Below are 57,325 nucleotides of genomic sequence, written 5' to 3'. Positions count from 1 at the left end.
GATGGTCGGCCAGGGGATCTCCAGGACGCCCATGCCCTCGAGCGCGAGCAGCTTGTGGGCCGTGGCGCCCCAGCCCATGCCGAGCCCGAGGCCGAGCAGCGCGCCGAACAGGGCGATCACCACCGACTCCAGCCGGATCATCCGGCGCAGCTGCCGGCGCGACAGGCCGATCGCCCGCATCAGGCCGATCTCCCTGGTCCGCTCGACCACCGACAGGGCGAGGGTGTTCACCACACCCAGCACCGCGACGATGATGGCCAGCGCGAGCAGCCCGTACACGATGTTGAGGAGCTGGCCGACCTGGTCCTTCAGGTCCTTCTTGAAGTCGGTCTGGTCCCGCACCGTGTACTGCGGATACGCCGCCAGGGACTTCTTCAGGGCGGCGTAGGCCTCCTGGGCCTTGCCGTCCTCGGCCTTGGCGAACATGTTCGTGTTCTTGGGCATCTTCTCGGCCGGTACGTACTGCGCGACGGTGGTGACGGCGACGTACATCGCGCCCTTGTCGATGTTGGTGTCGTCCGAGGTGATCGCCGCGACCTTCAGCTTCGCGGTGCTGCCGCCCTTGAAGTCCACGCTCACCAGGTCGCCGACCTTGACTCCGTGCTCCTTGGCGTAGGTGTCGCCGACCGACATCGCGCCCTTGCCGTATGCCGCGGCCAGGTCGCCGGCGACGGTCTTGCGCCGTACGTCCTGCTGGTAGGTGGGGTCGGTGACGGCGATCCGGTCGTTGACCGACTTCCCGTCGGGGGTGGTCAGTCGCACGTCCAGCGACGTGTAGTTGGTGACGTGGGCGAGGCCCGGGGCCTTCCTCACGGCGTCGGCGGCCTGCGGCACGATGGGCTGCTGGGCGTTGGAGGAGACGATGAAGTCCGCGCCGACCGACCGGTCGAGCTCGTCGGTGGCGGAGGCGACCATCGAGGCGCCGACCACCGAGAGGCAGGCCACCAGGGCGAGCCCGATCATCAGGGCCGCACCCGTCGCCCCCGTACGCCGCGGGTTGCGCAGCGCGTTGCGCTCGGCCATCCGCCCGACGGGGCCGAACATCCGCAGCACCACCGCGCTGATCGCCCGCACCACGACCCCCGCGAGCAGCGGCCCGATGACGACGAAGCCGATCAGGGTGAGCACGACACCGAGACCCAGCAGGGCCGAACCGGCCGACGCCTGCGAGGAGTTGGCGGCGCCGAACAGGGCGGCGGTGCCCAGGGCGGTGAGGAGCAGGCCGATGGTGGCGCGGACCGCTCCGGCCCTGCCGTCGGCGGGGGTGCCGGCGTCGCGCAGCGCGGCCATCGGCGAGATCTTGCCCGCCCGGCGGGCCGGGACGTAGGCGGCGACGATGGTGACCACGACGCCGAGCGCGAGACCGACCACCGGGGTGGTCCACCGGACGGTGAGGTCGTCGGTGGACAGGTCCATGCCGATGGCGCCCATCAGCTTCATCAGGACGACCGCGATGCCGATGCCCGCGCCGACCCCGAGGACGGAACCGAACACGCCGAGCAGCAGCGCCTCCACCAGCACCGAGCGGTTGACCTGCTTGCGGCTGGAGCCGATGGCGCGCATCAGGCCGATCTCGCGGGTGCGCTGGGCGACCAGCATCGAGAACGTGTTGATGATGAGGAAGATGCCGACGAGGAAGGCGATCCCGGCGAAGCCGAGCATCGCGTACTTCATCACGTCGAGGAACGAGCCGACGCTGTCACGGCCCGCGTCCTTCGCCTCCTGCGCCGTCTGGAGCTTGTAGGGGCCCGAGCCGAGGGCCGCCGCCACGTCCTGCTTGAGCCGGGCGTCGCTGACGCCGTTCGCGGCGGTGACGTTGATCTGGGTGAACTGGCCGGTGGCGCCGAGGAGTTGCTTCTGGGCGGTCGCGGTGTCGAAGTAGACGACGGCCGCGCCGGGGTTGGTCACCTTGAACGTGGCGATGCCGGTGATCTTCGCGGTGAAGTCGCCGGTGACGGCGATGGTGCGCAGCTCGTCACCGATGGCGAGGTGGTGCTTGTCGGCGGTGTCGGCGTCGACCATCATCTCGGTCGGCCCGCGCGGGGCACGGCCCGAGGTGATCTCCATCGCCTTGAGGTCGTTGTCGGTCCAGTTGCCGGCGATGGTCGGGGCGCCGGTGGTGGAGCCCATGTTCTCGTTCTTGGCGTTGACCACGGTGACGCTGGTGCTGCCGACGGCGCCCTCGGCGCCGCGCACACCGGGCACCTTGGCGATCCGCTCGACGAGCGCGGCGGGCAGCGCCTCGGGCTTGCCGGTCGCCGAGGGGGCGCCGTCGTCGGTGGCCGACCGGGGGCTCACGGTGACATCGGACGCGGTCGCCGCGAAGAGCTTGTCGAAGGTGGTGTTCATGGTGTCGGTGAACACGAGCGTGCCGCACACGAACGCCACCGACAGCAGGACCGCGACGGCCGAGAGCGCCATCCGTCCCTTGTGCGCGAGGAAGTTGCGCATCGAGGTCTTGAGCACGCTCACGACGTTCGCCCCCGCGCGTCGAAGTCCTTCATGCGGTCGAGCACGGCGTCGGCGGTGGGGTGGAACATCTCGTCCACGATGCGGCCGTCGGCGAGGAAGACGACCCGGTCCGCGTAGGAGGCGGCCACCGGGTCGTGGGTGACCATCACGATGGTCTGGCCCAGCTCGTCGACGGAGCGGCGCAGGAAGCCCAGCACCTCGGCGCCGGCCCGCGAGTCCAGGTTCCCGGTCGGCTCGTCACCGAAGATGATCTCCGGCCGGGACGCCAACGCCCGCGCCACGGCGACGCGTTGCTGCTGGCCGCCGGAGAGCTGGGTGGGCCGGTGCTTCAGCCGCCCCGCCAGACCCACCGTCTCCACCACGCGCTCCAGCCACTTCTCGTCCGGCCGCCGGCCGGCGATGTCCATCGGCAGCGTGATGTTCTCCAGGGCGTTCAGCGTCGGCAGCAGGTTGAACGCCTGGAAGATGAAGCCGATCCGGTCCCGGCGCAGCTGCGTCAGCCGCTTGTCCTTGAGCCCGGTGATCTCGGTGTCGTCCAGGTGGATCTGACCACTGGTCACCGTGTCGAGCCCGGCCAGGCAGTGCATGAGCGTGGACTTGCCGGAACCCGAAGGCCCCATGATCGCGGTGAACTGCCCGCGCGCCATGTCGACGTCGACCCGGTCCAGGGCCACCACCCGGGTCTCGCCCGAGCCGTACGCCTTCACGACCTGACGGGCCCGCGCCGCGACCGCCGTACCCCCTCCAGTGCCCCCGTGTCGAGGAATGGTCACAGCCGTAGTCACGGTGATTCTCCTAAGTCTTCTCCCCGCCGGTCGCCGGCGAACGCCGACGCCCCCATCGGCGTCAATCCAAGGTAAGGAGCCGGCCCCCCGCGCCACCTCCTCCGCCGGGACGAACACCCCCTCCCCGAAGTAGGGCCCGTCCCCTAGGGGGTCTCCGCCCGAGGTACCAGTACGTGTCAGGGCCGCCTCCACCCCTGCCGCCGCTCCAGGCCCGGGTGAGAAGGTGAAACCCCCAGATACGTGCCCAGTGAAGGGAGTTCGGTGAGCGTCTTCGACGAAGCACCCGGCACCGATGCGGCGATACCCGGCGCGACCCCGGACGCCGTGCCCGCGCGCGGCCGCGGCCCGGTCGTCGCCGCCCTCATGATGGGCATGGCCCTGGTCGCGCTCGACGGCACCATCGTCTCCACGGCGGTCCCCCAGATCGTCGGCGACCTCGGCGGATTCGCCGTCTTCTCCTGGCTGTTCTCCGGCTATCTGCTCGCCGTGACCGTCACCCTGCCCGTCTACGGCAAGCTCTCCGACACCTTCGGCCGCAAACCCGTCCTCATCGCCGGTGTCATCCTCTTCCTCACCGGTTCCGTCCTGTGCGCGTTCGCCTGGAACATGGCCGCGCTCATCGCGTTCCGCATCGTCCAGGGCCTGGGCGGCGGCGCCCTCCAGGGCACCATCCAGACCATCGCCGCCGACCTGTACCCGCTCAAGGAACGCCCCAGGATCCAGGCCAGGCTCTCCACGGTGTGGGCGGTCTCAGCCGTCGCCGGACCCGCACTCGGCGGGCTCCTCGCCGGCTACGCCGACTGGCGCTGGATCTTCCTCATCAACGTGCCCGTCGGCATCATCACCCTGTACCTCGTCGCCCGGCACCTCACCGAACCCGCCCGCACCGCCCCCGCCGCCCGGCCCCGCGTCGACTGGGCCGGAGCGCTGTGCGTCTTCGCCACCGGCGCCCTGCTCCTGACCGCGCTGGTACAGGGCGGCGTCGCCTGGCCCTGGCTCTCACCGCCCTCGCTCGCCCTGTTCGCGGGCAGCGCCGGCTGCGCGGCCCTCACCGCGTACGTGGAGCGCCGGGCCGCCGAACCCGTCATCCCCGGCTGGGTGTGGCGCCGGCGCACCATCGCCGCCGTCAACCTGGCGTTCGGCGGGCTCGGTCTGCTCATGGTCGCCCCCACCGTGTTCCTGCCCACCTACGCGCAGTCGGTCCTCGGCCTCAACCCGACGGCCGCCGGATTCGTCCTGTCCGTGATGACCCTGAGCTGGCCGCTGTCGGCCGCGCTCTCCAGCCGCGTCTACACCCGCCTCGGCTTCCGCGACACCGCCGTCATCGGCATCACGCTCGCCCTGCTGATCCTGCTCGCCTTCCCCCTGCTGCCCTTCCCCGGCCGGGCCTGGCAGCCCGCCCTGCTCATGCTGCTGCTCGGCGGGGCGCTCGGCCTCTTCCAACTCCCGCTGATCGTCGGTGTCCAGTCGACGGTGGGGTGGGCCGAGCGCGGCACCACGACCGCGTCCGTCCTGTTCTGCCGTCAGATCGGCCAGTCGGTCGGTGCGGCCCTGTTCGGCGCCGTCGCCAACGCCACGCTCGCCTCACGCCTGGCCCACGCCCCCGCGCCCGGCCCCGCCGGCGACCTGGATTCCGTCGCCCGCGCCCTGCGGCATCCGGCGGACCTCAGCGCCGAGGCCGCCGATCTGCTGCGCCGGGCGGTGGCGAGTGCGGTCGGGCACGTCTACCTCGGCGCCGCGATCGCCGCCGCGCTGTCCCTCCTGGTCCTCCTACTCCTGGCCCCCCGCCACTTCCCCGTCCTCCCCCAGCCCACCCCGGGCGAGGACGTCTGAACTCCCCGCCCCGCCCCGGGGCTCCGCCCCAAACCCCGTTCGCGCCTGAACGCCGCTCGTCCTCAAACGCCGGACGGGGGGTATGCCCATGCGGGCCGGCACCAGCCCCCTAGGGGCGCGAGGAACTGCGCGACCAGCCACGCACGACCCGCAGCCGAAAGCGGAGTTTCCTGGGGCTCCGCCCCAGACCCCGTTCGCGCCTGAACGGCGCTCGTCCTCAAACGCCGGACGGGCTGGGTATGCCCATACCGACCCGCATCACCCGGGGAACGGCCGGCCGAGACACTCAACGCAGGCCAGCACCAACCCCCAGGGGCGCGGGGAACTGCGCGAGAAGCGACCACGGCCCGCAGCCGAACGGGGGTTGGGGGCGCGGGGAACTGCGCGACCAGCCACGCACGACCCGCAGCCGAAAGCGGGGTTTCCTGGGGCTCCGCCCCAGGAAACCGATCGCGCCTTGAGGGCGCTCGTCCTCAAACGCCGGACGGGCTGAAGATGCGCATGCGGGCCAGCACCAGTGCCGCAGGGGGACGCGGATACCCGAGGCACTCGACGCGGGCCGGCACCAACCCCGCCGGGAGGCGCGGACAGCCGAGCCCGGGGACGGTCAAGGTCAGCTCTCCTCCGGGGACCGGCCCGTCAGCGTCGCCAGACTGTTGCGTACATGCGCCATGTGCGCCTGCACCTCCTCCCGCACCCCCACATGCTCCCGCAGCACCCGCTCCGTCTCCGCCCCGATCCGGTCCTCCTGGGCCCGCGCCCCGGCCACCAGCTCCGCGGCCCGCGTCTGCGCGTCCTCCTGGATGCGGCGCGCCTCCTCCTCCGCCTCGGCGAACCCGCGCCGCGCCTGGTCGAGCGCCGACTGCGCGGCGGCGGTGAGTTCGGCGAGCCGGGCCTCCAACTCGGCCTCGCGAGCGGCCCGTTCACGCTCGTCCGCCGCGAACGCCTCCGCCCGTTCCTGCTCCTGCCCGGCCAGATACGTCTCGCAGCGCCGGCGCATCCCGTCCAACTCGCCGGCCGCCTCCTCGCGCCACTCCTTGGCCTCCGCGCGCGCCGCGTCCCGCAGCGCGTCCGCCTCGGTGCGGGCCGCGAGCAGCGTCCGCTGCACCCAGGCCTCGGTCGCCGCCAGCAGGGCCTCGCTGTGCGACCGCGCCGCGTCCCGCAGCGCCCGCCCGGCCTCCTCCCCGGCCCGTACCTGCCCGGCCGCGTCCTCCTCCGCGCCGGCCCGTACCGCGTCGGCCTCCTCGACCGTGAGCGCGAACATCGCCGCGGCCCGCTCGCCCAAAACGTCGTACGTCTGCGGAGCGAGACCGGCGACCTGCTCATTGAGAGCGGCGGCCTGCGCACTCATCTGCTTGGCGAGGACGGTGAGCCGCGCGGCCCGCTCCCACGCCGCGTCCCGCTCCCCCGAGATCCGGGCCAGCGTGCGGTCGACCTGGTCGGGACGGTAGCCACGGCCCCGGCCGAACCCGAACGGCTGCGCCGGCGGCGTCGATGCTGCGCTCATCCCTGAAGCCTCTCTCCCGCACCACTGGCGACCCGGTACGCGTCCCGTCCTGGCGGCCCGGCGCCCATCGGCCGCCCGGCGCTCATCCTGGCCGATCGAAGCGAAATGGTCATAACGCGACACTCCGCCCCCACGGCACGGTCAAGGATGCGCCCATCGCGTCCAGAACCAGGAATCACCCGGGCGCCACACGCCGAGGCGCCCACCGCGACCCGCACGGTGAGCGCCTCGACACGGCGAAGGACGACGGTCAGAGCAACCCGTCCCACATCTGCTCGAGCAGCACCGACCACCAGCTCTCCGGCGACGCCAGCGCCGCCGGGTCGAGCGCCGCGAGCTGCGCCTGGAAGTCGACCGTCCAGCGGCCCGCCTGCTCGGGGTTGAGCCCGAACCGCAGCCGCCACATCCGCCCCAACAGCGCCAGCGACCGTACGAACTCGGGCAGCCCCGAGTTCACGAACTGCGGCGGCACCGACTGCCCGCCGGGCCCCGCCTCCACCGGCACCGCCACGATGTTCGCGGTCCCGTACTGAACACAGATCGCCCGCCCGAAGTCCGAGCCCATCACCAGATACGACCCCGCGTCCGCGGCCGGCTGCACACCGCGCTGCTGCGCGAGCTCCGCCAGCGTCGGCACCGGCTGCCCGGGCACGGCCTGCGCCCAGAAGAACGGACCGAAGTCCACCGGAAGCCCCGCCCACACCAGGGTGACCGCCACGACCTCCGGCACACCCTGACGCGACACCGCCCGCTGATCGAAACGGAACGTGCCCTGAGGCCCGAACGCCCCCGCCAGCTCGTGCGCCACACCCTCCGGCGGCAACGGAGGCAGCGGCTGCACCGGCACCAGCGGCGCCCGCACCGGCTGCGGCCGGGCGGGACCGTCGGCGACCTGCGCCAACTCGCCCTGGTGGGTGAGCAGATGCTGCACCCCCTGCCGACGGGAGCCGTGATCCTTGCCGTACGGAGCCACATGCGTGATCCGCACCTGCGGCCACTGCTCACGGATCATCCGCGCACAGTAACCACCCGGCAGCTCGCACGACTCCAACTCCGTGTGCAGCTCCAGGACATGGTCCGCGGGCACGTTCATCGCCCGCAGCTCGTGGAAGATCTGCCACTCCGGGTGCGGAGTGCCGGGCGCCGAACGACGGATGAGCTGCTGCTCGGAACCGTCGGGCGCGCGGTAGCGCAACACCGCCTGGTACCCCGGCCCCACCGTCGGCAGACCCGTCGGAGGCTGCTGCGGATAGCCGTACGCGGACGGCGCCTGCGGGACGCCGGGCGGCGCCTGCGGGACGCCGGGCGGCGCCTGCGGTACGGGCGCGCCCTGCGGCACACCGGGAGGGCCAGGAGGACCGGGCGGCATCGGAGCACCCGGGCCGCCGGGACCGCCGGGGCCCATCTGCGCGGGCCCCGCCAGCATCGTCGCGGCCTGATGCACCCCGCCACCGGGAGCACCGGGAGCACCGGGAGCGCCGGGGGCGCCGGGCGGCTGCGGGCCACCGGGAGGACCCGGAGGGCCGGGGGGCATCGGGGCGCCGGGGCCACCGGGCGTACCCGGCACACCGGGAGGCCCCGGAGGCATCGGCGCGCCCGGGCCGCCGGGACCCATCTGCGCGGGCCCCGCCAACATCGTCGCGGCATGGTGCACCCCGCCCGGCGGCGTACCGGGAGCCCCCGGCGGACCGGGAGGCTGGGGCGCACCGGGAGCGCCGGGGGCGCCGGGCGGCATCGGCGCGTGGGGCGCGCCGGGAGGACCGGGCGGCATCGGCGCGCCCGGGCCGCTCTGCCCCGGGGCACCCAGCCGGCTGGGGTCCGCGAACATCGTGGCCGCCTGGTGCACCCCGCCCTGCGCGGGCGGCGGCGTCGGCGGCCCGGGCGGCTGCGGCCCCTGCGCGCCGAGCTGCGACACGAGCTGGGTCGGCAGATAGCCGCCCGCCGGAGCACCCGGCGGCGGCGTGGAACCCGGCGACGGAGCCGCCGCCGGCACACCCGGACGGGCACCCGGAGTACCCGGCGCACCCGGCGGCGGCGGAGTCGTGGCACCCCCGCCGCGCGAAGGCCGCGCCCCCGGCGGCGGACCGGCCGCCTTGCTCGTGGCCGCGTCCGCGATGTCGCCCGGGCCCGCGGGCTCGACCGGACCAGCCGACCGCGAAGCGGGAGCCGACGGGGCCCCCTGCGGAGACGCGGTCGCGGGGTGCGCACCCGGGGGCGGCCCGCCCTGCGGGTCGTACGCGGGCGTCGCCAGCGCGGTCGGCGGCAGCTGACTGCCGCCCGCCATCAACGCCGTCTTCGCCTCGGGCGTCACCCGGGGCGGCTCGTCGTCCTCGCCGTCCGAACCCGACAGCGCCGGCGCGAACACCGTCGCGGGGAGCGGCACCGAACCGTCGTCGGACCCGGCGTTGGTGTCCGTCCCCGCCCACGGCGTACCGCCGGCGGGAGTCCCCCCGCCGGAGACCGGACCAGGACCGGGCCCCGGAGCCGACGACGCGGCGGCGGGCGCGGGCCACGCGGGCGCGGCGGGTTCGCCGACGGACTCACCGGCACCGGAGCCGGAGCCGCCCGCACCCGCGCGGCCCGCGCCGGAAGCCCCCTGAGGCGCACCGGCACCCGTACCGACACCCGCACCCGCGGAACCAGCGCCACCAGCACCGGCAACAGCACCAGCGGCACCGGCCGCACGGCCGCCCTCATCCCGTCGGTCCGGGATGCCCAGCCTGTCCGCCGCCTCCTGAAGCCACTCCGGCGGACTCAACAGGAACGACGTCTGGTTCAAGTCGATCCGCGCCGGAGGCTCCGGCGCCACCGGCGCGTCCTCGGGCACCCCGTACTCCTCCTCGTACCGGCGGATCACCTCACCCACCGGCAGCCCCGGCCACAACGACGCCTCGCCGCTGTCCCGGGCGATCACCAGACGCTGCGCGCCGCCGCCGCCCGAAGGGCCGTTCTCGCGGTCCTCCGCCCACACCACGAAACCCAGCTCGAACTCCCGCACCCGCACCTCACGGTGCTGGTACGCGGGCACATCGCCGTTGATCCACTCTTCCGCGCGCTCCTGCGCCTGAGCGAAAGTCACCATCGGCCGGCTCACTCCCCTACCGAGGTCGTCTCGACGGCGCGCGCGAAGCCGCCGTCCACCATCAGATTCGCCACGGTCTCCAGCTCCGGCGGATTGCCCGCGAGCCGCGCGAGGAACGCGTCGAAATCGTCACCGCAGGGCAGCAGCAGCCGCTCCACCCGCTCGTGCACGCTCAGCCCGTCCTGGTCCCGCGCGTCGTCGTACGCGCAGAACCACACCGAACCGACCGCCGAACCCTTCACCTTCACCGCGAGGATCCCGCCCTGCACGAAGGCGACGCCCAGATAGTCCTTGGTGAGGTGATCGCGCAGACACTTGTTGATGTACACCAGGTCATTGACCGCGGCCTCGTCCCGCACCGTGAAGAACGGCTGGTCCACCAGCAGCCCCAGCTCCGCGTCGAGCGCCGCGCCCACCGGGGCGCAACCCCCCGCGGCCTTCAGGAACGACCGGTAGGCACCCGGCAGCCGGTACCCCAAGTCCTCCTCCACGCCCAGGAGTTGGGACTCCGTCACCGACACCGCACCCTTCGGAAGACCGAAGTGCGCGGGCCACGTCTCCTGCAACGGGCGGGTGCCGCGCTTGTCGTGCTCCACCGGCGCCGTCGCCAGACCGCCGTAGTGCCGCAGCAGCGCCTTCACCTCGACCGGCACCAGCTCCAGACGACGGCCGCCGGGCACGTGGTGCCACGTCCAGCCGTGCGGCGTCGCCACCGGAGCCACCGTGTCCCACAACGCGTGGCCCGCCGCGGACAGCGCCGCGTTCGCCGACACGTAGTCGGTCAACCGCAGCTCGTCCACGCCGAAACCCTCGGGCGGCTCCGCGATCTCCGCCGCCGCACGGGCGTACGCCGAGAAGTCCGGGAAGCCGTTCTCGTCCATCCGCACCCCGCGGGGGTGCCGGGCGGCCCGGACCGGATCCGGGAAATGCACGACCTGCCCGGCATAGGCCGCGTTCGGTGGCGCGGCCTGCTGCCCGAGCCGACCTGTCGTCATGGCGGTTGCCCCCTGCTGCGTGCTCTGCGTCCGGCTGATGAGGAACCAGACTATGCGGTGGTGCAATACCGAGGACCGGCCCCGCAATTCGGTCACCAACCGTCACGCACATATCACCCTGCGCCCGCGACGCGCGGCTTATCACGCCCCAGCTTCCGTACCAGCACCCGCATTTGGCAGGCTGTCCCCGCAACTCGGGGGCGCTGACACGTGCGGCTGAAGCCGCCGCCAGTGGGAGGAACACAGCACCATGCACACCGCACCAGGCGAAACATCGGCAGCATCAGCAACATCGGCACCACCCGCGATGCACGCGGCGAGCGTGACGAGCGCGGGGAACACGGTCGCCGCCATGACCGAGGCACCGGGCGACCCGCGCCTGCGATGGAGCGCCACCACGGCCGGCCCCGCGCCGTTACTGCGCCACCGTCGCGACGGCATCCTCCCCGCCATCGCCGCCGCCCTGTCCGTACGCGGCGAAACGCTCACCTGCACCGCGGGCAAGGGCGAACAGCCACCCGTCCTGCACACCCTCGTCCAGGACTATCTGGACACCCTCACCAGCGGCCAGCGCGAACGCTTCACCGGCCGCTGCCCCGAAGCGATCCTGCTCTCCCGACACCTGACCGCCGTCGAAGCGGGACGCTCCAAACGCGCCCAGCGCAAACCCCTCACCCACGGCGAGGCCCGCCGATCCCTCAAACACGCCAAACTCACCGCCCGCCGCATACGCGAGGACGGCGACCCCCTCCACGGCAGCTACGCCCCACCGTGCCGCTCCTGTACGGCCCTGCTGGACCACTTCGGCGTCCGAACGATCGAACTCTGACGCCTGTACGCCCCAGCAGTGCCCCGTGTTGCGATCCCGAGCCCGCCCGGAGGTCGCCCAGCCGTGTCGGGGCCCGAGCGCGCCCGGAGGCCGCGCCCCAGCCGTACCGCGCGCCGGACGCCGATTTCCGGTCCCACACCACTCCCCCCCTCAACCACTTCGGCGCCCTCACCTCAACCCCCGGCCGCCGAACCCCTCTCACCACCCCGCACGGAAAGGCCGCGGCCGATGCCGGACGTCTCCACCACCCGCTTCCCCGTCCCCGTCGACGCCGCCCTGCGCACCGCCGGCTGGCAGCCCGGACGCTGGGACATCCGCCAGGCCGAGGCCTGGGCCGACGTCCTGCGCGCCCACACCTCCCCCGCGGGACACCGCCACACCGTCTTCCCGGCCGCCGTCGAGGCCTGGGCGGAATTCGGCGGGCTGCACCTCACCTCCCCCGGCCCCGGACGCCGCAACGCGCCCGCCACCCTGCGCTTCGACCCGCTGGCCGGCCTCCACCTCGCCCGCACGCTGGCGGACCTCGGGCGGGCGCTCGACACGGACATCGCGCCGCTGGGCGAGGAGGGGGACCAGCAGGCGGTGCTGGCCATCGACACCGGGGGGCGGGTGTACTCCCTCGACCACACGGGGGACTGGTATCTCGGCCCGGACATCGACCACGCCCTGACCACGCTGATCACCGGCACCCAGCCAATCCGCCTGACCCCGGCCTAACGGGCCCACCGCGGAGCCGAGGTCACCCTCGCGCAGTTCCCCGCCCCCCAAAACCCCCGGTCATGTGCGGACCGTGCCCGCTTCTCGCGCAGTTCCCCGCGCCCCTGAAAACCCGTTTTCGGCTGCGGACCGTGCGTGGCTGGTCGCGCAGTTCCCCGCGCCCCTAAACCCTCTCGATCCTGCGGGTCGTGGTCGCTTCTCGCGCAGTTCCCCGCGCCCCTAACTACTCGGTGCGGGCCAGCATGGACATCTTCAGCCTGTCCGGCGATTGAGGACGAGCGCCCTTTAGGCGCGAACGGGGTCTGGGGCGGAGCCCCAGGGGGCCCGGGCGGAGCTACTCCGACGCATCCGGCAGCACCGCCGACACCCGAAACCCACCCTCCTCCGTCACCCCCGACACAAACACCCCACCCAGCGCCAACACCCGCTCCCGCATCCCCACCAGCCCATTCCCCCCACTGGGCAACCCCGCATCCGCCGTGACCCCATCCGCCGGACCGTTCTCCACCTGCATCGCCACCTCGGCCGCCCGATAGGCCAACCGCACCCTCACCTTCGCGCCCGCCGCATGCTTGTGCACATTGGTCAGCGCCTCCTGCACCACCCGGTACGCCGTCTGCTCCACCAGCGCGTCACACCCCCGCGCCTCCCCCTGCACCAGCAACTCCACCACCATCCCGGCCTCCCGGGACTGCCCCACCAACGCCTCGATGTCCGCCAGACAGGGCCCCTCCTCCACCGCCGCGGCCGCCGCGGCAGCCGCCGCCCCCACCGCCGCCAACGGCACCGGATCCAACCGCACCGCCACCGACTGCTGATCCGCCCGCAACACCCCGAGCATCTCCCGCAACTCCGTCAACGCCTGCCGCCCCATGTCACCGACGAGCGCCGCGTTCCGTACCGCCTTCTCCGGATCCTTGCGCGCCACCGCCTGCAACGCCGCCGCGTGCACCACCATCAGCGACACCCGGTGCGCCACCACGTCGTGCATCTCCCGCGCGATACGCGTCCGCTCCTCCGTACGCGCCCACTCCGCCCGCTCCTCCGCCCGGTCCGCGAGCAGCGACAACTCCCGCTCCAGCGAATCCGCGCGCTCGCGCAACGACTCCATCAACCGCCGCCGCGCCCCTATATACAGCCCGTACAACAGCGGCGGACCCGTGATCCCGAGCGACATCACCACCGACACCAGCGGCACGTACCAGAGCCCCGGGTCGTAATCACCCCGCGCCACGCTCTGATGCATCCGCACGAACGTCACGATGAACGTCCCCGCCACCGACATCCCCGCCAGCGCCGCCGTGATCCGGCGCGGCACGTCCGAGGCGGCCAGCGTGTACAGCCCCACCACGCTCAGCAGAAAACCCATGCTGGCCGGAGTCACCGCGATCGACACCAGCACCACGGCGATCGGCCACCGCCGCCGCAACACCAGCGACGCCCCCGCCACCAGCCCGAGCACCACCCCCGCCGGCACCGCGATCCCCGCGTCCCCGGCGAAATTCACCCCCTCCAGCGCACACTCCAGCGCGGAGAACACCCCGAGCGAGACATCCAGCACCGCGCTGCGCCTGCGCTCCCACCACCACCAGCCACGGGAGGTCAACCCCGTGGCTTCCTGGTCAGCCCCCGTTACGGTCATGGCTCCCAGCGTACGGGCGAGCGCGAACGATTTTCCTTGGGCTTTCGCCCTCCGCGCGCCGCACGAAAAGTCGTCGAACACGCCGTAATCCGGCATGGATCCCACGATCTGGTGAATCGCCCGCGAACTCGACCGGGTGTCCGCATTCCGGACGAGCGTGTCCGTATGACATCGACCACACCCGGCAAGTACGCCGACTTCGAGGGCCTGCGCCGCCAGGCGATCGCACTCCGCCGTGAGGGGCTCAGCCTGCGCCAGATCCGCGACCGCCTGCACGTGGACAACAACGACCTCCTCCACCGCTTGGTGAAGGGCGAGCCGGCGCCGGAGTGGACCAAGCGCCCCAACGCCAAGGACGACCTCCGCGACCGCGCCCGCGAGCTCCGCACGCAGGGCATGACGTACGACCAGATCCAGGTCGAGCTGGGCTGCTCGAAGAGCTCGATATCCCTCTGGGTACGCGACCTCCCCAAGCCTGAACCCCGCTATACCGACGAAGAACGGCGCGCCCGGATGAATGCGGGGCTGAGCCGTCTTCGCGCAGCTCAGGACGAGGAGCGTCAGGCAACCAAGAGAGCGGCGCGCGATGAAATCGGACGCCTCTCCGACCGAGAGGTCTTCATCGCCGGCGTGGCGCTCTACTGGGCCGAGGGGGCCAAAGACAAGACCTACCGCCGCAGCGAGCAGCTTCAATTCATCAACAGCGACCCCAACGTCATCAAGCTGTACCTGCGCTGGCTCGAACTGCTGGGCGTCTCGCGCGATCGCATGCACTTCCGCGTCAGCATTCACGAGTCCGGAGACGTGGCCGGGGCCGAGAAGTTCTGGGCCGAACTGGCAAGCGTCGATGTCTCCGTCTTTCAGCGGGCCACCCTGAAGAAGCACAACCCGCGGACCAAGCGAAAGAACACCACCGAGGCGTACCGGGGCTGCTTGGTGATCTACGTGACCAAGAGCGCAGATCTCTACCGTCGCATGGAAGGGGCTTGGTACGGCATAGTGTTGGGTGCCGATCCGGCGACCTGACCTAGTGTCCGGTTTAGTCGGGTTTCATCCCCCATGGTGTAATCAGGCAGCACTACGGTTTTTGGTACCGTCTGTTCAGGTTCAAATCCTGATGGGGGAGCCCAGACACGGGTCCTGACCGCAAGGGTCAGGACCCGCCGCTTTTTCCCCGGCCCCCACCCCGATTTCATCCACGAAACCCCCCGGTATCCTTCGGGTGTCCACCCCCCGAAGCCGAAGGGCACCTCCGTGAGCGCAACCCGCCCGGCCGCCGTCGTCGTCCTCGCCGCGGGTGAGGGCACCCGCATGAAGTCGGCCACTCCCAAGGTTCTGCACGAGATCTGCGGGCGCTCGCTCGTCGGCCATGTCGTGGCGGCCGCCCGCGAGCTGGACCCCGAGCACCTCGTCGTGGTCGTGGGCCACGCCCGCGAGCAGGTCTCCGCCCACCTGGGTGCGATCGACGCCGAGGTGCGCACCGCGGTGCAGTACGAGCAGAACGGCACCGGGCACGCGGTGCGGATGGCGCTGGAGGAGCTGGGCCAGTCCATCGAGGGCACGGTCGTGGTGGTCTGTGGTGACACCCCGCTGCTGACCGGCGCCACGCTGGCGGAGCTGACCCGTACGCACGAGTCGGACCGCAACGCGGTCACCGTGCTGACCGCCGAGATCGCCGACTCCACCGGGTACGGCCGCATCGTGCGCGACGACGTCTCCGGCGCGGTCACCGCGATCGTCGAGCACAAGGACGCCACCGACGCGCAGCGCGCGATCCGTGAGATCAACTCGGGTGTGTTCGCGTTCGACGGGGCGCTTTTGGCGGATGCGTTGGGCAAGGTGCGTACCGACAACAGTCAGGGCGAGGAGTACCTGACGGATGTGTTGGGGATTCTGCGTGAGGCGGGGCATCGGGTCGGTGCGTCGTTGGCGGGGGACTTCCGGGAGATCCTGGGGATCAACAACCGGGTGCAGTTGGCCGAGGCGCGGCGGTTGTTGAACGACCGTCTGCTGGAGCGGGCGATGTTGGCGGGTGTGACGGTGGTGGATCCGGCCACGACGTTCGTCGATGTGCAGGTGACGTTCGAGCAGGACGCGGTGGTGCTTCCGGGTACGCAGTTGCTGGGTGCGACGCATGTGGCTTCGGGTGCGGAGGTGGGTCCCAACGCGCGGCTGACGAACACGGTGGTGGGTCGGGGCGCTCGGGTCGACAACACGGTGTCGTACGACTCGCAGGTGGGTGAGGGTGCGACGGTCGGTCCGTACGCCTATCTGCGGCCGGGTACGCGTCTTGGTGTGAAGGCCAAGGTCGGCACGTATGTGGAGACGAAGAACGCGACGATCGGTGATGGGTCGAAGGTTCCGCATCTGTCGTATGTGGGGGACGCGACGATCGGGGAGTTCTCGAACATCGGCGCGGCCAGTGTGTTCGTGAACTACGACGGTGAGGCCAAGCACCACACGACGATCGGCTCACATTGCAGGACGGGTTCGGACAACATGTTTGTTGCTCCCGTCACAGTGGGGGACGGTGCGTACACCGCCGCGGGTTCGGTGATCACGAAGGATGTGCCGCCCGGTTCGTTGGCCGTGGCCCGTGGCCAGCAGCGGAATATCGAGGGTTGGGTGGAGCGCAAGCGTCCGGGTAGTGCTGCCGCGCAGGCCGCTCAGGCTGCGGCCGAGCGTCCGGCTGGGGAGAACTGACCGGATTCCGGTGCGTCTTTCACGGCGTACCGTGATAGGTGCACACATTCGGCTGGCTCGCTGCGAGAGGGACCGCGCGGGTGCAGCGGCATCGAACACGTCTGAGGAGACTGTGCTGTGACCGGGATCAAGACGACCGGCGAGAAGAAGCTGATGCTCTTCTCCGGCCGCGCCCACCCCGAGCTGGCCGAGGAGGTTGCGCACCAGTTGGGTGTGGGCCTCGTGCCGACGAAGGCCTTCGACTTCGCGAACGGTGAGATCTACGTTCGTTTCCAGGAGTCGGCGCGAGGTGCGGACTGCTTCCTGATCCAGAGCCACACGGCTCCGATCAACAAGTGGATCATGGAGCAGTTGATCATGATCGACGCCCTGAAGCGGGCGTCGGCGCGATCCATCACCGTGATCATTCCGTCCTACGGCTATGCCCGTCAGGACAAGAAGCACAAGGGCCGCGAGCCGATCTCGGCCCGCCTGGTGGCCGACCTCCTGAAGACGGCGGGCGCGGACCGCATCCTCACGGTGGACCTGCACACCGACCAGATCCAGGGCTTCTTCGACGGCCCGGTGGACCATCTGACGGCGCTGCCGGTCCTCGCGGACTACGTGGGCGCGAAGGTCGACCGCTCGAAGCTGACGATCGTCTCCCCCGACGCGGGCCGGGTGCGGGTCGCCGACCGCTGGTGCGACCGTCTGGACGCGCCGCTGGCGATCGTGCACAAGCGCCGTGACAAGGACGTCGCCAACACGGTGACGGTGCACGAGGTCGTCGGTGACGTGAAGGGCCGCGTCTGCGTCCTGGTGGACGACATGATCGACACGGGTGGCACGATCTGCGCCGCCGCGGACGCGCTGTTCGCGCACGGTGCGGAGGACGTCATCGTGACGGCCACGCACGGCATCCTGTCGGGTCCGGCCGCGGACCGTCTGAAGAACTCCAAGGTGAGCGAGTTCGTGTTCACGAACACGCTGCCGGACCCGTCCGACCTGGAGCTCGACAAGATCACGGTGCTCTCGATCGCCCCGTCGATCGCGCGCGCGGTGCGCGAGGTGTTCGAGGACGGTTCGGTAACGAGCCTCTTCGAGGAGAACTAGCCAAGGGTCGTTACGAGTTGGGGCCGCGTCCAGAGTGGACGCGGCCCTTCTCGCTACCTACGCCCTCCCGAGGGCTCCAGCGACGCGAGGAACGGCGCGACCAGCCACGCACGGCCCGCGGACAGAACGGGTTTTCAGGGGCGCGGGGAACTGCGCGACCAGCCACGCACAGCCCGCAGACGAAAACGGGTTTTCAGGGGCGCGAGGAACTGCGCGAGAAGCGACCACGGCCCGCACGTGACCGGGGGTTTTGGGGGCGCGGGGAACTGCGCGACCAGCCACCCACGGCCCGGGGTCGACAGCGGCCCCAGGGGCGCGAGGAACGGCGCAAAGCGTGCTCGCGCCGGGCAGAGGGCGGCTGGGTCAGGGCCCGCCGCGCCGGGCCCTGAGCGCATCGACGGCAATGCGGGCCGCACGGCCAATGGCGGCGTCCGCCGCAGGCAACGTAACGGCCGTGGAGGCGGCGCGGGTGAAGACGGCGACGGCGTACCGCCCGCCATCGGGGTATTCGACGACACCCGCCTCGTGGCGCTGAGTGGGCAGGGTGCCGGTCTTCCCGCTGACGCGTACGTCGTCGAAGGGAAAGCCGGAGGCCAGCCGGTGACTCCAGGCCTGAACGCCGAGGACCGCGCGCAACTCCTCGGCCCAGGGCGGCGGGCAGAGGTCGTCGCGCCAGATCGCGGTGAGCAGCGCGGTGATCTCGCGCGGGGTGGACCGGTTGGTGCGGTGGGGGTCCAGGACGGTGAGGCGGGCGACGGCGGCGGGGTCGACGAGGGCGGCGGGCCCGCCGGAGCCGGTGTCGTCGACCATCGTGGCGTAGAGGCCGGCCTGGTTGTGGACGGCGATGGTACGGGGCAGCCCGAGGGCGGCCATGGTGGCGTTGACGGTGTCGAGGCCGAGGTGGTCCCAGAGGATGTCGGCGGCGGCGTTGTCGCTGACGGCGATGGCGAGGGAGGCGAGGTCGCGCAGGGACAGTCGGGCCGCGTCGCGCATGACGGCGAGTCCGGTGGGGCCGGGGGCGCGGGCGGCGGCGGGGATGTCGACGGGGGTGGTGGGGTCGAGGCGGCCGGCGGCGGCTTCGCGGTAGAGGGTGGCGACGAGGCACAGCTTGTGGACGCTGGCAGTCGATACGGGGGTGTCGGCGGCCAGGGTGACGGTGGTGCCGTGGTCGATGTCGGTGGCGCAGAGGGCTCCGCTGAGGCCGGCGTCGGTGAAGGCGGCGGTGATGCGGCTGCGTACGGGGCTGTTCACAGCGGGAACTCCGATGCGGGGCGGGGGAACAGGCGCCGCGGGGTGGCGGTGGGGAGGAGCCCGGCGTGTTCGCGCAGGACGTCGTGGGCGGCTTCGGTGAAGAGGCGGACGGCGGGGCCGTCGCGTCCGGCGGGCCAGGCGGTGGAGGTGCGCCAGGTGAGGGGGTTGCCGCGCAGGAGCCGCCAGGTGGTGCCGGGTTCGGGGGTGGGCCGGGGCAGGAGGGCGACCACGTCGGTGCCGGACAGCAGGAGTGCGCGGGTGAATTCGAGCCCGGCGACTTCGCGTACGGCGCTGGGGGTGCAGCCGTGGCGGGCGCAGGCGGTGAGGGTTTCGTCGTGCAGGGCGGGGGCGGTGGGGCGCGGGAACAGCACGAGTTCGCGGCCGTCGAGGTCGGGGACGTCGACTTCGGTGTGCTGGGCGAGCGGGTCGTGGTCGGCGAGGAGGGCGCCGAGGGGCTGGTGGAGCTGGGGGCCGAAGCCGAGGCCGGTGGCGGGGCAGGGGTGGCGGACGATCCCGGCGTCGAGGGTGCCCGCGGCGAGTTCGGCGGTGAGGTCGGCGGTGGTCAGTTCGCGCAGGTCGAGGTGGCCGCCGGGGCTGCGTTCGCGGTAGGCGGTGAGGAGGGCGGCGATGGTGGCGCCGCCGAGTTGGGGCGGTACGGCGGCGCGTAGGGTGCCGGCGGCGCCGCCCTGGACGCGTGTGACGAGGGTGCGGAGCCGGTCGGCGGCGTCGAGGAGGGCGTCGGTCTCGGCGAGGACGAGGCGGCCGGCGGGGGTGAGGGTGGCGCCGGCCCGGCCACGGTCCAGGAGGCGGACGCCGAGTTCGCGTTCGAGGCGCTGGATGCGCTGGGAGAGGGAGGGCTGGGCGACACGCAGGCGCTCGGCGGCGCGGCCGAAGTGCTGTTCCTCGGCGACGGCGCGGAAGTACCTGAGGTGCAGCAGCAGGTCCATGAGCGGCAAGGATAGGCGAACGGCTATGGCGCGTTCCGATAACCGGCGGCGCCCAGGGACCGTGACTGGCGGCGCCCACGGACCGTGGCGTGGGCACCCGCAGACCACGACCGTCGACGTCCACCGGCCGCGACCGGCGGCACCCACGGGCCGTGACGTGGGCACCCGCCGAACCGCGACCGGCGACGTCCACAGCCCGTGACCGGGGCCACCCACGGACCGCGACGTGGGCACCCGCCGACCGCGACCGTCGACGTCCACCAACCGCGACCAACCGCGACCGCGGGCACCCTCATTGATCCAATTGGGCGGTCGGGGAGCGGGCGGGTAGTCTGGTGCAGTTGCTCGGCGAGGGAGGCCGTACCTGAGGTACGGCGGTCCGTTATCGACGCGCTCTTCGTAGCAGGCCAGTCGTGGCCGGGTGACCACCGTTTCTGGATCACTTTTACGAGGAGTGCACATGTCCGAGGTCAAGCTCGCCGCTGAGGTCCGTACCAGCTTCGGCAAGGGCGCCGCCCGCAGCATCCGCCGTGAGAACAAGGTTCCCGGCGTCATCTACGGTCACGGCACCGAGCCGGTCCACGTCACCCTTCCGGGCCACGACCTGCTGCTCGCGCTGCGTACCGCGAACGTGCTGCTGTCCCTGGACATCGACGGCAAGACCGAGCTCGCGATCCCGAAGGCCGTCCAGCGTGACGCCATCAAGGGCTACCTGGTCCACGTCGACCTGCTGCTCGTCAAGAAGGGCGAGAAGGTCACGGTCGAGGTCGCGGTCGAGACCGAGGGCGACCTGGCCCCGGGCAGCTTCCTCGTCGAGAACGTGCTGAACACGCTCTCCGTCGAGACCGAGGCCACCCACATCCCGACCTCCGTCACCGTGTCCATCGAGGGCCTGGAGGCCGGCGCGGCGATCCACGCCAAGGACATCGAGCTGCCGGCCGGCACCACCCTGGCCACCGACCCCGAGGCCGTCGTCATCCAGATCCTCTCGGCGCAGGCCGAGGAGCCGGCCGCCGACGCCGAGGCCGGCGAGGGCGCCGAGGCCTGAGCCGTGCGCTCTGCCTGAGATCCGTGCCGGGCACGGACTTCGACGGGGCGGCGGGCCACACTTGGCCCGCCGCCCCGTTTTCCTGTGTACGCGAGTTTTCCGTGTACGTAAGTTTTCCTGTGGACGTGAGCGAGGAGACGCAGCCCCCATGACGACCGACGCCAACGCACCCTGGCTGATCGTGGGCCTGGGCAATCCGGGCCCGGAATACACCGCGAACCGGCACAACGTCGGGTTCATGGTCGCCGACCTGCTGGCCGAGCGGATCGGCGGCCGGTTCAAGGCGCACAAGGCGCGGGCGCAGGTCGTGGAGGGCCGGATCGGCCCGCCGGGCCCGCTGAACCGCCGGGTGGTGCTCGCCAAGCCGATGTCGTACATGAACCTGTCGGGCGGTCCGGTGACGGCGCTGCGGGACTTCTACAAGGTGCCCCTCGCCAACATCGTTGCGATTCATGACGAGTTGGACATCGATTACGGGGTGCTGCGGCTGAAGCTGGGCGGTGGGGACAACGGGCACAACGGTCTGAAGTCCATCACCAAGTCGCTGGGCGCGGACTACCACCGGGTGCGGTTCGGGATCGGCCGGCCGCCGGGCCGGATGCAGGTGGCGGACTTCGTCCTGAAGGACTTCTCCTCGACGGAGCGCAAGGAGCTGGGTTACTTCGTGGACCGGGCGGCGGATGCGGTCGAGGCGCTGGTGATCGAGGGGTTGGAGCGGGCGCAGTCCACGTACAACTCGTGAGGGGGGGCGGGCGGGTGGGGTGCGTGGGGGTGTCTCGGGGGACATCGCGGCGTGGGTGGATTGCGGCGCGGGTTTGACCGTTCGCGGTCATTGCCGTCAGGATCGCGCCCCATGACGAAGCGGAGCCGTACCTTCCTGCTGTTCGGGCTGCGGGCCGCGTCGGCGCTGGTCGCCGCGCTGCTCGTGGTCGCCGGGTTCTGGTCGTCGTGGGGCACGGCCCAGCACGTGGTGCTGGCGAAGGGCCGGGACCACGGGACGCTGACGGTGACGGGCTGCGCGGACGACGTGTGTACGGGTGGCTATGTGCCGCGGCCGGGTTCGGCGCCGCATGCCCACGTGACGATCGCGGAGTCGGTGGCGGCCCGCCGGGGTGACCACCTGCCGGTGGTCCTCAAGCCCGGCACGGACGAGGCGGTACGGAGCGGGGTGGCGGGGTTCCTGTACGCCTGGCTTCCGCTGGCCGGGGCGCTGCTTCTGGCGTCGTTGGTGGTCGCGGGGGGTTTGCGGATGCCGCGTACGGCTTGGGTGGCGGGGGTGCTGGGGGCGACGGCGATGGCCTCGGCGTTCATCGCCCTGTAGCCCCGCGAACCCCGTCGAAGTTCCCTCGTCCGCAGACCGTGCGGGGCTGGTCGCGCAGTTCCCCGCGCCCCTAAAAGCCCTTGGATCTGCGGACCGTGCCCCCTTCTCGCGCAGTTCCCCGCGCCCCCTAACCACTCGGCGCTGGCCCGCACCCCAGCCCGTCCGGCGATTGAGGACGAGCGCCCTTGAGGCGCGAACGGGGTCTGGGGCGGAGCCCCAGGGAACCCCGCTTTCGGCTGCGGACCGTGCCCGCGTCTCGCGCAGTTCCCCGCGCCCCTAACTACGCGGCGCTGGCCCGCACCCCAGCCCGTCCGGCGATTGAGGACGAGCGCCCTCAAGGCGCGATAAGGGGTCTGGGGCGGAGCCCCGGAGGGCCCCGCCCTGGGGGTCAGCCCGTGTTGCGTAGGCCCGCCGCCACCCCGTTGACCGTAAGCAGCAGCGCCCGCGACAACAGCGGATCCGGCGCCTCGCCCCGGTCCGCCGCCGCCCGCTGACGGGCGAGCAACGCCACCTGGAGGTAGGAGATCGGGTCCAGGTAGGCGTCCCGGATCGCGAAGGTCTGCTGCAACACCGGGCTGGCGCCGAGCAGTTCGTCACGGCCGGTGATCCGCAGAACCTCCCGCACGGTCAGCTCGTGCTCCGCCTCGATCGTCGCGAAGACGTGCTTCAGCTCGTCGGGGACGAGCGTGTCGACGTAGTGCCGCGCGATCCGCAGGTCCGTCTTGGCGAGCGTCATCTCCACGTTGGAGAGGAAGTTGCGGAAGAAGTGCCACTGCTCGCTCATCTCGTCGAGCACCGCGTCCAGGCCGGCCTCGCGCAGCGCCTTGAGCCCGGAGCCGACGCCGAACCAGCCGGGCACGATCTGCCGGGACTGGGTCCAGCCGAACACCCACGGGATGGCGCGCAGGCCGTCGAGCCCGGCCCCGGAGTCGGGCCGGCGCGAGGGCCGCGAGCCCAGGTGCAGCTCGGCGAGCTGGTCGACGGGCGTGGAGGCGAAGAAGTACGCCGGCAGGTCCGGGTCCTCCACCAGCCGCCGGTAGGCGGAGTGCGCCGCGTCGGACACCGTGTCCATCGCCGCGTCCCAGCGGGCGAGCGCCTCGTCGGACTGGCGGGGCGCGGTGTGCAGGGCGGAGGCCTGGAGGGTGGCCGCGACGGTCAGCTCCAGGTTCTCCCTGGCCAGGGACGGGATGAGGTACTTGTCGGAGATGACCTCGCCCTGCTCGGTGACCTTGATCTCGCCTTCGAGGGTGCCCCAGGGCTGGGCGAGGATCGCGTCGTGCGAGGGGCCGCCGCCGCGCCCGACGGTGCCGCCGCGGCCGTGGAAGAGCCGCAGCCGTACCCCGTACCGGTGCGCGACGTCACGCAGTCGGCGCTGGGCGCGGTGGATCTCCCACTGGGAGGTGGTGATGCCGCCGAACTTGGAGGAGTCCGAGTAGCCGAGCATGACTTCCTGGACGTCGCCGCGGAGCGAGACCAGGCGCCGGTAGGAGGGGTCGGCGAGCATCTCGTCGAGGATGACGTCGGCGGCGCGCAGCTCGTCGGTGGTTTCCAGGAGCGGCACGATGCCGATCTTGGCCCAGCCGGCGTGCAGGTCGACGAGGCCGGCCTCGCGGGCGAGGACGGCGGCGGCGAACACGTCGTCGGCGCCCTGGCACATGGAGATGATGTACGACTCGATGACCTCGGGCCCGAACCGTTCGAAGGCTTCCTTGATGGTGCCGAACACGCCGAGGGTCTTCTCGCCGGCCGCGTCCAGGGGCGCGGGGGTGGGGGCGAGGGGGCGGCGCGAGCGGAGTTCCTTGGCGAGGAGCTTCTGGCGGTAGTCGCGCGGCATGTCGGCGTAGCGCCAGGACTCCTCGCCGAGCCGGTCGAAGAGCTGGCCGAGCGCGTGGTGGTGGGCGTCGGCGTGTTCGCGTACGTCCATGGTGGCGAGCTGGAGGCCGAATGCCGCGAGGGTGCGGATCGTGCGGTCCATGCGGCCGTCGGCGAACAGGGCGCCGCGGTGTGCGCGCAGCGAGGTCTGGATGAGGGTGAGGTCGGCGATGAGGTCGGCGGTGCCGAGGTAGTCGCGGCCCGGCTGGTGGGCGGTGCCGTTGGCGAGCCGGTCCTTGGTGTGGACGAGCTTCTGGCGGATCGCGGTGGCCTTGAGCCGGTAGGGCTCTTCGGCGTTGAGGCGCTTGTAGCGGGGGCTGATCTCGGGGAGCGCTTCGAGGTCGGCCTGGAGCGAGTCGAGCAGCTCCTGGGTGGCGCCGGCGTAGCGGATGGAGTTGGAGAGCAGCCCGCGCAGGAAGTCGATCGTTTCGAGCGCGTCGTTGATGCCGTGTTCGTGCTGGAGGATCAGCACGTCCCAGGTGACCTTGGGGGTCACGTTGGGGTTGCCGTCGCGGTCGCCGCCGATCCAGGTGCCGAACGTCAACGGGCGGGTGCCGGGCGGCAGTTCGACGCCGACGCGCTCCAGCTCGGCGGCGAGGTCCTCCAGGACGTCGCCGACGGCGCCGGCGTGCAGCTCGTCGAGGTAGTAGATGGCGTTGCGGGCTTCGTCGGCCGGTTCGGGGCGTACGACGCGCAGCTCGTCGGTCTGCCAGATCAGGTCGATGTTCTCGGCCAGGCGCAGGTCGTGGCGGCGCCGGTCGGAGTCGATGACCGGGGTTTCCAGGAGTTCGGCGATGCGGCGCAGCTTGTTGAGGACGGAGCGGCGGGCGGCCTCGGTGGGGTGCGCGGTGAAGACCGGCCGCACGTTGAGGTTCTTGACGCTTTCGCGGACGTGCTCGGGGTCGCCGTCCTTGAGCATGTCGGCGGTGCGGGCGAGGAGGCTGCCCTCGGCGGCGCGGTGGGCGCGCAGCTCACGGCCGCGGTGGACCTGTTCGGCCACGTTCGCGAGGTGGAAGTAGGTGGAGAACGCGCGCACCAGCTTGGCGGCGGTCTCGACTTCGGTGCCGCCGAGGAGGTCGGCGGCGGCTTCGCCGTCGCTGCGGGTCAGCGCGCGGACGCGCTCGACGAGCTCCAGGAGCTCGGGGCCCTCCTGTCGGACGAGGGTCTCGCCCAGGAGGTCACCCAGTCGGCGGATGTCGGCGCGCAGCTCGTTGCTGGCGGCGGGGGTCTGGTCGGCACTGCTCACAGGTGCGGCTCCTTGCAGTGTTTGAGCACGTCTGGAGGGTTCTGGAGGCTTGCGGACCGCGCTGTCCGACGAGACACAGGATAGGTGTCCCCTTCCGCCCCGCCGTCACGGGCTCTTGTCCCGCGCCTCGGCACTGCCATACTTACGTTGCCGTAGGTTACGCATCCGTAGCCAGGCGTTCCCGCTCGTTTTCCTCACCCTGCCGGGGGTACTCCCCATGACCACCAGTCCCGATCCGCTCCGGGGGTGTTACCCATGACCACCAGTCCCGATCTGCTCAAGTCGCCGGACGAGCCTCCCGTGCCGTCCGCCACGCTGGGTGGCGAGAACAAACGCTCCATCGAACAGCTCGCCCTGCTGCTGTTCATCACGGTTCCCTTCGTGGCGCTCCTCGCGGCGGTGCCGCTGGCCTGGGGCTGGGGGGTGAGCTGGCTGGATCTGGGCCTTCTGGTCTTCATGTACTACCTGGGCTGTCACGGCATCACGATCGGTTTCCACCGGTACTTCACGCACGGCTCGTTCAAGGCGAAGCGCCCGCTGCGGATCGCGCTGGCGGTGGCGGGTTCGATGGCGGTGGAGGGGCCGCTGGTGCGCTGGGTGGCCGACCACCGCAAGCACCACAAGTTCTCGGACGCGGAGGGCGACCCGCATTCGCCGTGGCGTTTCGGCGAGACGCTGCCCGCGCTGATGAAGGGCCTGTGGTGGGCGCACATCGCCTGGATGTTCGACGAGGAGCAGACGTCGCAGGAGAAGTACGCTCCGGATCTCCTCGACGACCCGGCGATCCGCCGCATCTCGCGTGACTTCGTGTACTGGACGATCCTGTCGCTCGCGATCCCTCCGCTGGTGGGGGGTTTGGTGACGATGTCGTGGTGGGGCGCGTTCACGGCGTTCTTCTGGGGCTCCCTGGTGCGGGTGGCGCTGTTGCACCATGTGACGTGGTCGATCAACTCGATCTGTCACGCCGTGGGCAAGCGCCCCTTCAAGTCGCGTGACCGCAGCGGCAACGTGTGGTGGCTGGCGGTGCTGTCGTGCGGTGAGTCGTGGCACAACCTGCACCACGCGGACCCGACGTCGGCCCGGCACGGGGTGATGCGGGGGCAGATCGACTCCAGTGCCCGGATCATCCGCTGGTGCGAGCAGCTGGGTCTGGCGTACGACGTGCGCTGGCCGAGTGCGGCCCGTATCGACTCCAAGCGGAATGAGGGCGGCCGGTCCCGGCGCAAGGAGAAGGCCGCCGAGGCGGCATGATGGAGGACGTGGCGACCGACTCCAGCACCACCCGTACCACCAGCACCACTGGTTCTCCCCGCTCCGCCGGGGTCCCCGGTTCCGCCGACAAGCCCCGGCGCACCCGCAGGACCCGGATGACCGGGGCCGAGCGCCGGGAGCAGTTGCTGGACATCGGTCGCACGCTCTTCGCGGAGAAGGGCTTCGAGGGCACCTCGGTCGAGGAGATCGCGGCCAAGGCCGGCGTCTCCAAGCCGGTGGTCTATGAGCACTTCGGCGGCAAGGAAGGGCTGTACGCGGTCGTCGTGGACCGCGAAATGCGCTCGCTGCTCGACGGGGTGACGGGCGCGCTGACCGCGGGCCACCCCCGGGAGCTCCTGGAGCAGGCCGCATTCGCGCTGCTCGATTACATCGAGACGTATACGGACGGATTCCGCATTCTGGTGCGCGATTCCCCGGTGGCCCAGTCGACCGGCACCTTCGCCTCGTTGATCTCCGACATCGCCACCCAGGTCGAGGACATTCTGGGCCTTGAGTTCAAGGCTCGCGGTTTCGACGCCAAGCTGGCTCCGCTGTACGCGCAGGCGCTGGTCGGCATGGTGGCGCTGACGGGGCAGTGGTGGCTGGACGAGCGCAAGCCCGAGAAGGCGGAAGTCGCGGCGCACCTGGTCAATCTGGCCTGGCACGGTTTGGACGGTCTTGAGGCGAAACCACGCCTCATAGGACACCGCAAAAGGTGACCGGCGCCCCCCGGGGACAGAACTGGTCGAGACCAGTCTCGATTTTCACTTCAACCGCACAAGAATCGGCGGTAGTCTTCACGCACTATCCCGGGGGGATTTTCGCCTTTTCTCGTATGCCCCCACCCGTGGCCGCCTTTCGTGCCCCCACGGTGTGTGCACTGCGGCTTCCCGCGTGCCCGTGCGACGACGTAAAGCGAGCGAACCCATTCTCCCCGGGTCTAACCGCTTATTCCCATGGGGGGAATTTTGTCCTCTGTGCGCACCCAGCGCGCGAGCCGCCTCGCGGCCTGCACCGCCCTCGTCCTGTCGGCGGGCATGCTGCTCGCCGGCCCGGCCTCGGCCGACGCCACCCCGACAGGGCCGCACGCCGTCGTGAAGGCGCCGAAGTCCGCCGAGTCCCCGTCCGCCACCCTGCCTCACGAGGCGCCCGCACCCACCGCGCAGAACAAGGCCCGGCGTTCGGCCGCCGTGGCCGTGGCCGGCCCGCACGCGCCGAAGCCCCGTTTCGATGTGAGCGGCGACGGGTTCAGCGACCTGCTCGTGCGCGAGCCCGACGACAAGCTCTACCTGGAAGACGGGAGCACCCAGACCAACCCGGAGCTCACCGGCAACCTCGGGGCCTACAAGGACCTGATCCTCCCCGGTGACCTGGGCGGCGGCGCCGCTCCCGAGGTCCTGGACCTTTCGCCCGGCGGCGTCCTGACCCTGCACGCCGACGTCACCACCGGCGGTATCGGCTACGGCAGCTGGTCGGGCACCGGCTGGAACATGTTCAACAAGGTCTTCTCCGCCGGCGACGTCACCGGCGACGGCAAGAACGACCTGCTGGCCCGCACCCCCGCCGGCGAGCTCTACCTGTACGCGGGCACCGGCGACCTCGCGGCCCCCTTCTCGGCGGGCCACAAGTTCGGCACCGGCTGGGACATGTTCGACCAGGTCGTCGGCGCGAGCGACGTCAACGGCGACGGCCTGGGCGACGTCTACGGCCGCCGGCCCAACGGCGAGCTGTACTTCTACGCCGGCACCGGCCAGGCCGCCAACCCACTGAACCCGGGCGTGAAGACCGGCACCGGCTGGGACATGTACAACCAGATCATCGCCGTCGACGACCAGAACAACGACGGCCTCGGCGACCTGGTGGGCCGCGACCTCACGGGCAAGCTCTGGTTCTACCCCTCCCAGGCCGACGGCCACCAGGGGGCCCGCAGCGCGCTCGGCACGGGCTGGCGCAGCGCCCAGTTCTTCACCGCCGGCGGCAATGTGACGTACGGCAAGAACGACCTGTTCGGGATCGACGGCGCGGGCACGCTGTCCTCGTACTGGGGGCTGGGCGACGGCTATCTGTCGGCGCCCGTCCGCGGCACCAAGGGCGGCTGGGCCGGGGCGCACTACGTCTCCAACCCCTCCTCGCTCGTCACCTCCGAGCGCTGGGCCAGCATTCTCGAGGTCACCTCCAACGGCGATTTGGTCGTCAACGGGAACCGCATCGGCAGCGGTTGGGGCATCTACAACACCGTCATCGGTGTGGGCGACCTGACCGGTGAGGGCAACGGCGACCTGATCACCCGCCAGGGCGGCAACGGCCACCTGTACCTGTATCCGGGCAACGGCCAGGGCACCGGCGTCTATTCGCGCATCGACGTGGGCGGCGGCTGGAACATCTACGACAAGCTCTTCGGCGCCGGGGACGTCAACGGCGACGGCCTGCCCGACCTGCTGGCCCGTACGCCCGGCGGCGAGCTCTACCTGTACGCCGGCACCGGCAACGCGAAGGTTCCGTTCAAGGGCCGGGTCAAGATCGGCACCGGCTGGAACATGTACGGCGCGAGCAAGATCGCGGTCTCCGGCGACCTGACCGGCGACGGCCGTTCCGACATCGTCGCGGTGGACTCGGCGGGCGACCTGTGGCGCTACGACGCCAACGGTTCCGGCGGCTTCAAGGGCCGGGTGAAGATCGGCTACGGCTGGAACCTGTACCAGTACGGCATCTACTAGGCCGAACCCAGCGGCACCGGGCGCCCTGTCCCCTCCACGCGAGGGGGCAGGGCGCTGCCGTGTGTCCGGCCGGTCGCGCCGGCGGACGCCGCCGTCGTCCGCTACTTCTTCCTGGCCACCGCGAAGATGCGGCGGAAGGGGAAGACGGTGCCGTGCGGGCCGGGCGGGTAGGCCTCGCGCAGGCGGTCGCGGTATTCGGCGAGCAGGGCGTCGATCGCCTCGTGGTCGCCGTCGAGGGCGGTGAGCACGGGGCGCAGGGCGGTGCCCTTCACCCAGTCGAGGACCGGGTCGGGGCCGGTGAGCAGCTGGCAGTAGACGGTTTCCCAGGCATCGGTCTCGCAGCCGAGGTCGGCGAGGCGGGTGAGGTAGTCGGCGGTGTCCAGGATGTGGACATAGCGACGGCCGTGGTCGCCGAGGCGTCCGCGCCAGCGCGGCGACGCGCAGAGGTCGGCCAGGATCGCATGGCTGGGCGAGGTGAAGTTGCCGGGGACCTGGAAGGCGAGGGTGCCGCCGGGGGTGAGCCCGTCGATCCAGGCGGGGAACGACTCGGGGTGGTTGGGGACCCATTGCAGGGCCGCGTTGGAGACGATCAGGTCGAAGGGTTCGCCGGGTGTCCAGTGCGCGGCGTCGGCGACCTGGAAGTCGAGCCAGCCGCCGCCCGCGGTGGTGCCGGCGTAGTCCTTGTCGGCCTGGGCGAGCATCTGCGGCGAGAGGTCGAAGCCGGTGATGCGGGCGTCGGGCCAGCGGTCGGCGAGACGGACGGTGACGTTGCCGGGGCCGCAGCCGAGGTCGGCGATCCGGGGTGAGAGGCCGCCGGTCGTGGGCAGGTCGGGTATGCGGGTGAGCAGGTCGAGGAAGGGGCGGGTGCGGTGGCCCGCGTGGCGCAAATACTGCTGTGGGTCCCAGACCGGTGGACCGGGCGGTGTGGTCGACGACGAATCGGAATGCATGTTCGAGCCCCCTTGCAGGTACGGCTGGGCGAAGCGGAACAGGGTCCCGGCCCCTCCCTGCCCAATGGTGGCTCGATATATATCTTGACGTCAAGAGACTTCACGTCGAGGGACCCTTTACACTGATCGTCATGGAGGACGAGGTCGACCGACTGGTCGCAGCATGGCGCCGAGAGCGCCCGGACCTCGACGTGGAACCACTCGAGGTGCTCAGCCGGGTCAGCAGGCTGGCCCGCCACCTCGACCGGGCCCGCAGGCTCGCGTTCGCGGAGCACAGCCTGGAGCCCTGGGAGTTCGACGTGCTGACCTCGCTGCGGCGCGCGGGCGCCCCTTACCAGCTCTCTCCCGGCCAATTGTTGACGCAGACGCTGGTCACCTCGGGCACCATGACCAACCGGATCGACCGGCTCGCCAAGAAGGGCCTGGTCGAGCGGCTGCCCGACCCCAGCGACCGGCGCGGGGTGCTGGTGCGGCTCACCCCGGAAGGGCGCGACCGCGCCGACCAGGCGCTCGCGGGCCTCCTCGAACAGGAACGGGCCATCCTCGGCGAGCTCAGCCGCAACCAGCGGGGCGAACTGGCGGCGCTGCTACGCCAGTTGACCGCCCCGTTCGACAACATCCCCGGCTAGGTCCACCGGGCCGACGCCCGCCCGGCGGGCCAGTGCGACGGCGGCGAGCGTGGAGTGCACGCCCAGTTTGCCCAGCACGTTCTGCATATGGGTACGCACCGTGTGCGGGGACAGGAACAGGCGCTCGGCGACCGCCTTGCGGCCGAGCCCGGCCACCATGCAGCGCAACACCTCGCGTTCGCGCGGGGTGAGCGACTCGACGAGCCGCTCGGACTCGGTGCGGTGCTTGCGCGCGGCCGTCAGCTCCCGCAGTACGCCGGTGAGCAGCGCGGGCGGCAGATGCGTCTCCTCGCGCAGTACGCCCCGGATGACGGCGAGCAGCCGTTGCAGCGAGCAGTCCTTGGCGACCCAGCCGCAGGCGCCGGCCTGGAGGGCGAGGGCGGCCCGGCGCGGGTCGTCCTTCTCGGCCAGCACGACGGTACGCACCGCGGGCTGGCCCGAACGCACGCCCGCCACCAGGGAGATGCCGTCCACCAGACCCTCCGCGCCGCCGCCCTCCGGCACCGCGCGGGCCACCGGGACCGCGGCCGATGCGCCGAGGTCGGCGTCGACCAGCATCACATCGAAGCGGCGGTTCTCCGCCGCGCCCCGCTCCAGACAGCGCAGCGCCGCGGGGCCGCTGCCGGCCGCGGCGACGTCCACGTCGGGCTCCGCCGCCAGGGCCGCGGCGAGCGACTCGGCGAAGATGCGGTGGTCGTCGACCACGAGAACTCGGATACGTACCACGTGACACCCCCAGGGTCGGGGGACGGTGCGGTGCGGGTACGCGCCCGGAGTCGGGGCCACCGCGGTCGCACGGCCGCCGCCGTGCCCGCAGTCCTACCCCGCCCCCGGGCGACGTACCCGACTGTCTCGCCCCCTGATCAACACCGGCCCCCACCGGTGCTGTGCATCAGCGTAGGGCGGCGAGCGGTGTGCGGAAGGCACTTTGCAGAACTGATGGAAACCGCCCGGCTACGTGGCGTGCGCACATGTTTAGGGTGGGTTCCATGTTTCGTTTGGAAACGGAAGTGGACAAGGGCCGGCAGGTGCGGCTCCAGCGACGGCTGCGGGACAGCAACGCCGAGCGCTCGGAGGTGCTGCGTGCGTTGCGCGGGACGGCGTCGTCGAAGGAAGTTCCGCTGCACGTCTGGGGGTTGAACGAGGAGGGGCTTTTGGCGGGGGGCCTGGTGGGGCGCACCTGGGCGGGGTGGCTCCACGTCGACCTCCTGTGGATCGACCCGGGGGTACGGTCTGCCGGACTCGGTACGCAACTCCTTGGCCGGGCCGAGGAGTTGGCTCGCTCCGAGCGGGGGTGTGGGTATGCGCGGGTCGAGACGTGGGACTTTCAGGCGCCGGGGTTTTACCGCGGGCGGGGTTACGAGGTGGTCGGGGTGGTCCCGGACTACCCCCCGGGCGTAACGGAATACACCCTGACCAAGCGCCTCCCCTAGCCCCGGGGCGCTTACCCACCCACCCGTGCAGCGCGTTGAAGGGTGCGGCCCCTGGGGCTCCGCCCCAGACCCCGAGCCCCTTTGCCCACCCACCCACCCATTCAGCGGGGTTGGACGGTTCCGGCCCCTGGGGCTCCGCCCCAGACCCCGTTCGCGCCTTAAGGGCGCTCGTCCTCAATCGCCGGACAGGCTGAAAGTGCTGCCCAGCGCCGAGCATTTAAGGGGCGCGGGGAACTGCGCGAGAAGCGACCACGGCCCGCACGTGACCGGGGCTTTTAGGGGCGCGGGGAACTGCGCGAGAAGCGAGCACGGTCCGCAGGGTCAAGGGGGTTTAGGGGCGCGGGGAACTGCGCGACCAGCCACCCGCGGCCCGCGGACGAAAGGGGGTTAGGGGCTCGGGGAACTGCGCAAGACGCGGGCACGGTTCGCGCGAACCGAGGGGGTTGGGGGGTCAGGAGAGGCGGTGGGCGCCTGTTGAGGGGGTTGCTTCGAAGAGTCTGGGGGGCGCCAGCGACGCCGATGCGAAGGCCGAGTCCAGGGCCTTCGAGACGACCCCCCGCGCGGACTCCTCCACCAGCACGATCGCCGACCCCCCAAACCCCCCACCCGTCATCCGCGCCCCAAGCGCCCCCGCTCCCACCGCCGTATCGACCACGAGGTCGAGCTCCGCGCAGGACACCCGCAGGTCGTCGCGGAGCGAGGCGTGGCCCTCGGTCAGGACGGGTCCGACCGCCCGGACCTCGCCCGCCGCCAGCAGCTCCGTCACCCGCGTCACGCGTGCGTTGTCGCTCACCACGTGCCGCACATAGCCCCGTACGGTCGCGTCGGAGAGCTCGTTCAGCGCCTCGGGGAGTCGTGCGGCGGGGAGTTCGCGCAGGGTACGTACACCCAGCTCCCGCGCACCCCGTTCACAACCGGCGCGCCGCTCGGCGTACGCGCCGTCCCCCAGCGCGTGCTGCACGCGGGTGTCGACGACCAGGAGCCGCAGCCCGTGCGCGGGCAGGTCGAAAGGGATCTGACGTTGGGTCAGGTCACGCGCGTCCAGGTGCAGGACGTGGCCCTCGGTGCAGCACGCCGACGCCGTCTGGTCCATGATCCCGCACGGCACCCCGACGAACGCGTTCTCGGCGCGCTGGGCCAGGGACGCCAACTCCGCACGCGTGAGCGGGAGTTCGTACAGGTCGCGCAGGGCGAGCGCGGTCACCACTTCCAGGGCCGCCGAGGAGGAGAGGCCCGCGCCCGTCGGCACCGTCGAGGCGAGGTGGATGTCGGCGCCCGTCACCGGGTGGCCCGCCTCCCGCAGGGCCCACACCACGCCCGCCGGGTAGGCCGCCCAGCCCCCGCCGGACCGCGGCGTCAGCTCGTCGGTGCGCAGCTCCACCACGGGGCCCGCGACGTCGGCCGAGTGGATCCTGAGGACGCCGTCGACGCGTCGGGACACCGCCGCCACCGCCGTGTGCGGCAGGGCGAGCGGCATGACGAAGCCCTCGTTGAAGTCGGTGTACTCGCCGATGAGGTTGACCCGGCCGGGCGCGGCCCACACCCCGTCCGGCTCGTACCCGTACAACTCCCGGAAAGTCGAGGCCACTTCACTCACCGGCTCGCTCCGTCCGCCGTGCGAACGCCCAGGCGTCCGCGACGATGTCGGCGAGGTCGGCGCGCGCGGGCCGCCAGCCCAGGCGTTCGTGGGCGCGTGCGGCGGAGGCGACCAGGATCGCCGGGTCCCCGGCGCGGCGGCCCGTGACGACCTCGGGGATCTCGTGGCCGGTCACCTTGCGGACGGTCTCGATGACCTCACGGACCGAGAACCCGTTGCCGTTGCCGAGGTTGCACACGAGGTGTTCGCCCGCCGTGGCGGCCGTGAGCGCCAGCAGGTGCGCCTCGGCGAGGTCCGCGACATGGATGTAGTCCCGGACACAGGTGCCGTCGGGGGTGGGGTAGTCGTCGCCGTAGACGGAGATGAAGTCCCGTTTGCCGAGGGCGACTTGGAGGACGAGGGGGATGAGGTGGGATTCGGGGTCGTGGCGTTCGCCGCAGCTGCCGTGGGCGCCGGCCACGTTGAAGTAGCGCAGGGACACCGCGGCGAGGCCGTGCGCCGCGCACTCCCCCGCGATCATGTGGTCCACGGCCAGCTTGGAGGCGCCGTAGGGGCTGGTCGGGGCCGTGGGGTCGGTCTCGGTGACCGGGGTCGAGACGGGTTCGCCGTAGGTGGCCGCCGTGGAGGAGAAGACCAGCCGGCCCACCCCCGCGTCCCGCATCGCGGCGAGCAGCGCCATGGTGCCGCCGACGTTGTTCGCCCAGTACTTCTCCGGGACCGTGACCGACTCGCCGACCTGGGAGTACGCCGCGAAGTGGAGGACCGCGTCATAGGTGGCGTCCAGCCATTTCGCCGCGTCCTGGACGCGGCCCTCGATGAACGCGGCCCCGGCCGGGACGGCCTCGCGGAAGCCGGTGGAGAGGTCGTCCACGACGGTCACCGTGTGGCCGGCCTCGACGAGCCGGGCCGCGACCACGCTGCCGACGTAGCCCGCACCGCCCGTCACCAGATACTTGCTCACTTGCTGGCCACCTCTCGCAGTCGCTCGGCCGCGGCCTCCGGCGGCACGTCGTTGATGAACACGTTCATGCCGGACTCGGAACCCGCGAGGTACTTCAGCTTGCCGGAGGTGCGTCGGATGGTGAAAAGCTCGAGATGGAGCCCGAACTCCGCGCGGTCGACGGCTCCTTCGCCCCGGAACGGCGCCTGGTGCCAGGCGGAGATGTAGGGGGTGGGCGGCTCGTCGGGTCCGAAGATCCGGTCGAAGCGCCTCAAGAGTTCCAGATAGATCTGTGGGAACTCTGTGCGCGCGCCCTCGTCCAGCGCCCGCAGGTCCGGGACGCGCCGCTTGGGGTGCAGATGGACCTCGTACGGCCAGTGCGCCGCGTACGGCACGAACGCCACCCAGTGCTCGCCTTCGAGCACGACCCGGGTGCGTTCGGTGAGCTCCCGCTCGACCACGTCGTCGAAGAGGTTGCGGCCGCCGGTGCGGGCCCGGTGCTCGGCGAGCGAGCGGAGCATGAGGGCGGTGCGGGGGGTGGTGAAGGGGTAGCCGTAGATCTGGCCGTGCGGGTGGCCGAGGGTGACGCCGATCTCGGCGCCCCGGTTCTCGAAGCAGAACACCTGCTGCACCTGCGGGAGTTCGGCGAGTTCGGCGGTGCGGTCGGTCCAGGCCTCCAGGACGAGGGCGGCCTGTTCCTCGGTGAGGTCGGCGAAGGACGCGTCGTGGTCGGGGGTGAAGCAGACGACCTCGCAGCGGCCGGAGTCGCCCGCGAGCGAGGGGAAGCGGTTCTCGAAGACGACGACGTCGTAGTCGGCGGCCGGGATCTCGCTGTCGCGGTCCGGGCGCGAGGGGCACAGCGGGCAGGCGTCGGCGGGCGGCAGATAGGTGCGGCCCTGGCGGTGCGAGGCGACGACCACGGTGTCGCCGAGCAGGGGGTCGTGGCGCAGTTCGGACGCGGTGGACACCGGGTCGAGCGGACGGCGGTCGCTCTCGTCCCGTACGAGGTCGTCCCGCGCGTCGTAGTAGAGCAGCTCACGGCCGTCGGCGAGCCGGGTCGACGTCTTCTTCACCTGCAACCTCCACCATCCAACAGAACCGCACACAACAAACCACAAGCCAACAGCGATCGTCAACAGCCACGCAAGCGTTTGCCTACGAGTCCGAAGTGCGGCCAGTCCAACCTTCACTCGATCACAATCCAACAAACAATCGCATCAAAACTGTTCAGTTTCTGACGACGGAGGCGTAGGTTCCCGTTCGGATCAGTAAGCGCGACGAAGCGGGTACGCATGCAATATCTGGCCGCGGGGCTCCGGCTCCCCACCAACGGGCTCGACTACACCATCCTGGCGATCTACTTCATCGTCGTCCTGGGCATCGGCTTCGCCGCCCGCGCCAGCGTGAAGACCAGCCTCGACTTCTTCCTGTCGGGCCGCTCCCTGCCGGCCTGGGTGACCGGGCTCGCCTTCGTCGCGGCCAACCTCGGCGCCACCGAGATCCTGGGCATGTCCGCGACGAGCGCCCAGTACGGCGTCGCGGTGGTGCACTGGTACTGGATCGGCGCGATCCCCGCGATGGTGTTCCTGGGGCTCGTGATGATGCCCTTCTACTACGGCTCGAAGGTCCGCTCCGTCCCCGAGTTCCTGCTCCAGCGCTTCGACAAGTCCGCGCACCTGCTCGCCTCGGCCCTGTTCGCGTTCGCCGCGGTGCTGATCGCGGGCGTCAACCTCTACGCCCTGTCGATCGTCGTGGAGGCGCTGCTCGGCTGGCCGCAGTGGGTGGCGATCGTGGTCGCCGGTCTTTTCGTGCTCGCCTACATCACGATCGGCGGACTCTCCTCGGCGATCTACAACGAGGTGCTCCAGTTCTTCGTGATCCTGGCCGCGCTCATACCCCTGACCATCCTCGGCCTCAAGCGGGTCGGCGGCTGGGACGGCCTGACCGGCTCCCTGAAGGCCGCCCACGGTGACAACTTCCTCTCCGCGTGGGGCGGCACCGGCATCGGCCAGGCCAACCCGCTGGGCGCGAACTGGCTGACCATCGTCCTCGGACTCGGCTTCGTGCTGTCCTTCGGCTACTGGACGACCAACTTCGCCGAGGTGCAGCGCGCGCTGTCCGCCAAGAACCTCAGCGCGGCCCGGCGGACCCCGCTCATCGCCGCGTTCCCGAAGATGTTCATCGTGTTCCTGGTGATGATCCCGGGCCTGGTCGCGGCGGTCCTGGTCCCCAAGATCGGCACCGCGGGCTCGGACCTGACCTACAACGACGCGATCCCGCTCCTGATGCAGGACCTGCTGCCCAACGGTGTGCTCGGCATCGCGGTGACCGGACTCCTCGCCGCGTTCATGGCGGGCATGGCGGCCAACGTGTCGTCCTTCAACACCGTCTTCACGTACGACATCTGGGCCAAGTACGTGAAGAAGGACCGGCCGGACGCCTACTACCTGCGGTTCGGGCGCCTGATCACCGCGATCGGTGTACTCGCCTCGATCGGTACGGCCTTCATCGCCTCCTCCTTCTCCAACATCATGGGTTACCTCCAGACCCTGTTCTCCTTCTTCAACGTCCCCATGTTCGTGGTGTTCGTGATCGGCATGTTCTGGAAGCGGGCCTCGGTGAAGTCCGGGGTGTGGGGCCTGTTCGCGGGGACCACGGCCGCGATGGTCAACTACTTCTGGATCTACAAGCAGGGCGTCGTCTCGATCCCCACCGACCAGGGCGCCAACTTCGTCTCCGCGATCGTCGGATTCGTGGCGGGCGCGGTGGTCATGGTGGCCGTCACCCTCTTCACGGCGCCCAAGCCGGCGGCGGAGCTGGCGGGTCTGGTCTACGGCACGAAGTCGCCCGGCGTCGAGGAGCCGCCGGCCGAGGGCGACAGCGCCTGGTACCGGAGCCCTGCCCTGCTCGGCTGGGGCGCGATCGCGCTGGCCGCGCTGTGCTACGTCCCCTACTCGTTCTGATGCCCGCCCTGACGCCGGCCCCAGGGCCCGCCCTGACGCCGGTCCCAGGGCTCGCCCTGATGCCCGTTTCGATGCCCGTTTCGATGGCCGTTCCGACCCCCGCTCCGATGCCTGCTCCGATGCCTGCTCCGATGCCTGCTCCGATGCCCGTTTCGATCCCGAGGTCCTGACATGTCCGAACTGCACCGTGAAGTCTCCGAGTTGGAGCGCAAGTCCGCGTCGGCGGCGCGGCTCTTCGATATCCGCCGGATCATTGGTGGGCTCTTCACCCTGTACGGGGTGATTGTCGGCGGGGCGGGGGTGTTCGTCTCCGACGCGGATCTGAAGAAGGCGCAGGGGGTGAACATCAACCTCTGGACGGGGGTGGGGATGCTGGTCCTGGGCCTCGTCTTCCTGACCTGGCTAAAACTCCGCCCCCTGGCTCCGCCGGATGCGCCGGAGGCGCCTTAGCCCCCCGCGCCAGCGCGACCCGCTTTTGCGCAGTTCCCCGCGCCCCCAACCCCCCGTTCGTGTGCGGACCGTGCCCGCACCTCGCGCAGTTCCCCGCGCCCCTGGCAGGACCGGTGCGGACCCGGACGGGTCAGGTCGCGCAGTTCCCCGCGCCCCTGGAAACCCGTTTTCGACTGCGGGCCGTGCGTGGCTGGTCGCGCAGTTCCCCGCGCCCCTAACTACTCGGTGCTGGCCAGCACCTCAGCCCGTCCGGCGATTGAGGACGAGCGCCCTTAAGGCGCGAACGGGGTCTGGGGCAGAGCCCCAGGGGCCCGGGGCTGTCCACCCCCGTCACGGGCGGGTGGGTGGGCAAAGGGGCTTGGGGTCTGGGGCGGAGCCCCAGGGGCCCGGAACCGACCAACCCGCTGCACGGGCGGGTGGGTGGGCAAAAAGAGCTTGGGGTCTGGGGCGGAGCCCCAGGGGGGCGGGACCGACCAACCCGCTGCACGGGCGGGCGGGTGGGCAAACGCCCCGGGGGCCCCTAGCGGGGCGGGGTCGCTCGGTCCAGGAGGCCGGTTCGGGCGGCCAGCGCGGCGGCCTCCAGCCGGGACCCCACCCCGAGTTTCATCAGCACCCGCTGGACATGGGTGCGGGCCGTGGACGGCGCTATGCCCATACCGGCCGCGATGAGCCGCGTATCCTCCCCGTCCGCGACCCGAACCAGCACCTCCACCTCCCGCGGCGTAAGCAGCCGCAACAACCGCTGCCCCTCGTCGTCCGGCTGGGCCGCGGGGTTGAGCAGTTCGGCGAAGGCACCCTGAAGGAGCCCCGGCGCGACCGCCGCCTCCCCCGCCCTGGCCTTCACCATCGCCCGCTCGACGCCCTCGATGCGCTCGTCGTGGCGCACATACCCGGACGCCCCGGACGCGAACGCCGCCGCGATCCCGCGCGGGCTCGGCACCGGGCCGAGCACCACCACGGCGACCTGCGGCCGCTCCCGTTTGATCCGTACGATCGGGTCGAACACCCCCGGTTCGGCGGGCGACGCCGTGCCGAGCAGACACACCTCGGGCGCCCGGCTCACCACCAGCTCTGCCGCGCCCGCGACCGGCGCCGCCGCGGCGAGCACCCGGTGGCCCCGCAGTTTCAGCGCCGAGGCGAGTGCCTCGGCGAGCAGCCGGTGGTCGTCGACCACCATGAGCCGCACGCCCATCGAGCTAACCCCCATCCCCCGGGCCCTCCCCGGCTCTTCGAGCCGACGGCAGCCCGCTCGGGCCCCCCCGCTCCCCGGCCCTCTTGCCCCGGCAAGCTACACGCTTGTTCGACGCCGCGTGCCTCTTACCGAGGAGAAGCCCCCAGAATGCCGAATTCTCCGGCATTCAGGCGTGGTTGAGGAAGTACGAGGAAGTGGGTGCGGAAGTGAAACGTCCATCTCGGCCGTTTTCCGCCGCCCGCGCGCGCCCCCCGACCTGCGGCGAAGGGCGTGCGGAAAGGTGGCTGGAAAGGGCCGGGAAAAGGCGAAGGCCCCGCCCGCGGAGTTCTCCACGGGCAGGGCCTTCGTCGAGCGGGGCCTTCGTCGGGCGGGGCCTTCGTCGGGCGGGGCCTTCGTCGGGCGGCGGCTCAGCTCGTGCCGGTCGCCATGAACAGGAACTTCTTGTCGGAGTCGCTCGCCGAGTACGGCTTGCTCAGGAGCGTCGCGCCCAGGTACAGGCGGCCGTTGCCGTAGAGGATCTCGGAGAACTCCGTCGAGAACGAGGTGATCGCTCCGCGCACCGACCGGTCGGAGGGGTTCTCCAGGAGCAGCGTCGACTTGAGGGTGGTGCCGTCGATGCTGACCACCTGGGTGCCCTTGTCGTAGGGGGCGTCCTTGTAGGCGATGACGTTGGTGCCGTCCATGCGCAGCGGGTGCAGCTTGTAGCCGTCGCCGGCGTCCGCCTTGCCGGGCACGGCCTGGCCGGTGGTGAGGTCGAAGGCGACGACCTCGTTGGTGCGGCCCGAGGAGCCGTTGGCGGTCGAGGCGTTCTCGTGCTCCTCGGTCGGCACGAACAGCTTGCCGCCGCCGGCCGCGACCATCGTGCACTTCTCGACGGAGGTCCCGTCGCAGTCCGCGGCGTACTTGTCGCCGGGGGCCGGGATGCGCGCGAGCAGCTTGCCGGTCTTGTCGTCGACGGAGAAGAAGTCCGAGATGCCACTGCCGTCGCCCGCGCTCTCGCCGACGTCGGCGGCCAGCACCAGCGGCTTGGTGGAGACGATGTGCGCGTACTGGACGCCGGGCACCATCTTGTACGTGGACAGGGGCTGCCCGGTCTTGGGGTCGAGGGGCTGCACGTTGATGGTGGGCTTCTCGTAGTCGCCGCACTTGCGGACGGCCACGAGCGCGTCACCGCCGCCGTATCCGACGTCCTTGCACTGGTCGGCGGTGGTGGTGGGCTTCCACAGCTCCTTGCCGGTGTTCAGGTCCCAGGCCGCGCCGCCGTCCAGGCCGCCCGCGGCGACCGTGCCCGCGCCGAGGGTGACCTCGTCGAAGCGCGTCTTGCGGTCGCCGTTGGCGCCCTTGATGTCGGCCTGCCACAGCAGCTTGCCGGTGGTGAGGTCGAGGCCGGCGACCTCGGTGCAGGACGCGAACTTGGCACCGTTGTCCTGGCTTTCGAAGGCGAACGCGGTCTTGCCGTCGGCCGAGACGTGCGTGGTCGACTCGCAGACGTTGCCGGTCAGCGGAAGCTTCCACAGCTGGGTGCCCTTGGCGGGGTCGTAGCCGACGATTTCCTTGACGCCGGACTTGACGTACACCTTGTCGGTGAGCCAGGAGCCGTGCACCGCGGTGAGGTCCTTGACCTGGGGCTGCGGGGTCTGGAAGAGCACGTGGGCGGCGGTGTTGGCGGGCGCCTTCTCCTTGCCGCCGCCTCCCGTCGCGCTGCCGCCGCTGCCCTTGGCGCCGCCGGTGTCGCCCGAGTTGGCCTCGCTCTTGCCGTCGTCCTTGCCGGAGGCGTACCAGATGCCGCCGCCGACGATCAGGGCCACCGCGACGACCGCCGCGACGATGATCGTGAGCTGGGTGTTCGGCTTCTTGCCGCCGGGCTGCCCGGGCCCGGGCGCGCCCGGGGTCGGGTACTGCGGCTGCATCGGCTGGGTGGGGGGCTGCCCCGGGTAGCCGTAACCGGGCTGACCGGGCTGGCCCGGCTGGCCCGGGTAGCCGTAGCCCGGCTGCTGCGGAGGCGTCTGTGGATAGCCGTAACCCGGCTGCTGCTGCGGCGCGGCCGCCGGGTAGCCGTAACCCGGCTGCTGCGGGGGCGTCTGCGGATAGCCGTAGGCCGGGGGTCCCGCGGGCGGCGGGGTGCTCGGCGGGCCGGTGGGCGGCGGCGGGGTGGGCGCGCCGAAGCCGCCCGCCGGGGGCTGCTGGGGTGCGCCGAACCCGGGGGCCGGGGGCTGCTGCGGGGCGCCGAAGCCGGGAGGCGTGTCCTCGGGCCGCGGGGGCTGCTGGGGTGGCTGGGGTGGCTGGCTCATGCCGAAGGGACCTCTGACTGGAAGGCGGGGAAGGGGAGTTGGGGCGTCACTTGCCGAAGGACAGGATCGAGTTGTCCCGCTCGTCGCCCTTGGGGCTCTTCACCCGCCCGTTGAGCAGGAAGAGCCGTCCGCCCGCCCAGACCGTGTGGGGGCTGTAGAAGTTCCGCTCGGTGCCGGAGGCGGCCGCCGGGCTTTGCAGCGTGATCTGCGGCGCGCCGCCGGTGGGCGGCAGGGTCGCGACCGCGGCGCCCGCGTCGTCGATGCCGGGCTCGATGTAGAGCACGACCTTGCCGCCCTCGACGGCCAGCGGCGACATCATGCGGCCCTTGGGCGCGGCCGAGTGCCACTTCTCCTTGCCGGTGGCGAGGTCGATGGCGATCACCTCGTTGCTGCGGCCCACGCCGAGCTCCTCCGACTGCTTGCCCTCGGTGGAGATGTAGAGGGTGTTGGCGTCGGCGGCCGTGCCCGAGCAGTCCTGGAGCTGGCGGTCGATGATGCCGAAGCCGCTGCAACTCGCGGTGAGCTGGGCCTTGGAGTCGACCTGCGAGCGGAGCTTGCCGTCAGCGGTGAAGGTGGAGATGTTCCACGTCTTCTTGTCCTTGTTGGTGGCGTACACCACCAGCGGGTCCATCGAGTAGACCCGGCGGATCGTCCAGCCCTTCTCGTACTGGAAGTTCCACTTGCTCTTGCCGGTGGCCGGGTCGAGTTCCTGGAGGAGCTCCGACGGCGGGGAGTCCAGGTTGTTGTCGTTCGGGTCGGTGCAGGAGCCCACCGAGATGAGCTTGGGGCCGCCGGCGAACGCGTCGGAGCGGCAGTTACCGGTCTTCGGGGTGCCGTAGAGCTTCTTGCCGTCGGCGATGGAGAAGCCGCTCGCGCCGCCCATGCGGGCCAGCGCCACGGTGTTGCCGCTGATCGCCATGTCGAAGCTGACCATGATGTCGAAGGTGTTCTCGGACGGCACCGGCGCCTTCCAGCCCGCCTTGCCCGCCGCGAAGTCGATCATCTGGAGCTGGTTGCACTTGGCGTCCTTGGTGTTGTTCTCCTGGACGCCGAAGACGATCTTTCCGTCCGCGGTGGTGTCGTGCGGGGCGCCGCAGATGGGGGTGTCCAGGGACACCTTCCACTTCTCCTTGCCGTCGGCGACCGAGTAGCCGACGGCCTCCTTGTACATGGCCTTGACGACGACGTCGCCGACGCGCCAGGGGCCGTACTGCGTGGCGCCGTTCTGGGTCAGCGGGGTCTCGTTCTCGTGGTACCAGACGCGGGCCTCGCCGGGCTTGATGCCCGCGTTGACGTCACCGCTGTCGTCGCCGGTGCCGGGGCGTCCGTCGCCCTTGCCGTCGCCCTTGTCGACCGAGGGCGAGCCCGAGGGCGTCGCGCTGTTGCTCTTGTCGGCGACGGGCTTCTTGTCGTCGTCGCCGCCGCTCGTCGCGAGGTACACGCCGCCGCCGATGACCAGCAGGCCCGCGACCGCCGCGGCCACGATCATCGCGGGCTTGCCCTTGAACGGGTTCTTGCCGCCGCCACCCTGCGGCGGCATCGGAGCGCCCGGGTACTGCGGCTGACCCGGGTAGCCGTAACCGCCCTGCTGGGTCTGCGCGTAGGGGTTGCCCTGCGTCGGCGGCTGGCCCGGGGCGCCCGGGTAGCCGTAGCCCGGCTGAGGGGGCGGGCCCTGCGGGTAGCCGTAGCCCGGCTGCTGGCCCGGCGCCTGCGGGTAGCCGTAGCCGGGCGCGCCGGCCGGCGGTGCCGGCGGCATCTGCGGCGGCTGGGCGGGCGGAGCGGGCGGCATGTGCGGCGGCTGGGGCGGCGGCCCCTGAGGCTGGGCGGGCGGGCCCTGAGGCTTGTCCTGCGGTGCTCCGAAGCCCCCCTGCGGCGGCTGGGAACTGGGCGGCTGGGTCACAACGAGATCCCCCGAATTTGCGTCTTTGCGTCTTTACGTCAGTCGAACGGAGCTACTTTCTATCACTCGGAGCACGGCACGCCACGGGCCGGTCATCCCTGTTCCCAAGGGAGAACCGGCCCGTAATGCCGCCGTTACTGACTCTGTACGCCGTCTCTACGCGAGCGCCGCACGACGTCCTTGTCGCTGTGCTCGACCCCGTGCCTCAGGAGTCCTCGGCCAGTTCGAGCCAGCGCATCTCCAACTCGTCGCGCTCGACGATCAGTTCACGAAGCTCGGCATCCAATTTGGCCACCTTGCCGAAGTCCGTGGCGTTATCGGCGATTTGCGCGTGCAGACTCGTCTCGCGCTCATTGATCTTGTTGAGCTGGCGCTCGACCTTCTGGAGTTCCTTCTTCGCGGCGCGGGCGTCCTGCGCGGAGACGGCGGGCGCCGCCTTCGCGGCGGCCACCGCGGCCGGGGCCGGCGCGGCCGCGATCATCCGCTGCCTGCGCTCCAGGTACTCGTCGATGCCGCGCGGCAGCATCCGCAGCGTGGCGTCGCCGAGCAGCGCCCACACGTGGTCGGTGGTGCGCTCGATGAAGAACCGGTCGTGGGAGATGACCACCATGGAGCCGGGCCAGCCGTCGAGGAGGTCTTCGAGCTGGGTCAGCGTCTCGATGTCGAGGTCGTTGGTGGGCTCGTCGAGGAAGAGCACATTGGGCTCGTCCATGAGCAGCCGCAGCAGCTGGAGCCGGCGCCGCTCACCGCCGGACAGGTCCCCGACGGGCGTCCACTGCTTCTCCTTGGCGAACCCGAACTGCTCGCAGAGCTGACCCGCCGTCATCTCACGGCCCTTGCCGAGGTCGACGCGGTCACGGATCTGCTGGACCGCCTCCAACACCCGCAGCGTGGGCGGGAGTTCGGCGACGTCCTGGGAGAGGTAGGCGAGCCGTACGGTCTTGCCGACGGCGACCTTGCCGGCGACCGGCTGGGCCTCGCCCGCGGTGCGCCAGGCCTCGGTGAGCGCCCGCAGCAGCGAGGTCTTGCCCGCGCCGTTCACGCCGACCAGACCGATGCGGTCGCCGGGGCCGAGCTGCCAGGTGAGGTGCTTGAGCAGCAGCTTCTCCCCGGCCTGTACGGTCACGTCCTCCAGGTCGAAGACGGTCTTGCCGAGCCGGGCATTGGCGAACTTCATCAGCTCGCTGGTGTCGCGCGGCGGCGGCACGTCGGCGATCAGCTCGTTGGCGGCCTCGATGCGGTAGCGCGGCTTGGAGGTGCGGGCCGGGGCGCCACGGCGCAGCCAGGCCAGCTCCTTGCGCATCAGGTTCTGCCGCTTGGCCTCCTCGGTGGCGGCGATGCGGTCCCGCTCGGCGCGGGCGAAGACGTAGTCGGAGTAGCCGCCCTCGTACTCGAAGACGGAGCCGCGCTGGACGTCCCACATGCGGGTGCAGACCTGGTCGAGGAACCAGCGGTCGTGGGTGACGCAGACGAGCGCGGAGCGGCGGGCCTGGAGGTGGCCGGCCAGCCACGAGATGCCCTCGACGTCGAGGTGGTTGGTGGGCTCGTCGAGCACGATCAGGTCCGGCTCGCCGATGAGGAGCTTGGCGAGCGCGATGCGCCGCCGCTCGCCGCCGGACAGCGGGGCGATCACGGTGTCGAGGCCCTGCGCGAACCCAGACAGGTCGAGCCCGCCGAACAGGCCCGTCAGCACATCGCGGATCTTGGCGTTGCCGGCCCACTCGTGGTCGGCGAGGTCGCCGATGACCTCGTGCCGGATGGTGGCGGTGGGGTCGAGCGAGTCGTGCTGGGTGAGCACGCCGAGCCGCAGCCCGCCCACGTGCGTGACGCGGCCGGTGTCCGGCTCCTCCAGCTGGGCCAGCATCCGGATCAGGGTGGTCTTGCCGTCGCCGTTGCGCCCGACGACCCCGATCCGGTCCCCTTCGGAGACGCCGAGGGAGACTCCGTCGAGCAGGGCACGGGTGCCGTACACCTTGCTGACTGCCTCGACATTGACCAGGTTGACGGCCATTTCACTCCTGAGCAGGGGGATGGATCGTCATCCAGGGTAGTCGCCGCGGACGGTCGGATAGCGTTCGGCCGGTGATCAAGGGATCACGTGGGGGTGATCCGCGGTACGGGTCCGCGGACGGCGAGGTACTGACGAGGGTCGAGGGGGCGGGGGTTCATGCGGCGCGATGTGGTGCGGGGCGCGGTCGTGGTGGTGCTGGCGGCGGCGGTCCTGACGGGGTGCGGCGAGGAGAAGAATCCGGGGGCGTCGGCGGCCCCGTCGCGCCCGGTGGAGCCGTCGTCCGCTTCGGGGGGCGGGGCCGCGGCGGCGAAGGCGGGCGGCGCTGTGGGGTCGGCGGGCTCGGCCTGCGCCCTGCCGGCGACGTTCGACCTGGCGGCGAAGTGGAAGCCGAAGGCCGTGGCGGCCGAGGCCGGGGACTCCCCGCTGGCGGGTCTGACCAAGCAGGGCCCGTTCGCCCTGTCCTGCGAGATCGACGCGAAGCCGGCGGGCAACATCGGCTTCCTGCGGGCGTGGACCGACACCGCCACCTCGGGCACGCCGCGCGCCGCCCTGGAGTCGTTCGTCGGCGCCGACAAGACCGCACGCAAGGCGGCGTACGCCGAGATCAAGGCGGGCTCGCTTCCGGCGGCGGAGGTCGTCTACGAGACGTACAGCAAGGTGATGGACACCGCAAAGCAGGAGCGTGCCCTGGCGGTGGTGACGCCCCAGGGCACGCTCGTGCTGCACCTGGGCGGCATGGACACCGAGGAGCACCAGGAGATGCTGCCGGCGTACGAGCTGGCGAAGTCGAGCCTGAAGGTCACGCGGTAGGGCGGTCGGTCGACGGTGGGCCGTCCGTACGCTGCGCGAGCGTACGGATACGGAGGGTGGACGGTACGGTCGCGAGCGGTCACCCTGGGTGAGTTGAGCGGGGAGATCAACTCACCGGAAGGTGGCGGCACATGACCGAGAGCTGGGAGCGGGGCGGGGGCGGGGGTTGCGCGGGTGAGCCCGTGTCGTCGGACAGCCTCAAGACGTTCGGGGCGTTCGTACAGGGCCTGCGCGAACACGCCGGGCTCACGCGCGAAGAGTTCGCGACGCTGGTCCGCTTCTCCAAACACACGGTGGAATCCATCGAGTTGGGCCGCCGCATGCCGGACGAGGAGTTCGTGGAGCGAGCGGAGGCGGCCCTGGGCAACACGGGCGCGCTGCGGCGGGCCTTCGGCCATCTGACCCGTCAGCCGGGGTTGGCGGCGTGGTTCCGGGAGTGGGCGCGGCGCGAGCGGACGGCGGTGAGTCTGTGCACGTACGAGTGCCGGATGGTGCCGGGGTTGTTGCAGTCGGAGAGGTACGTACGGGCTCTGTACGAGAACGAAGTGCCTCCACTGTCGGACGGACAAGTGGAAACCCAGATCGCCGCCCGGATGGAACGGCAACGGCTTCTGCTCGAACGTCCGAACGTCCCTTTCAGCTTCATCGTCACTGAGGCGGTTTTCCGGCAGAGGATCGGGGGGAATGCGGTAACACGGGACATGTTGGACCACGTGCTCGCCGCCACTCAGCCCAGGAATGTGACGCTTCAGCTCCTGCCCGCTGACTGCGAGTTCCACGCGTGCCTCGCTGGCCCGCTCGCGCTCCTCGAAGGGCCGGACGGTAAGCGGTACGCCTACTCCGAGGGACAGAGGAACGGCCGCTTGATCAGCGCCCTAAAAGAGGTGGTTCCACTCCAGCAGAGGTATGACACACTGCGCTCGCAGGCCCTCAACCCAGCTAAATCTCGGGACCTGTTGGAGCGAATCCGAGGAGCCCTATGAGCACCGAACTCGCCTGGTTCAAGTCCAGCTACAGCAGCGCCCAGGGCGACAACTGCGTAGAAGTCGCCCTCGCCTGGCGCAAGTCAAGCTACAGCGGCACCCAGGGCGACGACTGCGTAGAGGTGGCCGTCTGCCCGGCCACCGTCTACGTACGGGACTCCAAGGACAAGCAGGGCCCCCACCTTGCCCTCTCCAGCGAAGCGTGGACCGCGTTCGTCGCGGAGTGCCGGGGCTGACGAGCATGGGGCTCGAACACGACACCGCCGGGTCACCCTTCGTAGTGACGTGATCGGAAAGCGGCGGCTACCGTGGACGGGCAGGCCGAAGAATCCCGTCCATGGGAGGAACCATGACCGCCGAGTCCGTAGAGCACTGCCACCAGTGGCCCGTGCCACCCAAGGACGGCTACACCGTGGACGACCTGTTCACGCTGCCCAATCTCCCGTCTCACACCGAGCTGATCGACGGGAGCCTGATCTTCGTGAGCCCGCAGCGCAATTTCCACACCGATGTGATGGAAGTACTGGTCAGCGGTCTGCGCCGCGATTTGCCCTCCGCATTCAAGATCAAGCGGGAGATGACCGTCGTCCTCGACAACCGCAACGGGCCCGAGCCCGACATCATCGTGGTCAGGGCAGAGTCCGTCATCGGGCCGGATCAGACGTGCTACCGCGCGGAAGATGTGCTGCTGGCCGTAGAGGTCGTCTCCCCTGATTCGGAATCCCGGGACCGCACCACCAAGCCGCAGAAGTACGCGGCCGCCGGAATCCCGAATTTCTGGCGAGTGGAACGCGGTGGCAACGGCAGCGAGCCGGTGGTCCACGTGTATGAGCTCGACCCGCTTACCAGGGCCTACGTACACGTGGGCATGCAGCGCGACCAGCTCAAGGTCACGAAGCCCTACGCCACCGACATCGACCTCGGCGCCGTCCGCGAGCTCTGACCTCAGTCGGTCAGGACGGTCGCGCCCGGGGCCGGTGACGTGGCGGTGCGCGCGGTGCGGCACGTGCCGGAGGCGGTCAGGGCGGCTGCGACCGTGCGGGCTGCCTCCTGGTCGGCGCAGAGGAACGCCGTGGTCGGGCCCGAGCCCGAGACCAGGGCGGCCAGGGCGCCCGCCGCCGTACCCGCCGCGAGGGTGTCCGCGAGGGAGGGGCGCAGGGAGAGCGCGGCGGCCTGGAGGTCGTTGGTGAGGGTGCCCGCGAGGGCCTTCGCATCGCCGGTACGGAGTGCTTCGAGCAGCGCCGGTGAGGCCTCGGGGCGGTGGCGTCCGGGGTGAGGCGGTCGAACTCGCGGTAGACCGCCGGGGTGGAAAGGCCGCCGTCCGCCACGGCGAACACCCAGTGGAAGGTGCCGCCGACATCGAGGGGCGCCAGCTTCTCGCCCCGGCCGGTGCCGAGGGCCGCCCCGCCGACGAGGCTGAACGGTACGTCGCTGCCCAACTCGGCGCAGATGTCGAGGAGTTCGGCCCGGGTGGCGTTCGTACCCCACAGCGCGTCACAGGCGAGGAGCGCGCCCGCGCCGTCCGCGCTGCCGCCGGCCATGCCGCCCGCGACGGGGATGTCCTTGTCGATGTGGAGGTGGACGGCGGGCTCGATGCCGTGGCGCGCGGCGAGGAGCTCGGCGGCGCGGGCGGCCAGGTTCGTACGGTCCAGGGGGACCTGGGCGGCGTCGGGGCCGTCGCAGGTGATGCGGAGGGTGTCGGCGGGGGTTGCGGTGACGGTGTCGTAGAGGGCGACGGCGAGGAAGACGTTGGCCAGGTCGTGGAACCCGTCGGGGCGGGCGGGGCCCACGCCCAACTGGACGTTGACCTTGGCGGGGACGCGGGCGGTGACGATGCGGGGGGTACTCACGGGGGCCATTTTCCCCCAACCCCGCCCGGGGCTCCGCCCCAGACCCCGGTCGCGCCTGAACGGCGCTCGTCCTCAAACGCCGGACGGGCTGAGGTGGCCGACGCGGGCCCGCACCGACCCTGCCAGGGGCGCGGGGAACTGCGCGACCAGCCACGCACGGCCCGCACCCGAAAGACCCTGGGGCTCCGCCCCAGACCCCGATCGCGCCTTAAGGGCGCTCGTCCTCAAACGCCGGACAGGCTGAGGTGCGGGCCAGCACCGAGCACCTAAGGGGCGCGGGGAACTGCGCGAGACGCGGGCACGGTCCGCAGGATCGAGAGGGGTTAGGGGCGCGGGGAACTGCGCGGACGGGCCCCGCGGCCCGTAGCCGTGGAGGGGCCGCCGAGGGGGGCCTCAAACGCTCGGCTCGCCGAACCACTCACGGAGCGCGGGGCCGAGCCACGCCGACCCCGCCCAGCACACGTAACCGTCCGGACGGACGAGCAGCGGCCCGGTGGCGCCGCCCCGCCCCACCCGATCCACCCGGCCCGAGAACCCCGCGGCAACCGACGCGTACGCGTCCTCCGGGTCCAGCAGAACGCCCCGCCCCGCACGGAGCAGCTCATGCACCCGGACCCCGCCGAGGTCCAGATCCGGTACGGGCAGCCCGAGAAGCGGATCGGAGGAGGCGGCGGCGCCCGGCATGGGGTAGCGGACGGCCATCCCGGACATGAGGTTCGCCAAGTGGCTCTGGACGTCCGGCAGTTGGGCCAGGTCGGTGAAGATCTCCCGCGCCGCCAGGACCTCCGGATCGCGCGTGCCGGCCCAGTCCATCAGCAGGCTCTGCGCCCGCACGTTGCGCAGCACGGCCGCCCCGACCGGATGCCGTTCCGCGTGGTACGTGTCGAGCAGACCCGTCGGCGCCCAGCCGCGCACGGCGGCCCCGAGCTTCCAGCCGAGGTTGAACGCGTCCTGCATCCCCGTGTTCATGCCCTGCGCGCCGAGCGGAAGATGGACATGGGCCGCGTCGCCCGCCAGGAACACCCGCCCGTGCCGGTACTGCTCGGCCTGCCGGGACGCGTTGGTGATGCGGCGGGCGTAGCACAGTTCGAGCAGCTGCACCCGCGACCCGAAGACCGTCTTGAGGCCGTCGCGGATGTCGTCCTCGGTGACCGGGGTCTCCCGGGGCAGGGACATGCCGGGCCCGCCGAGGACAAGACGGCGCAACGGCCTGCCCTGTACGTCGGTGCCGAGCGGGAACATGGCCGCCCAGTGCCCGTCCTCGTTCCAGGTGTGCGAGGCGGACGGATCGGCGCCGTCCAGCCGCACGTCCGCGGCGATGATCGTCAGCGTGCCGGGCTCACCGGGGAAGGCCGCCCGCAGCAGCGACCGTACGGTGCTGTGGCCTCCGTCGGCGGCGACGAGGTAACGGGAGCGCAGGGACGTACCGTCCGCGAAGGTCGCCGTGACACCGGTTCCGTCCTGGGCGAGGCCGACCAGTTCGTGGTCCCGCCGGATGTGGAGGCCGAGCGCGGCGAGGTGGTCCTCGAAGAAGCCCTCGATCACCACCTGCGGCACGGACCGCCAGGGCAGGCGGTGCCGGTCCGAGGGGTGCGGGAGGGGGACACCGGCGAAGTGGCCGGTGGCGACGGGGTGGTCTCCGGTGGCCAACAGGGGCTCGAGCAGGCCTCGTTGGTCGAGCATCTCCAGTGTGCGGGACTGCACGCCGCCCGCCTTGGACAGTGCGCTGCGCCGTGACAGCCTGTCGACCACCACGGTCGACACCCCTGCCGTCAGCAGCTCGTTGGCCAGCGTCATTCCGGTCGGGCCGGCGCCGACGACGAGTACATCGGTGTCCATGGACTCTCCTGTGACTGGGTCGGCCGACGGCGCCGATGGGCTGTGTCGACCGGGACACGACAACGCTGCGCCGAGCGCGTCCCGTGACCCAGAAACCGGACCGATTGTGCGGGTATCCGACACCGCCTAGCCTCGGGGCGGTGGAATCCGACTACGACGACCTCGACCGTCGGCTCGCGCACGCCTTGCAGATCGACGGCCGCGCCCCGTTCAGCACCATCGCCGAGGTACTGGGCGTATCGGATCGCACCGTGGCCCGCCGGTACGCCCGGCTGCGGGCGGCCGGGGCGGTACGCGTGGTGGGCGGGTTCGACTCCACCGCGCTCGGGGCCATCCAGTGGTTCCTGCGGGTGCGCTGCGCGCCGGCCGCCTCGCTGCCGGTCGCCGAGGCGCTGGCCCGGCGCCCCGACACGTCCTGGGTGAGCCTCAGCTCCGGCGGCACGGAGGTCACCTGTGTGGTCCGTACGGAGAGCGAGGCCGACAGCGAGTCCCTGCTGCTGGCCAAACTCCCCCGCACCCCGCGCGTGGAGGGCGTCACCGCGCACTCCGTGCTGCACGCCTTCTACGGCGGCCCGGACAACCTCGTCGGGAAGCTCGGCTCGTTGGACGCGGACGCGGTCGAGCGTCTGCGCCCACCCCCGATGGCGCGTCCCTCCGGGCCGGTACGCCTCGACGACGGCGACCGTACGCTCCTCGCGCTGCTCGCCGCCGACGGGCGGGCCGGGTTCGAGGAGTTGGCCGAGGCGACGGGGTGGTCGCCGACGACGGTGCGGCGCCGGATGACGGAGCTGCGCGAACACGGCGTGCTCTACCTCGACCTCGACGTCGACTGGCGCATGTTCGGCGCGCACGCCCGCACCCTGCTCTGGCTCTCCGTCGCCCCCGCCCACCTGGAGGAGGCGGGCCATGCCCTGGCCGGCCATCCCGAGATCGCGTTCGCCGCGGCGACGACGGGGCCGACGAATCTGTACGCGAGTGTGGTGTGTGCGGGGCAGCGGGAGCTGTATCGGTACCTGACGACGGGGGTTGCCGGGCTGCCGTCGATCACGCACGTCGAAACGGCCCCCGTGATCCGCACCATCAAGAAGGCCGCCCCCAACTGAGACTCCGCCCCAGCCCCCGTTCGCGCCTCAAGGGCGCTCGTCCTCAAACGCCGGACGGGCTGAAGTGCCTCGATGCGGGCCCGCACCCGACCCTGCCAGGGGCGCGGGGAACTGCGCGACCAGCCACGCACGATCCGCACCCGAAAGACCCTGGGGCTCCGCCCCAGACCCCGTTCGCGCCTGAACGGCGCTCGTCCTCAAACGCCGGACAGGCTGAAGTGCCCCCCAGCGCCGAGCACTTAAGGGGCGCGAGGAACTGCGCGAGAAGCGAGCACGGTCCGCACGTGACCGGGGGTTTTAGGGGCGCGGGGAACTGCGCGACCAGCCACGCACGATCCGCACCCGAAAGCCCCTGGGGCTCCGCCCCAGACCCCGTATCGCGCCTGAACGGCGCTCGTCCTCAAACGCCGGACGGGCTGGGGTGCTGGCCAGCGCCGAGCAGTTAAGGGGGGCGGGGTGGGGGAGAACTAGCTCGGGCGGTGCTCCGCGATCGATGCGAATTCCTCCACCGTCAGCGCCTCGCCCCGCGCCTGGGGCGAAACCCCCGCCGCCACCAGCGCCGCCTCCGCCGCCGCAGGCGACCCCGCCCAGCCGGACAGCGCCGCCCGCAACGTCTTGCGGCGCTGCGCGAACGCCGCGTCCACGACCGCGAAGACCTCCGCCCGGGAGGCCGTCGTCGCGACGGGCGCGGCCCGGCGGACCAGCGAGACGAGGCCGGAGTCGACGTTGGGCGCGGGCCAGAACACGTTGCGCCCGATCGACCCGGCCCGCTTGACGTCCGCGTACCAGTTCGCCTTGACCGACGGCACTCCGTACACCTTGTTGCCGGGCTTCGCCGCGAGCCGGTCGGCGACCTCCGCCTGGACCATGACCAGGGTGCGCTCGATGCTGGGGAAGCGGGCCAGCATGTGCAGCAGGACGGGGACCGCCACGTTGTAGGGGAGGTTGGCGACGAGGGCAGTGGGGGGCGGGCCCGGAAGGTCCTGGACGAGCATCGCGTCGGAGTGGACCAGGGAGAAACGGTCCGCCCGCGCGGGCATGCGGGCCGCGATCGTGGCGGGCAGCGCGGCCGCGAGCACGTCGTCGATCTCGACCGCGACGACGCTGTCCGCGGCTTCCAGGAGCGCCAGGGTCAGCGAGCCGAGACCGGGCCCCACCTCCACCGCCACGTCGTCGGGCCGGACCTCGGCGGTCCGCACGATCCGGCGGACCGTGTTGGCGTCGATGACGAAGTTCTGGCCGCGCTGCTTGGTGGGGCGTACGCCAAGCGCTGCGGCCAGTTCACGGACGTCGGCGGGGGTAAGGAGTGCGTCGGGCTCTGTGGTGCTCACCGATACAGCCTACGGCCGCAGTGCGGCCACGGGCTCGCCCCCCGGGTCACGAACAGCTTCTTCGCCCGGTACGTCTGCTCGCCGGCCGGTGCCTGTTCGGCCCGCCCGGTGCCGCCGAGCGCGTGCCAGGTGCCGGGGTCGAACTGGTAGAGGCCGCCGTAGGTGCCCGACGGGTCGAGGGCGTGGGGGCGGCCGCCGGACTCGCAGTGGGCCAGGCCGCTCCAGTTGAGGTGGTCGGCGCCGCCCACCGAGGAGGGCAGCGCCTTGGTGCCGACCTTGACCCGCTGGGTGACCGGCTCGCGGACGATCTCCTCGGCGATCTTGCGCGGCTTCTGCTTGACGCCGTTGACGGTCCGCAGCGCGTAGGTGACCTTGCGGGCGCCCTGCTCCCCCTGGCGGACCACGACCTGGGTGCCCGCGAACAGGGAGGCGTCCTTGGTCTTCTCGACCCGGTACGGGATGGGCTCCTCGCGCACCTCCTTGGTGCCGCTGATCCGCATCACGGTGATGGTCTGGCCGTCGCGCGGGAAGGAGGCCGGCGGCACGGAGGTCGTGTCCTGGCCCTGGAGGGAGATGCCGGCCTCCTCCAGGGCGTCGGCGACGGTGGCGGCGTTGGTGCGCAGGGTGCGTTCGTGGCCGTCCGCGAGGAAGGTCACCGAGCGTTCGGTGCGGACGTCCAGGGCGAGGCCCGCGCGGCCGATCTCCGAGGAGCGGGACGCCGAGAGATAGGCGCCCTCGGCGCGCACCCCGAGCTGGCGCAGGGCGCCCTCGACGGTGCTCGCGGTGGTCCACACCTGGCGGCGCTGTCCGTCGAGGGTGAGCTGGACGGGGCGGCCGTAACGCACCACGACCTCGTCGCCCGTGGTGAGGGTGGTGCCGGGGCCGGGCGCCACGAGGTCGTGCGCGCCGACCGGTACGTGTTCGTCGGCGAGGAGTTCCTCGACGCTGTCGGCGAAGGTGTGCAGGGTGTGCGGCGCTCCGTCGACGGTGAGTTTGACGGCCTTGTCGTTGACCAGGAACGCGGAGGTGCCGCCCGCCAGGAACGCGACGACCAGGGCCTGCGGGACGAGTCTGCGCAGCCGGTCGGGGCCGCCCGACGTTCTGCGGCGCCGCGCCGCCCGCCGTGCTCCGCCCCGCCCGCCCGCCTCCCCGTCCCGCTCCGGCGCCTCGCCCGCGGGCGGCTCGGGGGCGGGAGCGGGAGCGGGGGCCGGGGCCGGGGCCGGGGCCGGGGCGATCAGGGTTTCGTGGTCGGCGTATCCGGGCGCCGGGACGGCGGGAAGGCGGGGCGCGAAGGAGGCGTGGAGGGGTGCGGGCGAGGCGTAAGGGGCGTAGGGGGGTGTGGCGGGCGCGGGCACGTCGGGGCGGGGGGTCATGCCAGGGTTGCCGTAGGGAGGCGTGGCCGTGGCGGTTGCGGCGCGGCGGCCGCCCCGCGCGGCTCGGTGACTGCCCTGCGAATTGCTCACGACGCTCCAGGGTCCGGTCCGATGGTGCGGGCCGGGACACTAGCGGAGCGGCGGTCACTCTCCAAAGCAGCTCGACTACGCAGGGTCGCGCCGCTACCCTGCGCGCCGCCTCGCGACGGCCGGATTCCGTTATCTCTCAGTAATCAAACGCGCGCGCGGTGTTGTCCGCGATCGCCGCGGCCAGCACGTCTTCGCCGATGCCGCGGACGGCCGCCATGGCGCGCACCGTGATCGGAATGAGATACGGCGCATTGGGCCGTCCGCGGTACGGCGCCGGCGTGAGGAACGGCGCGTCGGTCTCCACGAGAACGAGTTCCAGCGGGGCGACGGCGAGCGCGTCGCGCAAAGGCTGGGCGTTCTTGAAGGTCATGTTTCCCGCGAAGGACATGAAGTACCCGTATTCCGCGCAGAGTTCGGCCATTTCCGCGTCGCCGGAATAGCAGTGGAAGACGGTCCGTTCGGGAGCGCCTTCCTCGCGCAGAATACGCAGCACATCCGCGTGCGCCTCGCGATCGTGAATGACGAGGGCCTTGCCGGTGCGTTTGGCGATCTCGATGTGCGCCCGGAAGGAACGCTCCTGGGCGGCCTTGCCCTCGGGCCCGGTGCGGAAGTAGTCGAGGCCCGTCTCGCCGACCGCCTTGACCCAGGGCAGCGCCGCGAGCCGCTCGATCTCGCCGAGTGCCGCGTCGAGCGCGCCTTCGCCGCCGGGGCCGCGCGCGCCCTGGCGCGACCAGCCGTCGGGGTCGCCGTGGACGATGCGGGGAGCTTCGTTGGGGTGCAGGGCGACGGCGGCGTGCACCGCGGCGTGCGCCTCGGCGGTGTCGGCCGCCCATTGGGAGCCCTTCACGTCGCAGCCCACCTGGACGACGGTGGTGACGCCGACGGCCGCGGCCTTCTCCAGGGCCTGTTCGACCGTGCCGTCCTGCATGTCCAGGTGGGTGTGCGAGTCGGCCACCTCCACACCGAGCGGTTCGGGCAGGGGCGGCGGGGCATCTTTGGCGGCACTCATGCGCCGATCCTACGAAAAGGCGCGCGCCGCATTTTCCGCGTGCCCGGCCCCTCCGCCCGGGCCGCTCACAGCGGGTGGGAGCCGGTCACTTGCGGTGGAAGGGGTGCAGCAGGTCCGACAGGTGCCAGTGGTGTTCGGGCTTGGTGGTGGCGCCGACCTCGTCCTGAGGTCCGGGCGAGGGCTGGGTGGGCGCGGGCGCGCGGTGCTGGATCATCCCCTGCTGCGCGGACGACACCCGTCCGGAGCGCATGATGCGCACCACGTGTCCGCCGCAGTTGAGGCAGGTGGGGGCGGACAGCGGGGAGGGCACCCGGTCGCCGTTGGCCTTGTAGACGACGAACGCCTGGCCCGTGGCGTCCACGTGGTGCTCTATCTCGTACGCCTGCTCCCAGCCGTATCCACACCGCATGCACGCGAAGGCATACGCCTCGTGTGCCGTGGTCTCAGCGATCTCACTCATGTGCCGGCTCCTCTTGTCCGCTGGACAAGCTCTTACGAGCGCTCTTTACGAGCGGGGGCGAAAGGTCCCCCGATCCAGGAGACGCCTTTCGCTGCCAAAACGCATCAGGGGCTGTCGAGAGTTGGTGTGGTCTTGGCCTTTCCTAGGCCTGGGCGCTTTTCTCCGCCCCGGTGCGCGGCCCGCGTTTTACTTTTTACGATAGTCCTTTACCGTCCGCGGGGCTCTGACGTGCCGCGTTCTTTGCCGCCACCACCGCGTCGAAGACCTCGCGCTTGGGTAGACCGGTCTCGGCCGCCACGGCCGCGATGGCCTCCTTGCGCCGCTCGCCCGCCTCCTCGCGGACCTGGACGCGCCGCACCAGCTCGTCGGCGTCCAGCTCGGCGGGGCCCGTCTCGGGGGCGCCCTCGACCACGACGGTGATCTCGCCGCGCACCCCCTCGGCCGCCCACGCCGCCAGGTCCTTCAGCGGGCCGCGCTTGACCTCCTCGTACGTCTTGGTCAGCTCCCGGCACACCGCCGCGCGCCGCTCGGCGCCGAACACCTCGGCCATCGCGGCGAGGGTGTCGTCGAGGCGGTGCGGGGCCTCGAAGTAGACCAGCGTGCGCCGCTCGCCCTCGACCTCGCGCAGCCGGCCGAGGCGCTCGCCGGCCTTGCGCGGCAGGAAGCCCTCGAAGCAGAAGCGGTCCACGGGAAGCCCGGACAGGGCGAGCGCGGTCAGCACCGCGGACGGCCCCGGTACCGCCGTGACCTTGATGTCCTTCTCGACGCAGGCCGCGACCAGGCGGTAGCCGGGGTCGGAGACCGACGGCAT

Annotated in this window: 45 protein-coding genes and 1 pseudogene (2 of these 46 running past the window's edge); 21 read left to right on the top strand and 25 right to left on the bottom strand. The window is 71.4% G+C overall.

The features are described 5' to 3' along the window. Together DWB77_RS22615 and DWB77_RS22610 are read right to left on the bottom strand one after the other, a co-directional pair. Positions 1-2,472 carry the 5' portion of an ABC transporter permease gene (locus DWB77_RS22615; RefSeq protein WP_120722984.1) on the bottom strand. Its footprint begins 105 nt before the window's first position, so the window shows 2,472 of its 2,577 coding nt (coding positions 1-2,472); it begins with the start codon at positions 2,470-2,472; the stop codon falls past the left edge of the window. Beyond that, on the bottom strand, positions 2,469-3,257 hold the full coding sequence (locus DWB77_RS22610) for an ABC transporter ATP-binding protein (RefSeq protein WP_120722983.1): 789 nt from the start codon (positions 3,255-3,257) through the stop codon (positions 2,469-2,471). Before DWB77_RS22610 ends, DWB77_RS22615 begins: the two co-directional genes overlap by 4 nt. 300 nt (positions 3,258-3,557) lie before the next feature. Between DWB77_RS22610 and DWB77_RS22605 the strand changes: the two genes are divergently transcribed. Then, the gene (locus DWB77_RS22605; RefSeq protein ID WP_246033906.1) at positions 3,558-5,090 is read left to right on the top strand and encodes an MFS transporter; all 1,533 of its coding nucleotides are present in this window, start codon (positions 3,558-3,560) and stop codon (positions 5,088-5,090) included. A 613-nt stretch (positions 5,091-5,703) separates the two neighbouring features. On the opposite strand, the gene DWB77_RS37940 is transcribed toward DWB77_RS22605, so the two are convergent. The 3 genes from DWB77_RS37940 to DWB77_RS22590 form a co-directional block, all read right to left on the bottom strand. Further along, positions 5,704-6,597, bottom strand: a complete 894-nt coding sequence (locus DWB77_RS37940; RefSeq protein ID WP_162952591.1) for a cellulose-binding protein — start codon at positions 6,595-6,597, stop codon at positions 5,704-5,706. A 250-nt stretch (positions 6,598-6,847) separates the two neighbouring features. After that, positions 6,848-9,679: an SUKH-4 family immunity protein gene (locus DWB77_RS22595; RefSeq protein WP_120722982.1), complete on the bottom strand. Its 2,832-nt coding sequence runs from the start codon at positions 9,677-9,679 to the stop codon at positions 6,848-6,850. Between the two features lie 8 nt (positions 9,680-9,687). Next, positions 9,688-10,674, bottom strand: coding sequence for an SMI1/KNR4 family protein (locus tag DWB77_RS22590; protein WP_120722981.1), 987 nt, complete (start codon positions 10,672-10,674; stop codon positions 9,688-9,690). Between the two features lie 352 nt (positions 10,675-11,026). On the opposite strand from DWB77_RS22590, the gene DWB77_RS22585 reads away from it, so the two are divergent. Together DWB77_RS22585 and DWB77_RS22580 are read left to right on the top strand one after the other, a co-directional pair. Next, positions 11,027-11,503: a YwqJ-related putative deaminase gene (locus DWB77_RS22585; RefSeq protein ID WP_120722980.1), complete on the top strand. Its 477-nt coding sequence runs from the start codon at positions 11,027-11,029 to the stop codon at positions 11,501-11,503. Between the two features lie 228 nt (positions 11,504-11,731). Beyond that, on the top strand, positions 11,732-12,220 hold the full coding sequence (locus DWB77_RS22580) for an SUKH-3 domain-containing protein (RefSeq protein WP_120722979.1): 489 nt from the start codon (positions 11,732-11,734) through the stop codon (positions 12,218-12,220). Positions 12,221-12,554: 334 nt separating this feature from the next. Here the strand turns inward: DWB77_RS22580 and DWB77_RS22575 are convergent, their stop codons facing one another. Continuing rightward, positions 12,555-13,862, bottom strand: coding sequence for a sensor histidine kinase (locus tag DWB77_RS22575; RefSeq protein ID WP_120722978.1), 1,308 nt, complete (start codon positions 13,860-13,862; stop codon positions 12,555-12,557). Between the two features lie 165 nt (positions 13,863-14,027). Here DWB77_RS22575 and DWB77_RS22570 point away from each other — a divergent pair, with 165 nt between their 5' ends. From DWB77_RS22570 to DWB77_RS22555, 3 genes are all read left to right on the top strand, one after another. Further along, entirely contained in the window at positions 14,028-14,888 is an 861-nt protein-coding gene (locus DWB77_RS22570) for a hypothetical protein (protein WP_120722977.1), read from the top strand. Positions 14,889-15,116: 228 nt separating this feature from the next. Further along, a complete protein-coding gene (glmU, locus tag DWB77_RS22560; RefSeq protein ID WP_120722976.1) occupies positions 15,117-16,565 on the top strand; it encodes a bifunctional UDP-N-acetylglucosamine diphosphorylase/glucosamine-1-phosphate N-acetyltransferase GlmU in 1,449 nt (482 codons plus the stop codon). Positions 16,566-16,682: 117 nt separating this feature from the next. Beyond that, positions 16,683-17,657 carry a ribose-phosphate diphosphokinase gene (locus tag DWB77_RS22555; RefSeq protein ID WP_114039280.1) on the top strand — a complete coding sequence of 325 codons (975 nt, stop codon included), beginning with the start codon at positions 16,683-16,685 and terminating at the stop codon, positions 17,655-17,657. Positions 17,658-18,020: 363 nt separating this feature from the next. Here DWB77_RS22555 and DWB77_RS22550 read toward each other — a convergent pair whose 3' ends face one another. Next, positions 18,021-18,908 (bottom strand): serine hydrolase, encoded by an 888-nt coding sequence (locus DWB77_RS22550; RefSeq protein WP_120722975.1) that lies wholly within the window; start codon positions 18,906-18,908, stop codon positions 18,021-18,023. Next, entirely contained in the window at positions 18,905-19,855 is a 951-nt protein-coding gene (locus DWB77_RS22545; protein ID WP_120722974.1) for a LysR family transcriptional regulator, read from the bottom strand. The genes DWB77_RS22550 and DWB77_RS22545 overlap by 4 nt, the downstream gene beginning before the upstream one ends. A 460-nt stretch (positions 19,856-20,315) precedes the next feature. Between DWB77_RS22545 and DWB77_RS22540 the strand changes: the two genes are divergently transcribed. The 3 genes from DWB77_RS22540 to DWB77_RS22530 all read left to right on the top strand — a co-directional run bounded on the left by DWB77_RS22540 (position 20,316) and on the right by DWB77_RS22530 (position 22,224). Further along, entirely contained in the window at positions 20,316-20,903 is a 588-nt protein-coding gene (locus DWB77_RS22540; RefSeq protein ID WP_120722973.1) for a 50S ribosomal protein L25/general stress protein Ctc, read from the top strand. A 148-nt stretch (positions 20,904-21,051) separates the two neighbouring features. Further along, complete coding sequence (pth, locus tag DWB77_RS22535; protein ID WP_120722972.1) at positions 21,052-21,645, top strand: aminoacyl-tRNA hydrolase; 594 nt, start codon at positions 21,052-21,054, stop codon at positions 21,643-21,645. A gap of 111 nt (positions 21,646-21,756) precedes the next feature. Further along, positions 21,757-22,224 carry a hypothetical protein gene (locus DWB77_RS22530; protein WP_120722971.1) on the top strand — a complete coding sequence of 156 codons (468 nt, stop codon included), beginning with the start codon at positions 21,757-21,759 and terminating at the stop codon, positions 22,222-22,224. 388 nt (positions 22,225-22,612) lie between these two features. Here DWB77_RS22530 and ppc read toward each other — a convergent pair whose 3' ends face one another. Beyond that, positions 22,613-25,342: a phosphoenolpyruvate carboxylase gene (gene ppc / locus DWB77_RS22525; protein ID WP_120722970.1), complete on the bottom strand. Its 2,730-nt coding sequence runs from the start codon at positions 25,340-25,342 to the stop codon at positions 22,613-22,615. A 255-nt stretch (positions 25,343-25,597) separates the two neighbouring features. Here ppc and DWB77_RS22520 point away from each other — a divergent pair, with 255 nt between their 5' ends. The 3 genes from DWB77_RS22520 to DWB77_RS22510 all read left to right on the top strand — a co-directional run bounded on the left by DWB77_RS22520 (position 25,598) and on the right by DWB77_RS22510 (position 29,310). Then, positions 25,598-26,593: an acyl-CoA desaturase gene (locus tag DWB77_RS22520; RefSeq protein WP_120722969.1), complete on the top strand. Its 996-nt coding sequence runs from the start codon at positions 25,598-25,600 to the stop codon at positions 26,591-26,593. Next, positions 26,593-27,312, top strand: a complete 720-nt coding sequence (locus tag DWB77_RS22515) for a TetR/AcrR family transcriptional regulator (protein WP_246033905.1) — start codon at positions 26,593-26,595, stop codon at positions 27,310-27,312. The genes DWB77_RS22520 and DWB77_RS22515 overlap by 1 nt, the downstream gene beginning before the upstream one ends. 258 nt (positions 27,313-27,570) lie before the next feature. Then, a complete protein-coding gene (locus DWB77_RS22510) occupies positions 27,571-29,310 on the top strand; it encodes an FG-GAP repeat domain-containing protein (RefSeq protein WP_246033610.1) in 1,740 nt (579 codons plus the stop codon). Positions 29,311-29,411: 101 nt separating this feature from the next. Here DWB77_RS22510 and DWB77_RS22505 read toward each other — a convergent pair whose 3' ends face one another. Then, positions 29,412-30,260 (bottom strand): trans-aconitate 2-methyltransferase, encoded by an 849-nt coding sequence (locus DWB77_RS22505; protein ID WP_120722967.1) that lies wholly within the window; start codon positions 30,258-30,260, stop codon positions 29,412-29,414. Between the two features lie 131 nt (positions 30,261-30,391). Between DWB77_RS22505 and tamR the strand changes: the two genes are divergently transcribed. Beyond that, complete coding sequence (gene tamR, locus DWB77_RS22500) at positions 30,392-30,889, top strand: MarR family transcriptional regulator TamR (RefSeq protein WP_053724556.1); 498 nt, start codon at positions 30,392-30,394, stop codon at positions 30,887-30,889. On the opposite strand, the gene DWB77_RS22495 is transcribed toward tamR, so the two are convergent. Next, positions 30,848-31,615, bottom strand: a complete 768-nt coding sequence (locus tag DWB77_RS22495; RefSeq protein WP_120722966.1) for a response regulator transcription factor — start codon at positions 31,613-31,615, stop codon at positions 30,848-30,850. The two genes, tamR and DWB77_RS22495, sit on opposite strands and share 42 nt — an antisense overlap. Before the next feature lie 263 nt (positions 31,616-31,878). On the opposite strand from DWB77_RS22495, the gene DWB77_RS22490 reads away from it, so the two are divergent. Further along, positions 31,879-32,322, top strand: a complete 444-nt coding sequence (locus tag DWB77_RS22490) for a GNAT family N-acetyltransferase (protein WP_120728106.1) — start codon at positions 31,879-31,881, stop codon at positions 32,320-32,322. A 451-nt stretch (positions 32,323-32,773) separates the two neighbouring features. On the opposite strand, the gene galK is transcribed toward DWB77_RS22490, so the two are convergent. The 3 genes from galK to galT are packed head-to-tail and all read right to left on the bottom strand — an operon-like array spanning position 32,774 to position 35,932. After that, complete coding sequence (gene galK, locus DWB77_RS22485) at positions 32,774-33,919, bottom strand: galactokinase (protein ID WP_120722965.1); 1,146 nt, start codon at positions 33,917-33,919, stop codon at positions 32,774-32,776. After that, on the bottom strand, positions 33,912-34,880 hold the full coding sequence (gene galE, locus DWB77_RS22480; protein ID WP_120722964.1) for a UDP-glucose 4-epimerase GalE: 969 nt from the start codon (positions 34,878-34,880) through the stop codon (positions 33,912-33,914). Before galE ends, galK begins: the two co-directional genes overlap by 8 nt. Continuing rightward, a complete protein-coding gene (gene galT, locus DWB77_RS22475; protein ID WP_120722963.1) occupies positions 34,877-35,932 on the bottom strand; it encodes a galactose-1-phosphate uridylyltransferase in 1,056 nt (351 codons plus the stop codon). Before galT ends, galE begins: the two co-directional genes overlap by 4 nt. Before the next feature lie 219 nt (positions 35,933-36,151). Between galT and DWB77_RS22470 the strand changes: the two genes are divergently transcribed. Both DWB77_RS22470 and DWB77_RS22465 read left to right on the top strand, forming a co-directional pair. Continuing rightward, entirely contained in the window at positions 36,152-37,822 is a 1,671-nt protein-coding gene (locus DWB77_RS22470) for a sodium:solute symporter family protein (RefSeq protein WP_120722962.1), read from the top strand. 171 nt (positions 37,823-37,993) lie between these two features. Further along, positions 37,994-38,272, top strand: coding sequence for a hypothetical protein (locus tag DWB77_RS22465; RefSeq protein ID WP_120722961.1), 279 nt, complete (start codon positions 37,994-37,996; stop codon positions 38,270-38,272). Between the two features lie 520 nt (positions 38,273-38,792). Here the strand turns inward: DWB77_RS22465 and DWB77_RS22460 are convergent. The 4 genes from DWB77_RS22460 to DWB77_RS22445 all read right to left on the bottom strand — a co-directional run bounded on the left by DWB77_RS22460 (position 38,793) and on the right by DWB77_RS22445 (position 45,666). Continuing rightward, positions 38,793-39,464, bottom strand: coding sequence for a helix-turn-helix transcriptional regulator (locus DWB77_RS22460; RefSeq protein ID WP_120722960.1), 672 nt, complete (start codon positions 39,462-39,464; stop codon positions 38,793-38,795). A 407-nt stretch (positions 39,465-39,871) separates the two neighbouring features. Further along, on the bottom strand, positions 39,872-41,755 hold the full coding sequence (locus DWB77_RS22455; protein WP_120722959.1) for a PQQ-binding-like beta-propeller repeat protein: 1,884 nt from the start codon (positions 41,753-41,755) through the stop codon (positions 39,872-39,874). A 46-nt stretch (positions 41,756-41,801) separates the two neighbouring features. Next, complete coding sequence (locus tag DWB77_RS22450; RefSeq protein ID WP_246033609.1) at positions 41,802-43,544, bottom strand: PQQ-binding-like beta-propeller repeat protein; 1,743 nt, start codon at positions 43,542-43,544, stop codon at positions 41,802-41,804. 316 nt (positions 43,545-43,860) lie between these two features. Continuing rightward, the gene (locus DWB77_RS22445) at positions 43,861-45,666 is read right to left on the bottom strand and encodes an ABC-F family ATP-binding cassette domain-containing protein (protein ID WP_120722957.1); all 1,806 of its coding nucleotides are present in this window, start codon (positions 45,664-45,666) and stop codon (positions 43,861-43,863) included. 156 nt (positions 45,667-45,822) lie between these two features. Here DWB77_RS22445 and DWB77_RS22440 point away from each other — a divergent pair, with 156 nt between their 5' ends. From DWB77_RS22440 to DWB77_RS22425, 4 genes are all read left to right on the top strand, one after another. Continuing rightward, entirely contained in the window at positions 45,823-46,476 is a 654-nt protein-coding gene (locus DWB77_RS22440) for a lipoprotein (protein WP_174248605.1), read from the top strand. A gap of 131 nt (positions 46,477-46,607) precedes the next feature. Further along, on the top strand, positions 46,608-47,459 hold the full coding sequence (locus tag DWB77_RS22435; RefSeq protein WP_120722956.1) for a helix-turn-helix domain-containing protein: 852 nt from the start codon (positions 46,608-46,610) through the stop codon (positions 47,457-47,459). Continuing rightward, entirely contained in the window at positions 47,456-47,695 is a 240-nt protein-coding gene (locus DWB77_RS22430; RefSeq protein WP_120722955.1) for a DUF397 domain-containing protein, read from the top strand. Before DWB77_RS22435 ends, DWB77_RS22430 begins: the two co-directional genes overlap by 4 nt. Before the next feature lie 101 nt (positions 47,696-47,796). Beyond that, positions 47,797-48,402: a Uma2 family endonuclease gene (locus DWB77_RS22425; RefSeq protein ID WP_246033608.1), complete on the top strand. Its 606-nt coding sequence runs from the start codon at positions 47,797-47,799 to the stop codon at positions 48,400-48,402. A gap of 2 nt (positions 48,403-48,404) precedes the next feature. Here DWB77_RS22425 and DWB77_RS22420 read toward each other — a convergent pair. Beyond that, a pseudogene (locus DWB77_RS22420) lies at positions 48,405-49,318 on the bottom strand (4-(cytidine 5'-diphospho)-2-C-methyl-D-erythritol kinase). A 384-nt stretch (positions 49,319-49,702) separates the two neighbouring features. Then, on the bottom strand, positions 49,703-51,148 hold the full coding sequence (locus DWB77_RS22415) for an FAD-dependent monooxygenase (RefSeq protein ID WP_120722953.1): 1,446 nt from the start codon (positions 51,146-51,148) through the stop codon (positions 49,703-49,705). A 140-nt stretch (positions 51,149-51,288) separates the two neighbouring features. Here DWB77_RS22415 and DWB77_RS22410 point away from each other — a divergent pair, with 140 nt between their 5' ends. Beyond that, a complete protein-coding gene (locus DWB77_RS22410; RefSeq protein ID WP_120722952.1) occupies positions 51,289-52,251 on the top strand; it encodes an Lrp/AsnC family transcriptional regulator in 963 nt (320 codons plus the stop codon). Between the two features lie 467 nt (positions 52,252-52,718). On the opposite strand, the gene rsmA is transcribed toward DWB77_RS22410, so the two are convergent. The 5 genes from rsmA to rsmI form a co-directional block, all read right to left on the bottom strand. Further along, positions 52,719-53,582, bottom strand: coding sequence for a 16S rRNA (adenine(1518)-N(6)/adenine(1519)-N(6))-dimethyltransferase RsmA (gene rsmA, locus DWB77_RS22405; RefSeq protein ID WP_120722951.1), 864 nt, complete (start codon positions 53,580-53,582; stop codon positions 52,719-52,721). Then, on the bottom strand, positions 53,579-54,955 hold the full coding sequence (locus DWB77_RS22400) for a ubiquitin-like domain-containing protein (RefSeq protein ID WP_120722950.1): 1,377 nt from the start codon (positions 54,953-54,955) through the stop codon (positions 53,579-53,581). Before DWB77_RS22400 ends, rsmA begins: the two co-directional genes overlap by 4 nt. A gap of 226 nt (positions 54,956-55,181) precedes the next feature. Beyond that, entirely contained in the window at positions 55,182-56,054 is an 873-nt protein-coding gene (locus tag DWB77_RS22395; RefSeq protein ID WP_120722949.1) for a TatD family hydrolase, read from the bottom strand. A gap of 85 nt (positions 56,055-56,139) precedes the next feature. Further along, entirely contained in the window at positions 56,140-56,514 is a 375-nt protein-coding gene (locus DWB77_RS22390) for a hypothetical protein (RefSeq protein ID WP_120722948.1), read from the bottom strand. Positions 56,515-56,707: 193 nt separating this feature from the next. Further along, a protein-coding gene (gene rsmI / locus DWB77_RS22385) for a 16S rRNA (cytidine(1402)-2'-O)-methyltransferase (RefSeq protein ID WP_120722947.1) crosses the window boundary here: on the bottom strand, positions 56,708-57,325 show its 3' portion. It continues 267 nt past the right edge of the window; 618 of the gene's 885 nt are visible here — the last part of the coding sequence; the start codon falls outside the window, past its right edge — the gene reads right to left on this strand; the stop codon is at positions 56,708-56,710.

The sequence above is a fragment of the Streptomyces hundungensis genome (assembly GCF_003627815.1).
In the GTDB taxonomy this organism is placed as follows: domain Bacteria; phylum Actinomycetota; class Actinomycetes; order Streptomycetales; family Streptomycetaceae; genus Streptomyces; species Streptomyces hundungensis_A.
This window is presented reverse-complemented; position numbering and strand designations above follow the sequence as displayed.

What these genes read in the sequence shown, in the direction of transcription:
- DWB77_RS37940 (WP_162952591.1), bottom strand. Translation starts at nt 6,597, where the DNA reads ATGAGCGCAGCATCGACGCCGCCGGCGCAGCCGTTCGGGTTCGGCCGG.
- DWB77_RS22595 (WP_120722982.1), bottom strand. Translation starts at nt 9,679, where the DNA reads ATGGTGACTTTCGCTCAGGCGCAGGAGCGCGCGGAAGAGTGGATCAAC.
- DWB77_RS22590 (WP_120722981.1), bottom strand. Translation starts at nt 10,674, where the DNA reads ATGACGACAGGTCGGCTCGGGCAGCAGGCCGCGCCACCGAACGCGGCC.
- DWB77_RS22585 (WP_120722980.1), top strand. Translation starts at nt 11,027, where the DNA reads ATGACCGAGGCACCGGGCGACCCGCGCCTGCGATGGAGCGCCACCACG.
- DWB77_RS22580 (WP_120722979.1), top strand. Translation starts at nt 11,732, where the DNA reads ATGCCGGACGTCTCCACCACCCGCTTCCCCGTCCCCGTCGACGCCGCC.
- DWB77_RS22575 (WP_120722978.1), bottom strand. Translation starts at nt 13,862, where the DNA reads ATGACCGTAACGGGGGCTGACCAGGAAGCCACGGGGTTGACCTCCCGT.
- DWB77_RS22570 (WP_120722977.1), top strand. Translation starts at nt 14,028, where the DNA reads ATGACATCGACCACACCCGGCAAGTACGCCGACTTCGAGGGCCTGCGC.
- DWB77_RS22545 (WP_120722974.1), bottom strand. Translation starts at nt 19,855, where the DNA reads ATGGACCTGCTGCTGCACCTCAGGTACTTCCGCGCCGTCGCCGAGGAA.
- DWB77_RS22540 (WP_120722973.1), top strand. Translation starts at nt 20,316, where the DNA reads ATGTCCGAGGTCAAGCTCGCCGCTGAGGTCCGTACCAGCTTCGGCAAG.
- pth (WP_120722972.1), top strand. Translation starts at nt 21,052, where the DNA reads ATGACGACCGACGCCAACGCACCCTGGCTGATCGTGGGCCTGGGCAAT.
- DWB77_RS22530 (WP_120722971.1), top strand. Translation starts at nt 21,757, where the DNA reads ATGACGAAGCGGAGCCGTACCTTCCTGCTGTTCGGGCTGCGGGCCGCG.
- DWB77_RS22520 (WP_120722969.1), top strand. Translation starts at nt 25,598, where the DNA reads ATGACCACCAGTCCCGATCTGCTCAAGTCGCCGGACGAGCCTCCCGTG.
- DWB77_RS22515 (WP_246033905.1), top strand. Translation starts at nt 26,593, where the DNA reads ATGGAGGACGTGGCGACCGACTCCAGCACCACCCGTACCACCAGCACC.
- DWB77_RS22505 (WP_120722967.1), bottom strand. Translation starts at nt 30,260, where the DNA reads ATGCATTCCGATTCGTCGTCGACCACACCGCCCGGTCCACCGGTCTGG.
- tamR (WP_053724556.1), top strand. Translation starts at nt 30,392, where the DNA reads ATGGAGGACGAGGTCGACCGACTGGTCGCAGCATGGCGCCGAGAGCGC.
- DWB77_RS22490 (WP_120728106.1), top strand. Translation starts at nt 31,879, where the DNA reads ATGTTTCGTTTGGAAACGGAAGTGGACAAGGGCCGGCAGGTGCGGCTC.
- DWB77_RS22470 (WP_120722962.1), top strand. Translation starts at nt 36,152, where the DNA reads ATGCAATATCTGGCCGCGGGGCTCCGGCTCCCCACCAACGGGCTCGAC.
- DWB77_RS22465 (WP_120722961.1), top strand. Translation starts at nt 37,994, where the DNA reads ATGTCCGAACTGCACCGTGAAGTCTCCGAGTTGGAGCGCAAGTCCGCG.
- DWB77_RS22460 (WP_120722960.1), bottom strand. Translation starts at nt 39,464, where the DNA reads ATGGGCGTGCGGCTCATGGTGGTCGACGACCACCGGCTGCTCGCCGAG.
- DWB77_RS22455 (WP_120722959.1), bottom strand. Translation starts at nt 41,755, where the DNA reads ATGAGCCAGCCACCCCAGCCACCCCAGCAGCCCCCGCGGCCCGAGGAC.
- DWB77_RS22450 (WP_246033609.1), bottom strand. Translation starts at nt 43,544, where the DNA reads ATGCCGCCCGCTCCGCCCGCCCAGCCGCCGCAGATGCCGCCGGCACCG.
- DWB77_RS22445 (WP_120722957.1), bottom strand. Translation starts at nt 45,666, where the DNA reads ATGGCCGTCAACCTGGTCAATGTCGAGGCAGTCAGCAAGGTGTACGGC.
- DWB77_RS22440 (WP_174248605.1), top strand. Translation starts at nt 45,823, where the DNA reads ATGCGGCGCGATGTGGTGCGGGGCGCGGTCGTGGTGGTGCTGGCGGCG.
- DWB77_RS22435 (WP_120722956.1), top strand. Translation starts at nt 46,608, where the DNA reads ATGACCGAGAGCTGGGAGCGGGGCGGGGGCGGGGGTTGCGCGGGTGAG.
- DWB77_RS22430 (WP_120722955.1), top strand. Translation starts at nt 47,456, where the DNA reads ATGAGCACCGAACTCGCCTGGTTCAAGTCCAGCTACAGCAGCGCCCAG.
- DWB77_RS22425 (WP_246033608.1), top strand. Translation starts at nt 47,797, where the DNA reads ATGGGAGGAACCATGACCGCCGAGTCCGTAGAGCACTGCCACCAGTGG.
- DWB77_RS22415 (WP_120722953.1), bottom strand. Translation starts at nt 51,148, where the DNA reads ATGGACACCGATGTACTCGTCGTCGGCGCCGGCCCGACCGGAATGACG.
- DWB77_RS22400 (WP_120722950.1), bottom strand. Translation starts at nt 54,955, where the DNA reads ATGACCCCCCGCCCCGACGTGCCCGCGCCCGCCACACCCCCCTACGCC.
- DWB77_RS22395 (WP_120722949.1), bottom strand. Translation starts at nt 56,054, where the DNA reads ATGAGTGCCGCCAAAGATGCCCCGCCGCCCCTGCCCGAACCGCTCGGT.
- DWB77_RS22390 (WP_120722948.1), bottom strand. Translation starts at nt 56,514, where the DNA reads ATGAGTGAGATCGCTGAGACCACGGCACACGAGGCGTATGCCTTCGCG.